The 46,465-nt window shown below is 40.3% G+C and carries 34 protein-coding genes, 2 tRNA genes and 1 riboswitch (1 of these 37 running past the window's edge); of the genes, 19 read left to right on the forward strand and 17 right to left on the reverse strand.

Annotation, left to right across the window (positions count from 1 at the left end; all coding sequences use genetic code 11):
- From HMPREF2802_RS09640 to HMPREF2802_RS09655, 4 genes are all read left to right on the forward strand, one after another.
- Positions 1 to 1,175 carry the 3' portion of a bifunctional homocysteine S-methyltransferase/methylenetetrahydrofolate reductase gene (locus HMPREF2802_RS09640; RefSeq protein WP_070504050.1) on the forward strand. Its footprint begins 667 nt before the window's first position, so the window shows 1,175 of its 1,842 coding nt (coding positions 668–1,842); the start codon falls outside the window, past its left edge; the stop codon is at positions 1,173 to 1,175.
- Entirely contained in the window at positions 1,169 to 3,415 is a 2,247-nt protein-coding gene (metE, locus tag HMPREF2802_RS09645) for a 5-methyltetrahydropteroyltriglutamate--homocysteine S-methyltransferase (RefSeq protein WP_070504053.1), read from the forward strand. Before HMPREF2802_RS09640 ends, metE begins: the two co-directional genes overlap by 7 nt.
- 153 nt (positions 3,416 to 3,568) lie before the next feature.
- The gene (locus HMPREF2802_RS09650; protein WP_049405392.1) at positions 3,569 to 4,309 is read left to right on the forward strand and encodes a cyclase family protein; all 741 of its coding nucleotides are present in this window, start codon (positions 3,569 to 3,571) and stop codon (positions 4,307 to 4,309) included.
- A gap of 278 nt (positions 4,310 to 4,587) precedes the next feature.
- Positions 4,588 to 6,699, forward strand: coding sequence for a diflavin oxidoreductase (locus tag HMPREF2802_RS09655; RefSeq protein ID WP_070504056.1), 2,112 nt, complete (start codon positions 4,588 to 4,590; stop codon positions 6,697 to 6,699).
- A gap of 745 nt (positions 6,700 to 7,444) precedes the next feature.
- Here the strand turns inward: HMPREF2802_RS09655 and HMPREF2802_RS09660 are convergent.
- The 11 genes from HMPREF2802_RS09660 to rpmH all read right to left on the reverse strand — a co-directional run bounded on the left by HMPREF2802_RS09660 (position 7,445) and on the right by rpmH (position 19,983).
- Positions 7,445 to 8,347 carry a sensor histidine kinase gene (locus HMPREF2802_RS09660; protein WP_070504059.1) on the reverse strand — a complete coding sequence of 301 codons (903 nt, stop codon included), beginning with the start codon at positions 8,345 to 8,347 and terminating at the stop codon, positions 7,445 to 7,447.
- Between the two features lie 13 nt (positions 8,348 to 8,360).
- Positions 8,361 to 9,029, reverse strand: a complete 669-nt coding sequence (locus HMPREF2802_RS09665) for a response regulator transcription factor (RefSeq protein WP_002472782.1) — start codon at positions 9,027 to 9,029, stop codon at positions 8,361 to 8,363.
- A 378-nt stretch (positions 9,030 to 9,407) separates the two neighbouring features.
- The gene (locus HMPREF2802_RS09670) at positions 9,408 to 10,826 is read right to left on the reverse strand and encodes an MDR family MFS transporter (RefSeq protein WP_083307628.1); all 1,419 of its coding nucleotides are present in this window, start codon (positions 10,824 to 10,826) and stop codon (positions 9,408 to 9,410) included.
- Between the two features lie 523 nt (positions 10,827 to 11,349).
- Positions 11,350 to 12,492 (reverse strand): globin domain-containing protein, encoded by a 1,143-nt coding sequence (locus HMPREF2802_RS09675; protein ID WP_049410148.1) that lies wholly within the window; start codon positions 12,490 to 12,492, stop codon positions 11,350 to 11,352.
- Between the two features lie 432 nt (positions 12,493 to 12,924).
- The gene (locus HMPREF2802_RS09680; RefSeq protein ID WP_070504062.1) at positions 12,925 to 13,899 is read right to left on the reverse strand and encodes an SMP-30/gluconolactonase/LRE family protein; all 975 of its coding nucleotides are present in this window, start codon (positions 13,897 to 13,899) and stop codon (positions 12,925 to 12,927) included.
- Positions 13,900 to 14,164: 265 nt separating this feature from the next.
- Positions 14,165 to 15,004 carry a nucleoid occlusion protein gene (gene noc / locus HMPREF2802_RS09685; protein WP_002472750.1) on the reverse strand — a complete coding sequence of 280 codons (840 nt, stop codon included), beginning with the start codon at positions 15,002 to 15,004 and terminating at the stop codon, positions 14,165 to 14,167.
- A gap of 38 nt (positions 15,005 to 15,042) precedes the next feature.
- Positions 15,043 to 15,759, reverse strand: coding sequence for a 16S rRNA (guanine(527)-N(7))-methyltransferase RsmG (gene rsmG / locus HMPREF2802_RS09690; protein WP_070504065.1), 717 nt, complete (start codon positions 15,757 to 15,759; stop codon positions 15,043 to 15,045).
- 1 nt (position 15,760) lies between these two features.
- A complete protein-coding gene (mnmG, locus tag HMPREF2802_RS09695) occupies positions 15,761 to 17,638 on the reverse strand; it encodes a tRNA uridine-5-carboxymethylaminomethyl(34) synthesis enzyme MnmG (protein ID WP_002472763.1) in 1,878 nt (625 codons plus the stop codon).
- 15 nt (positions 17,639 to 17,653) lie between these two features.
- Positions 17,654 to 19,033, reverse strand: a complete 1,380-nt coding sequence (mnmE, locus tag HMPREF2802_RS09700) for a tRNA uridine-5-carboxymethylaminomethyl(34) synthesis GTPase MnmE (RefSeq protein WP_102696174.1) — start codon at positions 19,031 to 19,033, stop codon at positions 17,654 to 17,656.
- Positions 19,034 to 19,186: 153 nt separating this feature from the next.
- Positions 19,187 to 19,534: a ribonuclease P protein component gene (gene rnpA, locus HMPREF2802_RS09705; RefSeq protein WP_070504071.1), complete on the reverse strand. Its 348-nt coding sequence runs from the start codon at positions 19,532 to 19,534 to the stop codon at positions 19,187 to 19,189.
- Between the two features lie 311 nt (positions 19,535 to 19,845).
- Positions 19,846 to 19,983 carry a 50S ribosomal protein L34 gene (gene rpmH / locus HMPREF2802_RS09710; RefSeq protein WP_000240855.1) on the reverse strand — a complete coding sequence of 46 codons (138 nt, stop codon included), beginning with the start codon at positions 19,981 to 19,983 and terminating at the stop codon, positions 19,846 to 19,848.
- Positions 19,984 to 20,723: 740 nt separating this feature from the next.
- On the opposite strand from rpmH, the gene dnaA reads away from it, so the two are divergent.
- The 7 genes from dnaA to HMPREF2802_RS09745 all read left to right on the forward strand — a co-directional run bounded on the left by dnaA (position 20,724) and on the right by HMPREF2802_RS09745 (position 30,688).
- Complete coding sequence (dnaA, locus tag HMPREF2802_RS09715; protein WP_002472753.1) at positions 20,724 to 22,082, forward strand: chromosomal replication initiator protein DnaA; 1,359 nt, start codon at positions 20,724 to 20,726, stop codon at positions 22,080 to 22,082.
- A gap of 232 nt (positions 22,083 to 22,314) precedes the next feature.
- Positions 22,315 to 23,448 carry a DNA polymerase III subunit beta gene (dnaN, locus tag HMPREF2802_RS09720; protein WP_088606534.1) on the forward strand — a complete coding sequence of 378 codons (1,134 nt, stop codon included), beginning with the start codon at positions 22,315 to 22,317 and terminating at the stop codon, positions 23,446 to 23,448.
- 474 nt (positions 23,449 to 23,922) lie between these two features.
- Complete coding sequence (gene yaaA, locus HMPREF2802_RS09725) at positions 23,923 to 24,156, forward strand: S4 domain-containing protein YaaA (protein ID WP_002472742.1); 234 nt, start codon at positions 23,923 to 23,925, stop codon at positions 24,154 to 24,156.
- The gene (gene recF / locus HMPREF2802_RS09730) at positions 24,153 to 25,268 is read left to right on the forward strand and encodes a DNA replication/repair protein RecF (protein ID WP_049410137.1); all 1,116 of its coding nucleotides are present in this window, start codon (positions 24,153 to 24,155) and stop codon (positions 25,266 to 25,268) included. Before yaaA ends, recF begins: the two co-directional genes overlap by 4 nt.
- 12 nt (positions 25,269 to 25,280) lie before the next feature.
- A complete protein-coding gene (gene gyrB / locus HMPREF2802_RS09735) occupies positions 25,281 to 27,218 on the forward strand; it encodes a DNA topoisomerase (ATP-hydrolyzing) subunit B (protein ID WP_172592602.1) in 1,938 nt (645 codons plus the stop codon).
- A 35-nt stretch (positions 27,219 to 27,253) separates the two neighbouring features.
- A complete protein-coding gene (gene gyrA / locus HMPREF2802_RS09740) occupies positions 27,254 to 29,923 on the forward strand; it encodes a DNA gyrase subunit A (RefSeq protein WP_070504074.1) in 2,670 nt (889 codons plus the stop codon).
- A 207-nt stretch (positions 29,924 to 30,130) separates the two neighbouring features.
- Positions 30,131 to 30,688 carry a hypothetical protein gene (locus HMPREF2802_RS09745; protein WP_070504077.1) on the forward strand — a complete coding sequence of 186 codons (558 nt, stop codon included), beginning with the start codon at positions 30,131 to 30,133 and terminating at the stop codon, positions 30,686 to 30,688.
- Between the two features lie 73 nt (positions 30,689 to 30,761).
- Here the strand turns inward: HMPREF2802_RS09745 and HMPREF2802_RS09750 are convergent, their stop codons facing one another.
- Both HMPREF2802_RS09750 and HMPREF2802_RS09755 read right to left on the reverse strand, forming a co-directional pair.
- On the reverse strand, positions 30,762 to 31,382 hold the full coding sequence (locus tag HMPREF2802_RS09750) for a LysE/ArgO family amino acid transporter (protein ID WP_070504080.1): 621 nt from the start codon (positions 31,380 to 31,382) through the stop codon (positions 30,762 to 30,764).
- Between the two features lie 240 nt (positions 31,383 to 31,622).
- A complete protein-coding gene (locus HMPREF2802_RS09755) occupies positions 31,623 to 32,438 on the reverse strand; it encodes an NAD(P)H-hydrate dehydratase (protein WP_002472739.1) in 816 nt (271 codons plus the stop codon).
- 297 nt (positions 32,439 to 32,735) lie between these two features.
- On the opposite strand from HMPREF2802_RS09755, the gene hutH reads away from it, so the two are divergent.
- The 8 genes from hutH to HMPREF2802_RS09795 all read left to right on the forward strand — a co-directional run bounded on the left by hutH (position 32,736) and on the right by HMPREF2802_RS09795 (position 43,960).
- A complete protein-coding gene (gene hutH / locus HMPREF2802_RS09760; RefSeq protein ID WP_070504082.1) occupies positions 32,736 to 34,247 on the forward strand; it encodes a histidine ammonia-lyase in 1,512 nt (503 codons plus the stop codon).
- Between the two features lie 350 nt (positions 34,248 to 34,597).
- Positions 34,598 to 35,881: a serine--tRNA ligase gene (gene serS / locus HMPREF2802_RS09765; RefSeq protein ID WP_070504085.1), complete on the forward strand. Its 1,284-nt coding sequence runs from the start codon at positions 34,598 to 34,600 to the stop codon at positions 35,879 to 35,881.
- A 400-nt stretch (positions 35,882 to 36,281) separates the two neighbouring features.
- A riboswitch (SAM riboswitch) is annotated at positions 36,282 to 36,382 on the forward strand.
- Between the two features lie 102 nt (positions 36,383 to 36,484).
- Complete coding sequence (locus HMPREF2802_RS09770; protein WP_070504087.1) at positions 36,485 to 37,447, forward strand: homoserine O-acetyltransferase MetX; 963 nt, start codon at positions 36,485 to 36,487, stop codon at positions 37,445 to 37,447.
- A 138-nt stretch (positions 37,448 to 37,585) separates the two neighbouring features.
- A complete protein-coding gene (locus tag HMPREF2802_RS09775) occupies positions 37,586 to 38,521 on the forward strand; it encodes a YybS family protein (RefSeq protein WP_070504090.1) in 936 nt (311 codons plus the stop codon).
- Between the two features lie 14 nt (positions 38,522 to 38,535).
- Positions 38,536 to 40,503: a DHH family phosphoesterase gene (locus tag HMPREF2802_RS09780; protein WP_049406027.1), complete on the forward strand. Its 1,968-nt coding sequence runs from the start codon at positions 38,536 to 38,538 to the stop codon at positions 40,501 to 40,503.
- Entirely contained in the window at positions 40,500 to 40,949 is a 450-nt protein-coding gene (rplI, locus tag HMPREF2802_RS09785; RefSeq protein WP_002472764.1) for a 50S ribosomal protein L9, read from the forward strand. Before HMPREF2802_RS09780 ends, rplI begins: the two co-directional genes overlap by 4 nt.
- Positions 40,950 to 40,981: 32 nt before the next feature.
- A complete protein-coding gene (dnaB, locus tag HMPREF2802_RS09790) occupies positions 40,982 to 42,382 on the forward strand; it encodes a replicative DNA helicase (protein ID WP_002472728.1) in 1,401 nt (466 codons plus the stop codon).
- A 294-nt stretch (positions 42,383 to 42,676) separates the two neighbouring features.
- Complete coding sequence (locus tag HMPREF2802_RS09795) at positions 42,677 to 43,960, forward strand: adenylosuccinate synthase (RefSeq protein WP_070504093.1); 1,284 nt, start codon at positions 42,677 to 42,679, stop codon at positions 43,958 to 43,960.
- Between the two features lie 261 nt (positions 43,961 to 44,221).
- Here HMPREF2802_RS09795 and HMPREF2802_RS09800 read toward each other — a convergent pair whose 3' ends face one another.
- The 4 genes from HMPREF2802_RS09800 to HMPREF2802_RS09815 form a co-directional block, all read right to left on the reverse strand.
- A complete protein-coding gene (locus HMPREF2802_RS09800; RefSeq protein ID WP_070504097.1) occupies positions 44,222 to 44,698 on the reverse strand; it encodes a hypothetical protein in 477 nt (158 codons plus the stop codon).
- Between the two features lie 108 nt (positions 44,699 to 44,806).
- Positions 44,807 to 45,472, reverse strand: coding sequence for an LPXTG cell wall anchor domain-containing protein (locus HMPREF2802_RS09805; RefSeq protein WP_070504100.1), 666 nt, complete (start codon positions 45,470 to 45,472; stop codon positions 44,807 to 44,809).
- 296 nt (positions 45,473 to 45,768) lie between these two features.
- Positions 45,769 to 45,841, reverse strand: a tRNA-Asp gene (locus HMPREF2802_RS09810).
- A 7-nt stretch (positions 45,842 to 45,848) separates the two neighbouring features.
- Positions 45,849 to 45,923 (reverse strand) — tRNA-Glu (locus HMPREF2802_RS09815).
- Positions 45,924 to 46,465: the final 542 nt, after the last annotated feature.

Below are 46,465 nucleotides of genomic sequence, written 5' to 3' on the forward strand. Positions count from 1 at the left end.
ATCTCTCGTGTTATCCGAACGCGAGTCTGCTCGACATTGAGAACCAAGAAATACGTTATAGCGATAATGCTGCTTATTTCGGTAAAATGGCTCAAAAACTCATTAACGAAGGCGTCCGTCTTATTGGAGGATGTTGTGGCACGACACCTGAACATGTGCGCTATATCAAGCAAGCCGTCAAAGATTTGTCGCCGGTGACACGTAAAAATGTCATCCCGATTAAGAAACGTGAAACCAATCAGGCGATACCTACACATAAGAAAAACCTAACGTCCATCGTCAAACAACGCCCGTCAATCATCGTCGAATTAGACACACCGAAGCACTTGGATACGTCCACTTTCTTCGACAACGTCCAACAACTCGATCAACTCGGCATCGACGCCATTACTTTAGCCGACAATTCGCTCGCCACTGTGCGTATCAGCAACATCGCAGCGGCAAGCATTATCAAACAACAATACAACATAGAGCCTTTAGTGCACATCGCCTGTCGAGACCGTAATTTAATTGGCTTACAGTCTCATCTTCTCGGCCTATCTTTACTCGATATCACCGAAATATTAACGATTACCGGCGATCCTGCACGCATAGGAAATCTTCCCGGTGCTACCAACGTGTATGATGTCAATTCGAGAGGACTCACTGAGATGGCACTGCGTTTTAACCAAGGCATCAATACAGACGGTGCAGAGTTGAAACAACGTACGCATTTTAACATCGCTGGCGCCTTTGACCCTAACGTCCGTCGCTTAGACCACGCAGTTAAAAGGGCAGAACAGAAGATCAAGCACGGAACACATTACTTTATTACGCAACCCGTCTACAGCAGTGACAAGATTCAAGAAATCTATGAAGCTACGAAGCATTTAGAAACACCGTTCTATATCGGTATCATGCCGATAACGAGCTACAACAATGCGTTATTTTTACACAATGAAGTCCCAGGCATTACACTCTCCGACGACATTTTGGAGCAGTTTGAAGCGGTAAAAGACGACGCAGCACAGACGAAAGCATTAAGTCTCAAACTCTCGAAAGCATTGATTGAGACTGTCCATCGCTACTTCAATGGCCTATATCTCATCACACCATTTCAACGCGTGGACTTGACCATTGAACTCGCACAGTATTCACAAACCATCACTTCAACGAAACAGGAGGCATTATTATGACAATTACAACATCAAATTTAGGATTCCCAAGACTAGGTAGAAAGAGAGAATGGAAGAAAGCCATTGAAAGTTACTGGGCAGAACGCATTACACTCGAGGAACTGCATGAACAGTTGAATGCGTTACACAAGGAGAACCTCTTACTGCAGAAACACTATCATCTCGACAGCATTCCTGTAGGAGACTTCTCACTCTATGATCACGTGTTAGATACATCTCTGCTCTTCAACATTATTCCTGAACGTTTCCAAAGTCGCCCAGTCGATACGGATTTACTCTTCGACATCGCACGTGGTAATAAAGAACACGTCGCAAGCGCTTTGATCAAGTGGTTTAACACGAACTACCACTACATCGTTCCAGAGTGGGACAACGTCGAGCCGCAAGTGACGCACAATACATTGCTCGAGCGGTATGAATTTGCGCAATCTCTTAACGTCGAGGCGCATCCTGTGATTCTCGGTCCTATTACGTTTGTCGCATTATCAAAAGGTGGTGCGCAGTCATTTGAAGAGAAAGTGGACACGTTACTTCCGTTGTACCGACAAGTATTAACAGAACTCGTTGAAGCAGGTGCGCCTTACATTCAAATCGATGAACCTATTCTCGTGACAGACGATAGTGCCAAATACGAGACGATAACTAAACGTGCATATGATGAATTTGCTGAAGCAGGGTTAGGCGACAAACTCGTCATTCAAACGTACTTTGAACGCGCAAACATCGAATTTCTGAACACCTTACCAGTGAAAGGTTATGGCTTAGACTTTGTACACGACCATGGCTACAACTTAGCGCAAATCCAGTCTGGTTATCTCGATAAAGAGAAAGCGATTTATGCCGGAATTATTGACGGTCGCAACGTGTGGGCTGCAGATTTAGAGGATAAAAAGCACTTGATTGAGACATTGCTAGACTATACAGACGAACTCGTGATTCAGCCGTCGTCTTCCCTTTTACACGTGCCTGTATCACTCGATGATGAACAGCTCGAAGAAGATATCGCAGAAGGCTTAAGCTTCGCGACGGAAAAACTCGATGAACTAGACGCATTAAAACGCCTCTTCAACGATAACGACGCGGACAAGTTCAACACATTACAAGCGCGTTATGAACGCTTTAACCAACAAGATTTCAAAAATGCGGAGTACGATTTCGATGCTGTACGCACGACGCGCCAATCTCCATTTGAGACACGTCGTCTCGCACAACAAGAACACTTACAATTGCCGGATCTACCTACGACTACGATTGGCTCATTCCCTCAATCCACTGAGGTGCGTAAACAACGGGCGAATTGGAAGAATCAGCGCATTTCCGACGCAGAATATCGTACGTTCTTAGAACAAGAAATCGCGCGCTGGATTCGCATTCAAGAAGATATCGGACTCGACGTCTTCGTCCACGGTGAGTTCGAACGTAACGACATGGTGGAATACTTCGGTGAGCGTCTTCAAGGCTTCCTCGTAACGAAATACGGTTGGGTGCAATCTTACGGATCTCGTGCTGTGAAACCACCTATCATCTATGGTGACGTGAAATGGACTGAGCCGATTACGGTGGCTGAAACGAAGTATGCGCAAAGTCTCACTACTCACCCGGTCAAAGGTATGTTAACAGGGCCGGTGACTATCTTGAACTGGTCATTTGAACGCGTAGACATTCCTCGTTCACGTGTACAAGATCAAATTGCGTTCGCGATAAATGAGGAAGTGCTCGCATTAGAAGAAGCGGGTATACGTATTATACAAGTCGATGAACCTGCTTTGCGTGAAGGTTTACCGCTCCGTTCTGAATATCATGAAGATTACTTACAGAAAGCTGTCCATTCCTTCCGTTTAGCGACATCATCAGTGGCAGATGCGACACAAATTCATACGCATATGTGCTATTCTCAATTTGGACAAATTATTCACGCCATTCGCGAGCTAGATGCAGATGTAATTTCTATTGAAACGTCACGTAGTCATGGAGATTTAATCAAAGACTTTGAAGATATTACGTATGATTTAGGAATTGGACTGGGCGTGTATGACATTCATAGTCCACGTATTCCTAAAGAAAGTGAAATTACGACGGCGATTACGCGTGCTTTACAGAATATTGACCGTTCATTGTTCTGGGTGAACCCGGACTGTGGCTTGAAGACACGTAAGGAAGAAGAAGTGAAAGCAGCCTTGAGTGTGCTAGTAGAGGCAGTACGTCATTTACGTGAAGATAATTTAGAGAAGACGTCTTGATTGAGATGGAGTGAATCCGCGCTTCAAGTTTGATGAGGATTTGTGATCGTTAAAATGTTTCATGAATCCTCACCATCTCTACATTCAACGATTAGATAAGAAACGCCCTATCAGTAATTATTTACACATTTTAATACAAGAAAGGTGATACACATGAGCTATCCACTTTGGAAACAACTTGAACAACTGAAATCTGCCACGTGGGTCGATTTAACCCACACATTTGACGAGGAGATTCCACGCTTTAGCGACTTTGAAAAGGCAGAAGTGTCAACGCTATTCACAGTGCCAGAACATGGCTTCTTCGTGCAACGTTGGAATATCGTTACTCAGTACGGTACACATATTGATGCGCCTATTCATTTCGTCGAAAATAAACGCTATTTAAACGACCTTGATTTAAAGGAACTCGTCTTGCCGCTCATCGTCTTAGATTACGCTAAAGAAGCGCAAGAGGATGCTGATTTCGTGCTCACGCGTGACCATTTACTCGAATGGGAGTCTAAACACGGTGCGATTGAAAGTGGCACGTTCGTAGCTTTGCGCACAGATTGGTCTAAACGTTGGCCGGATACTGAAGCGTTTGAGAATAAAGATGAGGATGGTAATCAACACTTGCCTGGTTGGGGACTCGATGCGTTGAAGTTCCTCCTTGAAGAACGCGGGGTCAAAGCAATCGGCCATGAAACGTTTGATACTGACGCTTCTGTCGATACTGCTCGCAATGGCGATATCGTTGGTGAGCGTTATGTACTCGGTCAAGATACATTCCAAGTCGAACTGTTAACGAACTTAGATCAACTCCCTACACGTGGAGCTATTATTTACACGATCAGTCCGAAGCCGAAAGATGCGCCAGGCTTCCCAGTCCGCGCCTTTGCGATTAAAGAATAGTATACGAGATGAGGCTTAGGCTTAAACGTGCGTATAGCAGTCGCGTCTAAGCCTTTCTCTATGATGTGGGTTAGATCGAGCGGGTTTGCATTTTATAAAAATCATTAAGTGAGGCGAATAAAATATCTCAACGACACTTCAACTCCTTTTAACCTAACCAACTCAATCACTAAATCATGTATACTGATAGTACATATAACGAATTACAATCGAACGCGAACGAATTAGTTTAACCCACTCAATCATAGGATTACAATAGCAATGAGAGGTGATATGGATTGCAACTCAATTCAACGAATAGTCCCTTTAGCGAAGAACAACTTACGCTTTTAAATAAAATATTACCTACACTCACGCCTGAACAGGAGAATTGGTTAAGTGGCTATCTCTTGAGCCAGTCCGAAAAAGACCAAGTGGAAGAGGACCATGCAACGCAACAACAAGCCCAAACTGAGACGGCCAACGAAGCGAGTGAGACCTCAAACGAGGATGCGAAAGAAGAGGTAGCAGAAGCGAGCGAAGGCGCAAGTGAGCGTCACAGCTCACTTTCAGAGCGTCCTGAGAAGATTACCATCCTCTTCGGTACAGAAACAGGGAACGCGGAATGTGTAGCGGAGGACTTTGAAGAGAAATTACAAGCCCATGACTTTAATACTGAACTCTATGAGATGGACGAGTTCACTACGGAAGACCTCCCGCAGACTTCCCCCTTATTCGTCATCTGTTCTACGCAAGGTGTAGGTGAACCACCAATCAATGCGTTGGACACATACGAATACTTGCACGGCGATGATGCACCAAGCATGGAAGCTGTGGACTTTGCAGTGCTCGCACTAGGTGACCAAGACTTCGATAATTTCTGTCAGGCAGGTAAAGATTTCGACCACATTCTTGGAGAGTTAGGCGGTAACCGCATCGCTCCTCGTGTAGATTGCGATTTCGACTTTGAAGAAACGGCAGAACAGTGGATGGATAAAATGCTTGAAGTACTCAACGCGATTGATCCCGTAGATAGCGATAAGACGGCTAATGATGCGGATTCTGCTGATAAAACTGATGAGAATGTTGCGGACGAGTCCACTGACAATGAAAGTGTGGGTAAATCAAAGGAGACGGCTACGACTGATGCGACAGCTAATGATAAAAATGAAGCGGCTTCAACCAACACAGCAAATGAGGCTGTACATGACCCCAACGGTTCAGCTTGTGTCATCACTCAAGCTCCAGAAGATTCAGTGACACGTGGCGATGTTGCCACACCGTCTGAACAATATACGAAAGCTAATCCATTCCAGTCCACAGTGCTCAAGAACGAAGTATTAACACAACCTGAATCTAACAAGGAAGTACACCATTTAGAGTTGCAAATTGACGGGAATCAAACCCAATACGAACCTGGCGATATCTTAACTATCATTCCTGCCAATAATCCTGAACTCGTGGACGAACTGATTGCGCAACTCGGTTGGGAACAAGATGTAGAAGTACCAGTGAATCACGAAGGTGAGACAGCTACACTTAGAGAAGCCTTGATTTATCATTTCGAAATTACGAAATTAACACCTACTCTGCTCACGACTGCCGGAGATATGTTTGATAACGCAGATTTATCTGAGCACTTACTAGATGACGGTTGGGCGAAATCTTACGCATATGGCAGAGATTTAATCGACTTACTCACGGATTATCCGCCTCAACAATTGCAGCCTGAAATGTTGCAACAATTGTTACGTAAACTTCCGCCACGTGAGTATTCTATTTCAAGTAGTAATCAGAAGACGCCAAATGAGGTTCATATTACAGTGAGTGCAGTTCGTTATGAAGCCCATGGTCGCTCTAGAGAAGGTGTTTGTTCAGTACAAATTGCCGATCGTTTACAACCCGGCGATCACATTCCAATTTATTTCCGTAAAAACCCGAACTTCAAATTCCCATTTGAAGATGACACGCCGATTATTATGATTGGCGCGGGTACAGGAATTGCACCTTATCGTGCTTATTTACAAGAAGCAGAAGAACGAGAGTTGAAGAAAGATAGCTGGCTGATCTTTGGCAATCAATACAAAGCAACAGATTATCTTTATGAGGAAGAATTAGAAAGTTGGCGTGAACAAGGTTATTTAAGTAAGTTAGATTTAGCCTTTTCACGTGATACAGACGAGAAAGTTTATGTTCAACATCGTTTATTAGAGAATAGCGAAACGATTTATAATTGGATTATTAACGGCGCAGCACTCTTCGTTTGTGGCGATAAAGATCAAATGGCTACAGGTGTGCATGATGCATTGATTGAGGTATTACAGAAAGAAGGTCATTTCTCTGAGAAAGATGCCGAGAAATATGTCACGCAAATGCGTAAAGAGCAGCGTTATCAACGTGATGTGTATTGATTTAATGGTGAAAATTGGGACAGGGAAATAAGATAGATCAGAATAGGAATCACTCTACAAGTTCGGTCGCTTGTAGGGTGATTTTTTTGACGTAAAGTTGGAAATTAGGAAGTCGAAGTCAGTAAAATTATATGGTTATAGTTAGTGTTTGAGATCGTTAAGATTTTAATGACAATTGCAAGTATTCTTGTCCAACACCATTTATCTTATTTTAACCATTCAAATTTTAACTCATTTATCAAAATCTATTAAATTATTTAAGTAGTATACAATTGAAGTATAAAAATAGTATAAAATTGACTATATCCGAAATTACAAAAATGTTATATGATAAGAGTGTCCAAAGGAAGAGGCCTTAAATAAAAGTCAGAATTTTTGTGTGAGTACAAACTTTACCTTTTCTAAATTAAATGAAATAGGGTTAAGTTTATGGGATTCGAATGCTTATCGTTATTAGCTATTATAAAAATTTGAAACTTACGCTTTAGTGATTAGAAATACTTTGCACATTTAATTATATAAATCTGTTTTGACATTACATTATAAATTCTATTTTTAAGTGAAAGTTTAAATTTAAGACCAATGGCTAAACACACTTCTAAGATGCAGGAATCAATCTCTAACAATCAAAAATCTCTGAACAGTGAGCTCAACTTGCTCTTTTGGACTCACAAAATAGCATAAATCTTTTGTCTAGCGACTACACTTCTCTCTCTTTCTTATAAGTGTAGTCGCTTCTTTCTTGTTATTCTCTTTCTGTGCCGCTATTAGGAATTTGAATAGTAAATCGTGCACCCTCACCTAGTTCAGATTCTACCTCTACAGAATGATTCAAGTGCTTGGAAACTCGCTTCACAATAAACAATCCAATTCCACTTGATTTTTCATGTAAACGGCCATTGTATCCTGAATAACCTTGGTCAAAGATTTTTGGCAAATCTGCACGACTAATTCCAATACCATTGTCTCTTATTTCAAGTTTCTGTTCATTCTCATTATAATTAATCCAAATATCTTGTCCTCGCGCGTACTTTAAAGCATTATTCAAGAGTTGTTCAATCATAATAGAACACCAACGTGCATCAGTAATTACTTTAGCAGTTGATTTCTCATAGTGGATCTTCGTTTGATTCTCTATAAATTGAATTGAATATTTCTTAATAAGCGGACGAATCAACTCATCAATCGTGACAGGTGCGAGCACCATATCCGTATTATGATTCAATAATTTCAAATAACTTAAAGCCAAGTTGGAATAGTTGTCAATTTGAAGTATTTCTTGTCTCAGTTGATTCACCATGCCCTCTTCATTTCTAGCGAGCAGAAGTTTAGATGCAGTAATAGGCGTCTTCATCTGATGCACCCATGTCAGAAAGTAAGCTTCTACTTCCTTCTTATATTCAATTTGTTCATTTCGTACATTATGCAGACTTTGCTCTAACTCTTCTACTTGTTCCTCAAGACGCTGATGCTTTTGATAGCTGATATAACGGTAAAATGCATAAATAGCGAAGACAAAGACGATAATCGCTAAAGCTAACAGAAATGGCGTCAGAGGTAATGAAAAGACAAAGAATATGAATAAGAATAGCACTAATATCAGTAAAATAATCAGTGCTTCATTACTGATAGTTTTTAAGAAATTCATCCTCTTTCACCTCTTAATTTACCCGATAGCCTACATTTTTCTTCGTTTCAATAAAATGAGGTAAGCCGATATTTTGTAGTTTCTTGCGAATGCGAGTCATATTGACTGCTAGCGTATTATCATCGATAAAATGTTCAGATTCCCAACATTTTTCAATTAAATCTGTCTTACTCACATACTTTCCTTCATTTTGAAATAATGACTGCATAATTTGTAGCTCAGTAAAGGATAATTTCTCAGATTGCCCTTGATAGCTCAACTTCGCTTCATCTATCAGTAGTTGACAGTTCTGCACTTCAAGACGATTGTGGTCTACTGTGAAGTTGTACGTGCGTCGCATCAGAGCTTGAATCTTAGCTATCGTTAATGACATATCAAACGGTTTCTCAATAAAATCATCGCCGCCCATTTGAATTGCCATAATTTGATCCATATTATCCGTACGCGAGCTAATAAAGATAATTGGCACGTTAGAGTGACGTCGTATCTCTTGGCACCAATGAAAACCGTTGAATGATGGTAATTTAATATCTAATAAGATAAGATGTGGATTACTTTGTTCAAATTCTTCCATAATCGCACTGAAATCTCGCGCAATATCAACCTCGTAGTGCCATTTATTGAGTTCAGCTTGTAAACTTTCTGCGATAACCAAATCATCTTCAATGATTAATATCTTCATGAGATAGACTCCTTTGACCTCGACTTTTCATCATAATTCTTAATTCATATGATACACGTTCAATTCTCTTTTCGCTATGATGAGCCATGGTAGTGGCGTTTGGTAGTAAAACTATTCATCACTGAATGTATTATCTTTTCACCAACACATAATCTTAGGATTACTAGAAAGTTCAATTTAATACTTAAGTATTATTATTAATGGCTTTAAATCTAAATAGCATCTTCAAAGCACACGCATTATCTCTAAATATTAAAAAGTCGCTCCAACATGAGGTTGCTAGAGCGACTTTTCTGCACTTCAATTATTCAATCTTTTTCGTTTCCTATTGCTCAATTAATTACTTTTATACTGCGGGTAGACTTCCCTCACTTGCCATTAATTAGCATATTTACGACGTGTACGTTTTCCATCGTCATTCTCATCTTTTAACTTAAATGACATTAAGAAAGCAATACCTGCTAATGCGACTGACGCAAGGAAAGACATGTTAACACCGTGGATAACGCCGTCCATACCACGTGATGGATCAGCACCGACTGACATAATCGTAATAAAGACAGCTGTACCGATCGCACCGGCCATTTGTCTAAAGGTGTTGTTCATCGCAGTACCGTGTGGGATGAGTTCATTTGGTAATTGGTTGATAGATAGTGTAGTCATCGGCATCATAACCATTGCGATAGAAACCATTCGAACCGCGTTCATCGTCGCTAGGTAAGCAAAACTTGTATGACTATCTAAGTTAATAAACGCCATACTTGAAGCGAATAAGATAAATAGTCCAACTCTTGCTAGCCATTTTCCACCAAACTTATCAAACATATAACCTGTGAGCGGGTTCATCGCACCCATAATCACAGCGCCTGGTAAGAGAGCGAGACCCGATTCAAGCGCACTGAACTGTAACATGTTCTGCATATAAAGTGGCAGAATGACGTTCGTTGAAATCATGACACCAAACACAATCATACTCATGATGGTACCGAGTGTGAAGATACTATGTTGAAAGACGCGGAATTCCAACATCGGTTGTTTGAGCTTAAGCTGACGTGTGATGAAGATGTAAAGCGCAACCACACCGACAATAAGTGGTAGGATAAATTGGACGCTGAGCCAACCTGCACCACTAACACTACTGAAGCTATATAACAAGCCACCGAAACCGAGTGTAGATAACACAACTGAGAGTTTATCGAGTTTCGGATGTTTCAACTCAGTCACGTTACGTAATAAGAAATATGCTGTGATAATGTTGATCACTGCGATTGGTAAGATAATGTAGAAGATACTTCTCCATGTAAGATGTTCGACAAGAATACCTGATAACGTCGGACCAATCGCTGGCGCAAAGGCGATGATTAAACCAAATAAGCCCATCGCTGTTCCGCGTTTATCTTTAGGGAACAACATAAAGAGTAACGTTTGCATGAGTGGCATCATGATACCTGCACCAGCCGCTTGTAAGATACGACCGATAAGTATCGTTGTAAATTCAGGTGCCACTGCACAGAAGACCGTACCTACCGCAAAGATGGCCATTGCTGATAGGAAGAGTTGTCGTGATGTGAAACGCTCAATTAAGAACGCTGTAACTGGAATCATTATACCGTTGACGAGCATGAAGATAGATTGTAGCCATTGGGCTGTGTTTTCATCTACCTTTAAATCTTTCATGATTGGCGGGAGTGCTGTACCGAGAAGCGTTTGGTTTAAGATTGTGATAAACGCCCCTGAGAGTAAGACGATAAACAATGGGATGTTCTGTTTCATACTTGAAGTTGAATTGTCCGCCACATATAACCCTTCTTTCTTCTTGACTTTTTCTCAAAACGCGACTAAGACTATCAATCATTTTTGTTAGACCTGTTCATTTAGGTAAGGTTGTATACGTAGACGTCTTAGCACTTAATATATCTGTTTTTCTCTCTTGTCTAGTAAAAACCAACTTTTTCATTCTACGCGTTTACCGTAAACTTATGCAATTTTTATGTTTATGGTTTGTTTTACACTTTTAGTTCACGCCGACTTCTTGATATACAGATGCTATATTATACCCTAAGAAGTTGATATATAAATATATGATGACGAACACGAATCGATTCCACAAGATATATGCTTTATAAAACGTTTTCACTCTCAATAAGGCATTTTTCCGATATCAACCGCTTCATTATTCATAAAAAAAGAGAAGAATGAGTAACCCTAACGATTGCTCATTCTCCTCGTATATCTCATGCTCGAGATTCTTATTTAATTTCAGCACCTTCGATGATAGTGCCAAGTGTGCTCAATGAACTTGAGCGTTTAAAATATGCGATTAAACTTCAACACTTAAACGTGGAACGAATACTTCGTAGTGTACTTTAGACATGTCGTATTCAAGTTCTTTAAGAGCTTCCATAATTGAGTTTAAGAATGAAGTACCACCACAAATGTAGATTTCTGGGCTTTCAGATAGATATTGAGTTAATTCATCTTTTTCTAAATAGCCTTCAGAATCTTTAAGATGTAGGTGTAAGTTTGCGTTATCACGTTGTGTGATTTCTTCAATCATTTCTTTGAATGGAACTTGATCTTCAGAAGGTGCAACTTGAATCATTTGAGATTGGCTACCTTCTTTAGATGCAGCATCAAACATAGAAACGAGTGGTGTGATACCGACACCAGAACCGATGAAGAGTTGTGGTTGTTCTAAGTTATTGAGTAAGAATCCACCTACAGGCGCTGATAAGTTGATTGTGTCGCCTTCGGATAATTCATCGTGTAAGATTGTAGAAACTTCACCTTCGTGACCATCAACAACATCACGGCGTACACCGAATGTAAGGTGATGTTCGTCACCGCTTACGATTGAATAGTGACGTTTAGCGCGGTAAGGAAGTTTGTCGCTTGTTACGTCAACAGTGATATATTGACCAGGTTTATATTGGCTTAAATCATAGTCATTTGTTTCAACAGTAAATGATTTAATATCTGGTGTTTCTTGAGTAATTTTAGTAATCTTGAATGGTTTGAAGCCCATCCACATCATTTCGTCATAAACTTCTTTTTCAAGTTTGATGAATACATCTGCAATTTCGCCGTAAGCTTTCGCCCAAGTTTGAATGACTGGGTCGTCTTCAGAAAGTCCTGTCACATCTTGGATGGCAGCGAGTAAGTTCTCCCCAACAATTGGATAATGTTCAGGATATACTTGAAGTGCACAGTGTTTGTATGCAACAGGCATGATCGCTGGAGCAATGGCACCTAGGTTCTCGATGTTCATCGCTGCAGCTAATACTGCTTGAGCAAGTGCAGTTGATTGCATACCTTTTTTCTGGTTAGTTTGGTTAAACATATTGAGAAGTTCTGGATGGTTGTTGAACATTTTAGGGTAAAATATTGAAGTGATTTCAGTCCCTTTATCTTGTAATAATGGTACCGTATCTTTAATTGTTTGAATTTCTGATTCAGTTAACATATTAAGTTCCCTCCACTTATTAACTTTGTACTTTCATTATCTGCCTAACTTCGTTCAATTACAATTATAAGATATTATTTATTGCAATAAATTTATATCTTCTTGAATATTATGTGAACGCTTTAAATATAGGACAATCCCTATTGTTTGATATAGTAATTTTTCTTACTTTTATAGGGATTTCCCTAATTTTCAACTGGAGAAAAATATCTTATATGTTCTACTTATCCGTGATTGTTTAATTGAATGTTAACGAAAGATATCAAAATTTCAATACTCTCGAAGTGTCAGTGATGAATTTTTCACTTTCAGTTTCAACTAACTTAGATTTTCATTCACTTCATATGTTATTTTCCCTTTTATGTCTTACACTCAATCTTAAAATATTCGCGCTATCAATCTCACAAACGCCCTACTTTTACCTACTACTACTTAATGAAACTGATAACTGTTGTGACCTTTAGCAAAACCGCGAGCTGTAAAGAGCCATGAAGCACCGTCATTATCCATATCATTTGAACAAATAATCAATTGATCTGTGCCTGGGATGAAAGCAGGATGTGTAGAACGGAGCATATGTCCTTTCTCTCTACCAGGAAGTAAGATTTGGCCGATTGGATGACCATATTTGTTAAAGACGAGTACACGACCTTGACCATACATCGCAACATAAAGGTTGTCGTCGCTATCGATACAGCAAGAGTCCGGACCTTCATGACCCGTGAAGTAATACGGAATCTTCGCACCAAATGGCGCAATCGTCTTACCATCTTCTAAGAGTTCAATACGATGTAAACGGTTCGCGTTCGTTTCAGTCACCCATAAGATGCTTTCGTCGGTACTCAATGCGACGCCGTTTGCTACGGCTGTATTCTGAATGATCGGCGTCACTGTCTGATAATCTGGATCCACGTAGTAAACACCGCCAAGTGGGTTCGTTGAATAGCCGCGGAAGTCTGTGAAGTAGAAGCCACCTTTGCTATCAAATACTAAATCATCTACGCAATATTCTGTGTTAATTTCAGAAATGATTTCTTCTAACGCTGAGCCATCTGTTTGTGTCACTACGATGCTTCCGGAATCTATAAAGTCCCCTAAACATGATAAGAATAAACGTCCATCTTTGTGAATTTTAACTGAAGCTGGATTTTCTTTTTCAGAAGTAAAGACGTGCTCAACTTCTTTTTCCGGTAGCGTCACTTTGAAGATTTTACCCCCAAAGACCTCGCATAAGAACAAGTTATGTTCTCTATCAAAGCATAGTCCCTCTAGTTGTAAGCCCTCATCTGAAATCTTGACCCACGGCTCTGCTGTAACGGTTTGAAGCCCTTTCTCATGTGCGAGTAGCGGAACCGCATGTGTCGCATCACCTTCGTATTTTAATGTCGGTAAATCACGTTGTGCCATCTCAATTCCTCCCCTAATCATTAATGTAATTGCTTTAAATCTATCACATTCTGTTGTTGAGATGCATGCCAAAGGGTAGTTGTTGCGTAAAATGCAGGAGGGTTAAGCCTCGCATTTTCGAGCTCCTGCTTATCTGTTTGACGTGAAACATCAATTTGCGATTAACGACAATTTCACTCATCTCTTACCATGCCACTTTCAATCCAATAAAATAAGCACCCCCACAAGTCGAATTTAACTTGCAAGGGCGCCACTACACGCGCAATTATCGTTTATATAACTTAATCTTGATTTCATAATAATCGTCCGTCTCTCTATTCTGACGTTCCACATGCACACCACTATCTTCAATGTGAGCGATACTTTCTCCGACCTTCTCTTTAGCCTGTGTTAAATCTTTCGTGAAACCGAACGTTTGCGCTTTCACTTTTTCAGGAGCAGTAAAGTTCTTCACACGCGCTTCTGTTTGTTTCACATTTAACTTCTGAGCAATAATCAATTCAAGAAGAGATTCTTGTTCATCATGCGATAAGCTCAATAATGCACGAGCATGACGCTCAGTAATCTTACCTTCACGCAATTTCGTAAGCACTTTGGGAGCAAGTTTGAGTAAGCGCAACTTATTCGCGATAAAGCTTTGACTTTTACCTACACTCTTCGCGAGTTCACCTTGCGTCGTATCGCCAATATCTAATAACTTCTTGTACGCTTCGGCTTCTTCAACCACCGACAGATTCTCCCGTTGAATATTCTCGATGAGCGCCACCACAGCTGTTTCCTCATCATTGAGTTGACGAATAATCACATCGGCATATTTATAATGGAGAGAAGACAACGCACGAAAGCGACGTTCTCCTGCAATGATTTCGTACATGCCTTCTTCAATCGGTCTGACAACTATAGGTTGTAACAAGCCATGTTCTTCAATCGATTCGGCGAGTTCACTAATCTTTGCAGGCTCGAAGACTTGTCTCGGCTGGTAGCGATTGGGAACGATACGTTCGATTGGCACCGCTTCGACCTGACTATTCTTATCTTCCTCTATATCATTCATGATTTCATCTTTATTTTTTAAACCAAATAACTTAGAAAAAGGTTTCTTCATTACTCTGCGCTCCCTCTAAATGATTTGTTCCGTGCTTATTATTCAACTAAAGGAGATTTATTCGGCTTACCTGGTTTACGTGGATATTTCTTCGGCGTCTTGCTTCTCTTTTCAATCATTACCATTTCTCTTTTACCCGCTTCTTCAGGTAACTCAAATGTTTCGAGCGAGATGAACTTACCGCCTAGGATACCTATGGCGAAACGCGCGTCTTCAAGTTCTTCTTCCGCTTTCGATGCTTTCATCGCGATAAATTTACCACCCTTTTTAACTAAAGGTAAGCACAATTCACTCAATACGGATAATCGCGCAACAGCACGTGCTGTCACGATATCGTAAGACTCCCGGTAGTCTCCCTTACCGTAAAATTCTGCTCTATCATGCACAAAGCTAACGCCTGTGAGGCCTAGCTGATCCGCAAGTTGGTTGAGAAATTGAATGCGTTTATTCAATGAATCTACAATCGTGACTTTCAACTCTGGGAACACAATTTTCAACGGGATACTCGGAAATCCTGCGCCTGCTCCGACATCGCAAATCGTTAATGGTTGATTGAAGTCTTCAAAGAAACTCGGCGAAATCGAGTCATAGAAGTGCTTTAAATACACTTCTGACTCTTCTGTAATACTCGTCAAATTCATCTTCTCATTCCATTCAACGAGCATCTCATAATACTGCTTAAATTGGTCTTGTTGCTGTTCAGTTAACTCAATATCATGTTCTTTCAAAGCTCGTGTTAGCCATTCTACACTCATGTTATTGATTCACCCTCTGAATATGTCCTTGTTCAAGATAAACGAGCAGGATAGAGATGTCAGCTGGGTTGACACCTGCGATACGAGAAGCTTGAGCGATGTTAAGCGGCTTCACTTCTGCCAACTTCTCACGCGCTTCTGAAGCAAGACTATCCACTTTACTGTAGTCAAGATCTTCAGGGATCTTCTTCGCTTCCATTCGTTTAACTTTTTCTACTTGTTGTAGTGATTTATTGATATAACCTTCATATTTCGTTTGAATTTCCACTTGTTCTTCTACTTCTGCCGGTAGTCGATGTTCTTCCTCTAACATCTCTAAGATAATATCGTAAGACATTTCTGGACGACGAAGTAAATCAATCGCAAGCACGCCGTCTTTCAACTTAGAACCACCGTGCGCTTCAATAATCTCTTGAACACGTTCTTTCGGCTTGATACGGATTTGGCCTAAACGTTCTTGTTCTGCTTTAATCATTTCACGTTTTTCATTAAAACGTTGGTAACGTTCATCTGAGATCAGACCTAATTCGTGACCGAGATCTGTTAAACGTAAATCGGCGTTATCATGACGTAACAATAGACGGTATTCCGCTCTAGATGTTAATAAACGATACGGTTCGTTCGTACCTTTCGTCACGAGGTCATCAATAAGTACACCAATGTAAGCATCAGAACGGCTTAAGATCTTCTCATCTTGACCCAAGACGCGTCCTGCAGCATTGATACCTGCCATGATACCTTGTCCGGCCGCTTCTTCATAACCAGATGTACCGTTGATTTGGCCAGCTGTGTAGAGGTTCTTAATCTTCTTCGTCTCTAACGTAGGCCACAGTTGCGTAGGCACAAGCGCATCATACTCGATCGCATAACCTGCACGCATCATGTCTGAATGCTCAAGCCCTGGAATCGTTGTAAGCATTTGACGTTGCACATCTTCTGGCAAGCTTGTAGATAAACCTTGCACGTATACTTCATTCGTAGAACGTCCCTCAGGCTCTAAGAACAATTGATGACGTGGTTTATCGTTAAAACGCACAAACTTATCTTCAATAGATGGGCAATAACGCGGACCTGTACCTTTGATCATACCTGAATACATCGGTGATAAATGTAAATTATCGTCAATGACTTTATGCGTATCACCATTTGTGTAAGTGAGCCAACATGGAAGTTGGTCTAAAATGTATTCCGTCGTTTCGTAACTGAAAGCACGACCGACATCGTCACCTGGTTGAATTTCTGTCTTATCGTAATCGATCGTTTTGGAATTGACACGTGGTGGTGTACCCGTCTTGAATCTTACTGTTTCGAAACCAAGATCTCTCAAGTTATCTGCAAGTGAAACAGATGGTAATTGATGGTTTGGACCACTAGAATATTTCACTTCACCTAAGATAATTTCACCGCGTAAGAATGTACCTGTCGTAATGACTACAGCTTGTGCTAAATATTCTGTACCGATATTCGTACGTACACCTTTAATTTCGTCATCTTCTACGATGAGGTCATCTACCATACCTTGCATGACTGTGAGATTATCTTGATCTTCAAGGACACGCTTCATCTCTTGTTGATAAAGTACTTTGTCTGCTTGTGCACGTAATGCTCGCACAGCTGGACCTTTCCCTGTATTGAGCATACGCATTTGAATATGTGTACGGTCGATGGTCTTAGCCATTTGACCACCTAAGGCGTCGAGTTCACGTACGACAATCCCTTTCGCTGGTCCCCCTACGGACGGGTTACAAGGCATAAAACCAATGTTGTCTAAGTTAATTGTTAACATAAGTGTCTTTGCGCCGCGTCTTGCTGAAGCTAGACCTGCTTCAATACCTGCGTGGCCTGCTCCAATGACCACGACATCATAATGTTGAGCCATCTTGATACCTCCTTCTTATTTACCGAGACAGAATTGACTAAAGAGTTGATCGATGAGTTCGTCACTTGCAGATTCACCGATGACTTCACCTAAGATTTCCCAAGTACGCGTTAGATCGATTTGCACCATGTCCATCGGCACACCTGCTTCTGCTGCATCAATCGCATCTTGAATTGCGTTACTGGCTTGTTTAATGAGTGAGATGTGTCGTGAATTAGAGAGATACGTCATATCTTGATTTTGAACCTCTCCACCGAAGAATAAATCACGAATTTGCATCTCTAATTCATCTATACCTTCTTGTTTCAACATAGATGTTTCAATGAGAGGTAATTCGCCTACCATTTCTCTCACTTCATCTAAATCTAAGTGCTGTTCTAAGTCCATTTTATTCACAATCACAATAGCGTCTTCGTTCTTAATCACTTCGTAAAGTTGACGATCCTCTTCAGAAAGTGGCTCATTGTAGTTGAGCACGAAGAGAATCAAATCCGCTTCACTCAAAGCTTTACGTGAACGCTCAACGCCGATACGTTCAACAATATCTTCCGTATCACGTATGCCGGCTGTATCAACGAGTCGTAGAGGCACCCCTCTGACGTTGACATATTCCTCTAGCGTATCACGTGTCGTACCTGCCACTTCAGTAACAATCGCTTTATTGTCCTGAATCAAGTTGTTTAACATAGAAGACTTACCGACATTCGGTTTACCTACGATGACTGTAGAGAGACCTTCTCGCATAATCTTACCTTGCGTACTCGTTTGAAGTAGCTGATCGAGTTGCGTCTGAATCTCTTTCGACTTCTCTAATAGATATTCAGTCGTGGCGTCTCCTGCATCATCATATTCTGGGTAGTCGATATTGACCTCGACTTGAGCAAGGATTTCGAGAATAGACTGGCGCTGGCGCTTAATCATATCACTGAGGCGACCTTCAAGTTGATTCATCGCTACTTTAGAGGCGCGATTAGTCTTAGAACGGATAAAGTCCATAACCGCTTCTGCTTGTGACAAATCAATACGACCGTTCAAGAACGCACGTTTCGTGTATTCTCCTGGTTCAGCCATACGCGCACCATGTGTCATTGTGAGTTCTAACACACGGTTAATCGTTAATATTCCACCGTGGCAGTTAATTTCGACGATATCTTCTCGTGTAAAAGTCTTCGGTGCTCTCAAGACTGAAACCATGACTTCTTCTACTACTTCTTGTGTTTCTGGATCTATGATATGTCCATAGTTAATCGTATGAGAATCCACATCCTCAAGTCGATGCTTTCCTTTATATAATTGATCTACTATCGGAATCGCGTCATTCCCTGATAGACGAACGATACCTATCGCGCCCTCTCCCATTGGAGTAGAAATACTCGTTATCGTATCCAGGTCCATCATCTTTCTCGCCTCCTTGTCAGACAAAATTTCATTATAGTATTGTAGTGACTTTACTTACAAAATGCGAATAACTTGTTTAATTACATCAAAGGTAAGACTTCCGTTTGTCTGAAGTTAGTATGCGGGGAGTCTAAATATCCCCCTACCCTCTTACTTTATCTTCTTATTAAACACTTTAGCTATTTTAAGCACGTGTTCAAGACTACTTTGTATTTCTAATGTCGTCATACGTTTCGAAGGTTGCCTAGCAATGACGATGAGATCTATCGGGATGATATCATCTTTATGTACTTTAAAGTTCTCACGAATCGCACGTTTAATACGATTACGTTGAACGGCATTACCTAATTTCTTTGAAACGCTGATGCCAAGTCGAAAGTGTTCAAGCGAAGCATCTTTGCGTGTGTAAACGACAAATTGACGGTTGGCAACTGAATTACCACGTCGATAGATGTTCTGAAAGTCTTTATTCCTTTTTATCCGATATGCTTTTTCCATCAAGCTTCACCGTTTCTCTCTTCTGACTAAGTATTTTCCCACTCTAATTATTCACGTGAGAATCTGATTACCTAATTATACTATAGGATGAGATGTCATTGATAATTAATTCTAGGAAGTGACATTGAAATCTATATGATTTCGTAGGTTCACTCATACAACTGTTATTAGGTTGATTCTGAGATGATGTTGTTTTTTCAATCACTTTTGACATTCCAACCTCGTTAAGCTTTCTTTCCTTTTATAAAAGCGCTAGAAAGAGCTACTTTAATCAAAAAAAAGACCACTGATAAGTCAGTGATCCATCAGTCTTATGCTGATAATACTTTGCGGCCTTTACGACGACGGCGCGCTAAAACTTTACGTCCGTTTTTAGTGCTCATGCGTTTTCTGAAACCATGAACTTTACTATGTTTACGTTTATTTGGTTGATAAGTACGTTTGACCATTCAAATACACCTCCGTATGTGATTCCAATATCTACTTTGCTATAGATATTTGTAATAAGCTCTTAAGCGTTTATGTCTTGATTTAATCTTAATGAATTCCATCTATAATTCAAGCAACTACTACAATATAACAAATTGCATTTTATAAAGCAAGTAGATTTTTAGTCGTTCTATTGAATCAACTGGTACGCATTGACCTTCTCTTAATGGCTCTGTTTCCAACTTTTTCCTTTCTATTTTATCGATTTATCATTTTTTACAGGCCGTCTGTATTTTCTATTTGTGTAACGTCATCCTCTGAAAAACTACAAACTGTAGCATTTTGTACTATAACAGTTTTATACATAATTGATGAATTGCTTGCAAATTATTTCCCAAACTCAATTTCACGAGCCCCGAAGTTATCCACTTTATACACAACAAGCATCTAACAATTTGTGGATAATACTTGTGTTATACACAGATTTTTCCAGTATTTACGGAACTATTCACAGGCATTTGACAGTTGTGATTGTGAAAAAGTATAATTATGTGGATAAGTCATCTAAAGTGTTGATACACCTAGAATCATTTACTAGAATTATACTCAAATTCCTTGTGAGTAACTTAGAAACTGAGAAAAGTTATCCACTGATTGTGATTAAGTTGTGGATAATTGTTCACAGGTGTGATTTTCTCAAATTATATCTTGTGAGTTTTGTGTATAACTTAAAAATAACAAGAAAATGGAGTTAGTGATTATGTCAGAACAAGAAATTTGGGAGAAAGTCCTTTCCATGATTGAGGAAGATGTGGCTGCTACATCTTTTAATACCTTTTTTAAAGATACCCAACTCGAAAAGCTGACCCCAGATGAAGCCATTATAGTAACAGACGATGAATTCGTCGCAAACTGGTTAGGTCAGAAATATACAGAAGTTGTACAAAACGTGCTATATCAAGCGTTAGAAGTAGATGTAAAGCCTACATTCTACTCAGAAGATCAGTACGAAAAATTAAAAGCCAACGAAGGTCCTGCTAGCCCAACTCCACAGAAAGAAACGGCACATAGCGTAGACGAGGCCTCAATTGGCAAAGAACAATTCAATGATCATAACACATTTGAAACCTTTGTCATTGGGCCAGGTAACCGCTTCCCACATGCTGCAAGCCTTGCCGTAGCTGAAGCACCAGCAGAAGCTTACAATCCGCTCTTTATCTACGGAGGCGTTGGTTTAGGCAAGACCCATTTGATGCAAGCGATTGGTCATAATGTATTGGAAACAAATCCTGAAATGAAAGTGCTTTACACTTCAAGCGAGAAGTTTACCAACGAGTTTATCCAATCGATTCGACAGAACGAATCTGATAAGTTTCGTGAAAAATACCGTAATATCGATATTTTGTTAATTGATGACATCCAATTTATTCAAAATAAAGAACAAACCCAAGAGGAGTTCTTCCATACTTTTAATGAACTCCATCAAGCTAATAAACAAATTGTCATTTCTAGTGACCGACCACCGAAAGAAATTTCGAAACTCGAAGACCGCTTGCGCTCACGTTTCGAGTGGGGTCTCATCGTTGATATTACGCCACCTGATTATGAAACACGAATGGCCATTTTGCAGAAAAAGACGGAAGAAGAGAACTTAGATATTCCAACTGAAGCACTCACTTATATCGCAAATCAAATTCAAACCAACATTAGAGAACTTGAAGGTGCGCTTAACAGAGTGAATGCTTTTTCTAAATTGCAGAACGAACCTATCACGACTGAACTTACTGCCACAGCGTTGAAAGATCTCATCTCTACACCTAAGACGAAGAAGATTACAATTCAAGATATTCAAAAAGTGGTTGGAGATTACTACAGTGTGCGTATCGAAGACTTTAGCGCGAAGAAACGGACGAAATCCATCGCTTATCCTAGACAAATCGCGATGTATCTATCACGTGAGTTAACTGATTTCTCTTTACCTAAAATTGGTGAAGAATTCGGTGGACGTGATCATACGACAGTGATTCATGCACACGATAAGATTGCGAAAGATATGCAAGACGATCCGACTTTTAAACAAGAAGTAGAAAATCTAGAAAAAGAAGTACGTAATTTATAATAATTTGGCAATAATAAGAGGATAATTTGAAGTGGTAAGAAGCGCATCGTGAAATACGAAATGTGGATATTGTGGACAATTTGTACACACTACACACATGTTACCCACATGTGAATAACGTTGTCACGCAAGACTTGCCATAAGTTATCCACTAATTCACAGTGCCTACTACTATGACTACGAATTTAAAACCTATATAATTATTATAAACGACTGGAAGGAGTTAAGAATAATTATGGAATTCTCTATCAGACGCGATTACTTTATTAATCAACTCAATGACACACTTAAAGCAATTTCGCCTAGAACTACATTACCTATACTGACAGGTATCAAGATTGATGCTAAAGATGACGAAGTGATTCTTACAGGCTCTGACTCTGAAATCTCAATTGAAATTACGATCCCTAAACAAGTAGATGGAGAGGAAATTGTGAATATTTCAGAAGCCGGATCTGTCGTACTTCCTGGTCGTTTCTTCGTAGATATCGTTAAGAAATTACCAGGTAAAGATGTGAAATTATCAACTAACGAACAGTTCCAAACTTTAATAACTTCTGGTCATTCGGAATTTAATTTAAGTGGATTAGATCCAGATCAATATCCATTACTACCACAAGTTTCTCGTGATGACGCAATTCAAATTCCTGTTAAAGTCTTGAAGAACGTGATTGCACAAACAAATTTCGCAGTGTCCACCTCAGAAACACGACCAGTACTCACTGGTGTGAACTGGCTTATACAAGATAATGAATTAATATGCACTGCTACCGATTCACACCGCTTAGCTGTGCGCAAGTTAGCATTAGAAGATGAATCTGAAGATAAGAATGTCATCATTCCTGGTAAAGCTTTAGCTGAATTAAACAAGATTGTTTCTGACAGTGATGACACAATCGACATCTTCTTCGCATCGAACCAAGTTCTCTTCCGCGTGGGTCATATCAACTTTATTTCACGCTTATTGGAAGGTCACTATCCAGATACATCTCGCTTGTTCCCTGAGAACTACGAAATTAAATTAGGTTTAAACAATGGTGAGTTCTATCATGCGATTGATCGTGCTTCACTTCTCGCTCGCGAAGGTGGTAACAACGTCATCAAATTGAGCACAGGTAATCAGATCGTTGAGCTCTCTTCAACTTCACCTGAAATTGGTACTGTAAAAGAGGAAGTAGAAGCGAACGATGTTGAAGGCGGCAACTTAAAGATCTCTTTCAACTCTAAATACATGATGGATGCGCTTAAAGCGATTGATAATGACGAAGTAGAAGTCGAATTCTTCGGTACGATGAAACCATTTATCTTGAAACCGAAAGATGATGATTCAGTAACACAACTTATCTTGCCAATCAGAACTTACTAGGCATGTCACCATTTCAAATGAGCTTATCGAGGTTAGGACGAGGTAGTATACCCGTTCTTGCCTCTTTTTGTTTAGGCTAAAAGTAAAATTCCGAGATCTGACGTGTATATAAGTGAGCAGGTAAAAATAGCAGGGCGTTAAGAAAAGAAATAGATAAGTGAAGTACAGTTCGAAAATCAAGTGAGAGCTTATTCAGCCTTTTAATTTAAGCTAAGATATTCTTCTAGGATAAATCTATCTCGAAAGATAATTTGGCTCTAAATACCCCTTTAAAATTCAATATAGGTTATTTTTGTATTTAAAATCCACATGAGTTGGCTAAAAAATGGCTACTGAAATCGAAAAAATGAACGCAGTGTAGCAAATTTCTCTGATTTTCGTGAAACTTCGTTGATTTTACGCCGTCTAGGGCATGAAATTTTTAGTGAAAAAAGGTATAATATATAAGTGACTACAAGGAATGGAGTGATTGATTTGGTAGAGACAGTAGTCGTTGATAACGAGATTACTTTAGGTCAATTTTTAAAGAATGAAGCCATCATCGAATCAGGTGGCCAAGCAAAGTGGTTCTTACAAGATTTCGAAGTCTTGCTCAATGGCGAACGGGAAACACGTCGTGGTAAGAAATTGGCGCACCAAGATCGCATTGATATACCTGAAATTCCAGAAATTGACTCATTCATCATTGCTTATCAAGGTGAAGAATGAAATTAAATACACTCCAGCTTGAAAACTACCGTAATTACGAGTCGATCTATCTTGATTGTCATCCTGAGGTGAATATTCTCATCGGTGAGAACGCGCAAGGAAAGACAAACTTGTTGGAATCTATCTACGTCTTAGCACTTGCGAAGAGTCATCGTACGTCTAACGATAAAGAGCTCATTCGCTTCAAGAGTGACTATGCTAAGATAGAGGGAGGATTAAGCTATCGTCATGGTGAGATGCCGTTGACGATGCTGATTACGAAGAAGGGCAAGCAAGTTAAAGTCAATCACTTAGAACAAAGTAAACTTACGCAATATGTTGGTCATTTAAATGTCGTCCTTTTTGCACCTGAAGATTTGAGCATCGTGAAAGGAGCGCCTCAAATTCGCAGACGCTTCATCGACATGGAGCTCGGACAAATTTCAGCAGTGTATCTCAACGATTTAGCGCAATACCAACGTATTCTTAAACAAAAAAATAATTATCTTAAACAGCTTCAATACGGAGATAAGACGGATAGCACTATGCTGGAAGTCTTAAATCAACAGTTTGCTGAATATGCGCTTAAAGTGACCTTGCGGAGAGCGCATTTTATTAACGAACTCGAAGCGTTGGCTCAACCGATTCACTCAGGTATTACGGATGAGCGAGAACGTCTGAATTTGAAGTATCTCCCCAGTTTGAAGTTGAACGACTTGTCGAAAGATCAATCCGTCTTGCTCGAAGAAGTGTTAGAGACGCTCGATAAAAATATGGAGCGTGAGAAAGAACGCGGCGTTTGCTTGTTTGGCCCGCATCGAGATGATTTAGGTTTCAACGTCAATGATATGGACGCGCAAACGTATGGCTCTCAAGGGCAGCAACGTACGACCGCTTTATCTATTAAGTTGGCAGAAATTGAACTGATGAAACAAGAGGTGGGCGAATATCCTATTCTCTTGCTCGACGACGTGTTAAGTGAACTCGACGATTCACGTCAATCGCATTTATTAAGCACAATTCAACACAAGGTTCAAACCTTTGTGACAACGACATCAGTGGACGGTATTGATCATGAAATTATGAGTAATGCTAAATTATATCGTATCAATCAAGGCGAAATTACTAAGTAACAGAAAGTGAAGGTGGAAGCATTGTCAGATGTGAACAACACGGAAAATTATGGTGCTGGTCAGATTCAAGTATTAGAAGGACTTGAAGCGGTTCGTAAACGACCAGGTATGTATATCGGATCTACTTCAGAAAAGGGTTTGCATCACCTTGTTTGGGAAATTGTCGATAACAGTATCGACGAAGCTTTAGCAGGCTATGCAGATACAATTGAGGTCATTATTGAGAAAGATAACTGGATACGTATCACTGATAATGGACGTGGTATCCCTGTAGATACACAAGAGAAGATGGGTAGACCTGCAGTCGAAGTTATCCTCACAGTGCTTCACGCCGGCGGTAAATTTGGTGGCGGCGGCTACAAAGTATCTGGTGGTTTACATGGTGTAGGATCTTCTGTCGTAAACGCTTTATCTGAAAGATTAGAAGTTTACGTACATAGAGACAATAAGATTTATCACCAAGCATACGAACGTGGCGTCCCTCAATTCGATCTAGAAGTTGTGGGTGAAACGGATGATGACAATACAGGTACTGAAATCCGTTTTAAAGCAGATCCAGAAATCTTCACTGAAACGACAGTTTATGATTATGAAACGCTTCAACAGCGTATCAAGGAATTAGCATTCTTAAATAAAGGCATCTCTATTACACTTCGCGATGAAAGAGATGAAGACGAAGTGAGAGAGGACAATTATCACTATGAAGGTGGTATCAAGTCCTATGTTGAAATGTTGAATGAGAATAAAGAACCTCTACATGATGAGCCTATCTACATTCATCAAACGAAAGACGATATCGAAGTAGAAATTGCATTGCAATACAACAGCGGTTTTGCGACGAATCTTCTTACTTATGCCAACAATATCCACACATACGAAGGCGGTACGCATGAAGAAGGCTTTAAACGTGCGCTATCACGTATCTTAAATAGCTATGGCCTTCAAAGTAAGATTATTAAAGATGATAAAGACAAACTTTCTGGTGAAGATACACGAGAAGGTCTAACAGCTGTCGTTTCCATTAAACATGGTGATCCTCAATTCGAAGGACAAACGAAGACGAAGTTAGGTAACTCTGAAGTACGTCAAATTGTGGATAAATTATTCTCTGCACAATTTGAGCGTTTCCTTTATGAGCATCCTCAAGTTGGTCGTGTCATTGTAGATAAGGGGATTATGGCTTCAAGAGCACGTGTAGCAGCGAAGAAAGCACGTGAAGTTACACGTCGTAAATCTGCTCTAGAAGTTTCAAGCTTACCTGGTAAATTAGCGGATTGTTCTAGTAAGAATCCGGATGAAAGTGAAATCTTCATCGTCGAAGGTGACTCTGCCGGGGGGTCTACGAAAGAAGGTCGTGACTCAGCGACACAAGCGATCCTGCCGCTAAGAGGTAAGATTCTTAACGTTGAGAAATCTCGACTTGATCGCATATTGAATAACAACGAAATTCGTTCAATGATCACAGCATTTGGTACAGGTATCGGTGGCGAATTTGAATTGAGCAAGGCACGTTATCATAAGATTATTATTATGACTGATGCCGATGTAGACGGTGCGCACATCCGTACCCTCTTACTCACGTTCTTCTATCGCTACATGAGACCGTTGATTGAAGCGGGCTATGTTTACATCGCCCAACCACCTTTATACAAACTCACACAAGGTAAAGAGAAGTATTATGTCTTCAATGACCGCGAGCTCGATAATCTCAAAGCAGAATTGAATCCAACACCTAAGTGGTCTATCTCACGCTACAAAGGTTTAGGTGAAATGAACGCAGATCAGTTATGGGAGACAACGATGAATCCTGACAATCGCTCAATGCTTCAAGTTACACTCGATGATGCGATTGATGCAGACCAAACTTTCGAGATGTTAATGGGCGACGTGGTAGAGAACCGCAGACAGTTCATCGAAGACAATGCTGTATACGCTAACTTAGATTTCTAGAACCATGAATTGAAATGTTGAAGGAGGGCACCTTGATGTCTGAAATACCGGAATCAAGAATTAATGAACGTAATATTACCAGTGAAATGCGGGAATCGTTCTTAGACTACGCGATGAGTGTCATCGTATCACGTGCATTGCCGGATGTACGTGATGGTCTGAAACCAGTACATCGACGTATCTTATACGGGTTAAATGAACAAGGTATGACACCTGATAAGCCATACAAGAAGTCCGCACGTATCGTTGGGGACGTAATGGGTAAATACCACCCACACGGTGACTCATCCATCTATGAAGCGATGGTGAGAATGGCGCAGAACTTCAGTTATCGCTACCCGTTAGTAGACGGTCAAGGTAACTTCGGTTCAATGGATGGCGATGGCGCAGCTGCCATGCGTTATACCGAAGCGAAGATGACTAAGATTACGCTTGAAATGTTACGTGATATCAACAAAGACACGATTGATTTTATCGATAACTACGACGGTACTGAAAGAGAGCCGGTAGTCTTACCGTCTCGTTTCCCTAACTTGCTCGTCAATGGCGCAAGTGGTATCGCTGTAGGGATGGCGACAAACATCCCACCTCACAACCTTACAGAAGTGATTAACGGTGTCTTAAGTTTAAGCCACAATCCCGACATCACTGTAGCTGAACTGATGGAAGACATTCAAGGTCCAGACTTCCCTACTGCAGGTTTAATCATGGGTAAAAGTGGTATCCGACGCGCATACGAAACAGGCCGTGGTTCTATTCAAATGCGTGCACGCGCTGAAATTGAAGAACGTGGTGGAGGCCGTCAACGTATCGTCGTTACAGAAGTGCCTTATCAAGTCAACAAGGCACGTATGATTGAGAAGATCGCTGAATTAGCGCGTGATAAAAAAGTTGATGGCATTACAGATTTACGTGACGAAACAAGTTTACGTACAGGTGTGCGTGTCGTTATCGATATCCGTAAAGATGCCAATGCAAATGTTATCTTAAATAATCTATACAAATTAACGCCACTTCAAACATCATTTGGTGTGAATACCATTGCTTTAGTGAACGGACGACCTAAGCTCATCAACTTGAAAGAAGCTTTAGTCGAATATCTAGAACATCAAAAAGTTGTCGTTCGACGTCGTACTGAATACAACTTACGTAAAGCTCAAGATCGTGCACATATCCTCGAAGGCTTGAGAATTGCGCTCGATCACATCGACGAAATCATCAGCATAATCCGTGAGTCAGAAACAGATAAGATTGCGATGGCGAGCTTACAAGAGCGCTTCAAACTTTCAGATAGACAAGCGCAAGCCATCCTCGATATGCGTCTGCGCCGTCTCACAGGTTTAGAACGCGACAAAGTTGAATCTGAATACAACGAGTTAGTTCAATACATCAAAGAGTTGAAAGAAATACTTGCTGACGATGAACTGTTATTACAAATTGTGCGTGACGAACTCATCGAAATTCGTGACCGTTATGGCGATGAACGTAGAACAGAAATCCAATTAGGTAACATCGACAGTATCGAAGATGAGGACCTTATTCCTGAAGAACAAATTGTCATTACGTTAAGTCATAATAACTACATTAAACGTCTACCTGTGTCTACATACCGCGCGCAACATCGCGGTGGACGTGGTGTACAAGGTATGAACACATTAGAAGAAGATTTCGTCAGCCAACTCGTGACGTTAAGTACACATGACCACGTGCTCTTCTTCACTAATAAAGGACGCGTCTACAAACTGAAAGGTTATGAAGTGCCGGAACTCTCCCGTCAGTCTAAAGGTATTCCAGTCATCAACGCAATTGAGCTGGACAATGATGAGAGTATCAGTACGATGATTGCAGTGAAGGACTTAACGACGGAAGATCACTTCTTAGTCTTTGCGACGAAGAGAGGTATCGTGAAACGTTCAGCTTTAAGCAACTTCTCTCACATCAATAAGAACGGTAAGATCGCGATCAGTTTCAAAGAAGATGACGAATTGATTGCGGTACGTTTAACAGACGGTACAGAAGATATTCTCATCGGTACAGCACATGCATCACTAATCCGCTTCCAAGAAAGTGGTTTACGTCCACTCGGTCGTAATGCTGCAGGTGTGAAAGGGATCTCCTTGCGTGAGAATGACGAGGTCGTAGGTCTAGACGTTGCTCATGAGAATAGTGAGGATGAAGTGCTAGTCGTTACTGAAAAAGGTTTCGGTAAACGTACACCAGTTAGCGATTACCGTCTCTCTAACCGCGGTGGTATGGGTATCAAGACAGCAACTATCACAGAACGTAATGGTAACATCGTATGTATTACGACGGTGACAGGTGACGAAGATATTATGGTTGTTACTAACCACGGTGTTATTATCCGTATGGAAGCCCAAGATATTTCTCAAAATGGCCGTGCAGCTCAAGGTGTGAAACTCATCCGTCTTGGTGAGAACCAACATGTTGCTACGGTAGCTAAAGTAAATGAGGAAGAAGCGGAAGATACTGATAGTGAAGAAACAGCTTCCAATGACGAAAGTTCTGAGCAACAAGAACAAGTCATTGAAGGTGATGCACCTGGCAAAGCAATCCATACAGAAGTTGATGACTCAGCTGAGGCAGACGCTATCAACTCAAGTGATGAACCTGAAGAATTGCGTCAAGACTTCATGGATCGTGTGAATGAAGATATTCAAAATGACGATGATTCGACAGAAGAATAATTAAATCATAACGTGGTATTTAGACTCCTTGCACATGCAGGGGGTCTTATTTTTTACAAAAAATGCTATTATTTTACATAAATATTACTAAAATAAAACAAAATTATTTCAAAAAGATTACGAAATGTATTTTAATTCTTTTCAGATTATGATAACTTTATTTTTGAAGAAGCTTCTTCCATAAAAAATTGAGGAGGACTAACATTTATGAAATTAGTTTCAAAAGTATTAGGCTCTACAATTTTAACTGGAGCCGTATTATTTACAGGCATGCAAGCAGGTCAGGCTAATGCAGAGGAAGAACATTATTCACAGGTGACGGATTTAAATGCGCCGTTTATAGCACAGAAAGTATTACACGATAAAGAGATAACTTATCTGAGCGAGGATTATCACGATGGTTATCATGTGTTAAGTAACTATAATAACCTAAATCAAAAAGTACGTGTTTATCAAGATGGTACGGTTAAAGTAGCAGATAGTAATGGAAACTATAAGCAGAAAGGTCAATATAAGTTAACACCGAAGTTCTCAAAGATAACTAAAGGCAATGCACCAGAGATTATTAAATACTACACAGGAGAAATTAAACATATCGGTACATCTGACAAAGGGGATTACATTGAAGCTTCAGCGATTAATAGTCAAACTACTGCTACACATTATCGCTTGTATAAAGATGGAACATTGAGAGTTTCAAATAATGGAGCAGGAGCACCTCCATTTAAAAAAATTGGAAAGTTCCCTTTAAAGAATAATCAATAGCATATAAATAGAGCGTAAAGGCCGGAGCTACGAGTAGCTTAGATAGCCTCACCTTTACGCCCTGTTTCATATTCTAACCAAAGAGAATATGCCAAATGTTTTTTAAGATAATCAGGCTGACGACGAAGACGATAACACTGGAGAGTTTGTTCAACATAACGATGTATTTACCGGTCTTATCTACTGTGCCGAGCAGCTTACCTAAGACAGCCAGCAAGACGAACCAGAACCATGAAACAAAGATGGTCGCAAGTGCGAAACCGAGCTTCTCTCCACCATCGTAAACGGAAGCACTCGTTCCTATTACACCCACTGTATCCATAATTGCGTGTGGATTTAGGAGTGAGACGGATAAGGCAAATCCAATTTGTTTCTTCGGCTTCATCGGTTCAATGTGTTCCAATTGAGGCGGTTGTTCTTTCCATAATGACCACGCCATGTAAATCAGAAAGACGAAACCGATCAGATAGATGACGAGCTGCAATATAGGCAGAGAAATCAGTACCAGTGAGACACCAAGTATCGCGATAACGATGAGAAAGGTATCGCACAGGCCGGCGGTAATAATCACTGGTAGGGCTCTACGCAACTTAGGTTGATTTGCCCCTTGGTTAAAGACAAACACATTCTGTGCGCCTAATGGGAGGATCAGACCCAAAGCGAGTAATATACCGTGTGTAATTGCTTGTATCATAAAGTTGTGTCCTTTCTGAGTTTTTCATTCAAGTTATATAGTGGTATATTATATTATATTATTTCTGAAAATTCGGCAAATACTAAATTGAATTCAACACTACATTTATTATGGCTTAATAAATAGAAATCGCCCAACTTAAGTCGAAGTAAAGATGTTCTTTCACTTCTTCAACTTAATTGGACTATCCCGCTCATATACTTATCTTTTTGACAAACTTCCTTACTACAAGCGCTTCACTTATTTCTCTTCTAATTCCTTCATCGTATATGGAATTTGATTGATAATCTGTGTAGGAGGCACAACATACATAGATTTCGATAAGTTCTCACCGATATAGCTGTGTAGATACGTAGCACTTTTAACCGCTTCTTCTAAATCATCAAACTGACCGACGAAGCTTGTGATAATACCAGCAAGCGTATCTCCCATACCGCCTGTCGCCATGGCTGGAGTACCAATATCTAATTTATACGTATCGTTCTTGAAATAAAGTTCAGTTCCATGTTGTTTCAACACAATCGTCGCACCTAAGTTCTGAGCGGCTTCCAAATTACGTTCAGGTGTTTGATCAGCAATTTCGATACCACTTAAACGTTCCCACTCTTTCTGATGAGGTGTGAAGACGATGCGGCAATTAGGAAGCTGCGGTTTCAACTTACTGAAGATAGTAATCGCATCTCCATCGATCACGAGCGTTTGATGCTCTTGGATATTCTGAAGCAAGAACGTAATTGCGTTGTTACCTTTAAAGTCGCAGCCAAGGCCAGGACCAATAAGGATACAATCTACGCTTTCAATGTGCTGCGTAAGTGCTTTCGTGTCGTTAATATCAATAACCATTGCTTCTGGACAGCGTGAGTGTAATGCTGCGTGGTTATTTGGATGTGTGGCTACAGTGATCAGCCCGCTTCCACTATACACACAGGCTGTCGCTGCCATCATAATTGCGCCACCCATATTAGAGTTCCCACCGATGAGTAGAATTCTGCCATAGTCCCCTTTATGTGTCTCTGGGTTACGACGTGGAATAGTAGGTGTTGTTAAAGTTTGCATATTGGCAACCTCCCTTTGACTTCAAGTCACGAAATCTATCTTTACTCTGTGACATTACTGTCGATTAATTCGTTAATCTTCTAAATACAATAGAACATACTATACCTCGTATTCTTGTTCGTCAATAGAAATGAGTAAAAATAATGGTGGCTATAACCCTGATTCTAATCAACCCTCCTTTATTCTGTTAATATGTTAATTCAATACCATATTACGGACTTCGTGATAAGCATTGTCGCAATCGGTATGTAAGCGTATACTTTTAAAGAAATAGAGAATATAAAGGGAGATGGGATAATGACTTTACAATTAAATGGTGAGCAACTGACGATTCGAGATATTCAACGCTTTCTAGCTAACAACGATACAGTTGAAATCACAGAGCAAGCATTGTCGCGTGTGAAAGACAGTCGTGCCACAGTGGAACGTATCATTCGAGATAAAGAAACGATTTACGGCATTACTACTGGGTTCGGCTTATTTAGTGATGTGCGTATCGATGATAAGCAGTACAATCAATTACAAGTCAATCTGATTCGTTCTCATGCATGTGGTGTGGGTGAACTATTCGCAAATAATGTCGCGTTAGTCATGATGGTCTTACGCTTAAACACGTTGCTGAAGGGGCATTCAGGCGTGACTGTTGAGCTGATTGATCAACTCATCTACTTTATCAATCACCGCATCGTGCCAATTATTCCACAACAAGGCTCTCTCGGTGCTTCAGGAGATTTAGCACCACTTTCACATCTGGCATTAGCATTGATTGGTGAAGGCAAAGTCGTTTATCAAGGGAAAGAACGTGACAGTCAAGATGTGTTACAAGAGCTAGGCCGTGCACCACACACACTCCAAGCGAAAGAAGGTTTAGCGCTGATTAACGGTACACAAGCGATGACGGCACAAGGGGTAATTTCGTATATCGAAGCGGAAGATTTAGGCTATCAAGCTGAGTGGATTGCTGCGCTAACACATCAATCACTCAATGGCATTACAGACGCTTACAATGAGCAAGTTCATAAAGCACGTAATTACCAAGAACAAATTGATGTCGCTGAACGTATGAGAGATTGGTTAGCAGGCTCTCAATTGACGACACGCCAAGCTGAGTTACGTGTACAAGACGCGTATACATTACGTTGTATTCCACAAATTCACGGTGCGAGCTTCCAAGTGTTTAATTATGTGAAAGAGAAACTCGAATTTGAGATGAATGCGGCAAACGACAATCCATTGATCTTCGATGAGGATGATGAAACACTCGTCATTTCTGGAGGAAACTTCCACGGTCAACCCGTCGCTTTCGCTCTTGATTTCTTAAAAATTGGGGTATCAGAGCTTGCGAATGTGGCAGAACGTCGTTTGGAACGTCTCGTAAATCCACAGCTTAACAATGGTATGCCCGCATTCTTAAGTCCGGAACCAGGTCTTCAAAGCGGTGCGATGATTATGCAGTATGCTGCTGCGAGTCTCGTGTCTGAGAATAAAACGTTGGCGCATCCAGCAAGCGTAGACTCTATTCCTTCTTCTGCTAACCAAGAAGATCACGTGTCGATGGGAACAATCGCATCTCGCCATGGCTATCAAATTGTGGAAAATGCGCGTCGAGTGCTTGCGATAGAATGTATTATTGCGTTACAAGCGGTAGAACATCAAGGTGTCGAAAAACTCTCACCACGTACTTTAGCGAAATATGAAGCGTTACGTAGCATCGTACCTTCAATTACTGAAGATCGTCAATTCCATAAAGATATTGAAGCGGTCGCACAGTATCTACGTAATGACGCTTATAGTAGTGATGAAAAATAAGTTTAGAAATTTGTCATTTTAAATAAATAGCTTATACTGTCTTGAAAATTTTTAAACAATTTGCTATATTTAAGATAATTCAAATATCACTATTGTTCGTAGGCTAAGTAGTATTAATGTGATGATTTCAGAGAGCTTGTGGTTGGTGTGAACAGGCAATGATCCTTAATATGAATCTACCTACTGATGTGAACAATCGGCAATTACCGTTATTTAAGTGAGAGCGCAGTCTTAATTTATCAAATTAAGCTGTTAAATAGGGTGGCAACGCGTAGAGACCACGTCCCTTGTCGGGGATGTGGTCTTTTTTATGCGCTTCAACCTAAATATATATCAAAGGAGATAGACAGATGTTAGATATTCGATTATTCCGTACAGAACCAGACATGGTCAAAGACAAGATTGCTAAGCGTGGTATGGATTCATCAGTTGTGGACAAAGTCTTAGAACTAGATGAAAAACGCCGTGAATACATCAGCAAGACTGAGGAAATGAAAGCAGAGCGTAACCGTGTGAGTGGTGAAATTGCTGAGAAGAAACGCAACAAAGAAGATGCGGATGACGTTATTAAAGAAATGCGCGAATTAGGTGACAAGATTAAAGAAATCGATGCGTCACTTAACGACGTAGACCAAGAATTACATGATACATTAGCTGGCATTCCAAACTTAATACACGATGACGTGCCAGAAGGTGAATCTGACGAAGACAACGTTGAACTTAAACGTTGGGGTACGCCAAGAGAATTTGACTTCGAGGCGAAACCACACTGGGATTTAGTTGAAGAATTGAAGATGGCTGATTTCGACCGTGCAGCGAAAGTTTCAGGTGCGCGTTTCGTCTTCTTAACTGGTGACGGTGCATTATTAGAACGTGCATTGATGAACTACATGATTACGAAACATACAACACAACAAGGCTATACTGAAATGATGGCACCACAACTTGTTAATGCTGATTCAATGTACGGTACAGGTCAACTTCCTAAATTTGAAGAGGATTTATTTAAAGTTGAAAAAGAAGGACTTTACACAATCCCAACTGCAGAAGTACCATTCACAAACTTCTACCGCAATGAAATTCTTGATAAAGATCAACTTCCTGCTTTATTCACAGGACAAACAGCTTGTTTCAGAAGTGAAGCTGGATCTGCAGGCCGTGACACTCGTGGTTTAATCCGTCTTCACCAGTTCGATAAGGTAGAGATGGTACGTTACGAAAAGCCAGAAGATTCTTGGGATGCACTTGAAGAGTTAACTCAAAATGCGGAATCAATCCTTGAAGAACTTGAATTACCATATCGCCGTGTGAACTTATGTACAGGCGACATTGGTTTCGGCGCAAGCAAGACATATGACCTTGAAGTTTGGTTACCAAGCTACAATGAGTACAAGGAAATCAGCTCTTGCTCTAACGTGACAGATTTCCAAGCGCGTCGTGCAAACATCCGCTTCAAACGTGATAAAGATGCGAAACCAGAATTTGTGCATACGTTAAATGGTAGTGGTCTTGCAGTAGGTCGTACATTTGCAGCAATTGTTGAGAACTACCAAAACGAAGATGGTTCAATTACTATTCCTGAAGCACTTGTTCCATATATGGGCGGTAAGACTAAGATTACGTTAGATAAATAATCAACGACTTAATGTGTTACAAGTTAAGATAAAATATATTGAAAAGGCAATTCTCATTCATTGTGGGAATTGCCTTTTTTAGATAAAAGGAAAGCTATTTCAGTAAAATATTAAATACTGTGAATGCTGAACAGATAATCGAAGTAGAAATTTAGTCTTAACACCGGAAAGGCTTGTATGACTACAGTAGCAAGGGATGAGAGGATAATATTAACACTTCCGTCAGTCTGACTTCAGACAAACGTCAGACTTACCTCTTAAAACTAAGCGTCCTACTCCAAGAAGCAGTGAGCTAGATAACACAATAAGGATTCATAACGACATATTAACTGTTGAAATTATCGGAATATTCGATTAGAATTAACTTTAATCTAGTCAATGAAACTTAAATCAAATATTGAACTTATTGAGAGAAGTGGAGGGATTTGGCTCTGTGAAACTTCAGCAACCGGCTTTATCAGTACGGTGCTACAACCAACGATGCAACTCGAGTAATAAGGTAATGTGAGTCTCTTACTTTTGGTCGAGTAGGAGACTTTTTCTATATAAAGCAGAGTAGGGGAGGGGTAGCGATAAGTTCACTAACAAGGAGGTAAGTAGTAGATGAAATATATTGTAGACACACTCGAATTAGGCAACTTTTATACAGAATCTGGAGAGGCAATTGAGAATTTGAAACTACGTTACGAGCATGTAGGGTATCAAGGACAACCACTCGTACTCGTCTGTCATGCGTTAACGGGAAACCATCTGACATATGGAACGGACGAAGAACCAGGGTGGTGGCGTGAAATTATCGATGGGGGTTATTTGCCTATTCATGATTATCAGTTTCTCACGTTTAACGTCATCGGTAGTCCATTTGGTTCGAGCTCGCCGCGCAACGATCCTAACTTTCCTCAACAGCTGACGTTACGCGATATTGTCCGAGCGATTGAACGTGGCGTGAAAGCATTAGGCTTTAAGCGTATCGCTATCCTCATCGGTGGTTCTTTAGGTGGTATGCAAGTTCAGGAACTGCTCTATAATCATCAATTTCAAGTTGAGAAAGCCGTCATTCTCGCTGCGACGGATAAGACTTCATCTTATAGTCGTGCATTTAATGATATTGCACGACAAGCGATTCACTTAGGTGGAAAGGAAGGATTGAGTATTGCACGCCAACTCGGTTTCTTAACTTATCGGTCTTCAAAGAGTTACGAAGCGCGTTTTACTCCTGAACAAGTAGTGTCTTACCAGCATCATCAAGGTGATAAATTTAAAGAAAGTTTCGATGTGGCTTGTTATAAGACGTTACTAGATGTGCTCGATAGCCACAACCTCGACCGTGGACGTACCGATGTGGCGGAAGTCTTAGCTCAGTTAGACACTAAAGTACTGACCCTCGGCTTTACCGATGATCTGCTCTATCCAGATGACCAAGTTCGAGCGATGGGGGCACGCTTCCAATATCATCGTCACTTCTTCGTGCCCGATAACGTAGGTCATGATGGTTTTTTACTCAATTTCAACGATTGGGCACCGAATTTATATCATTTTTTGAAAAAGTCTAAAGTTCGACGCTAAGACATGTAACTTAAACGAAGAATGGGTATGCATGAAATAGGAGAGACACGTTCATGCCTTAATTGACAATAATTGTATAAACCTTTCAAAGAGGTTAAAATAGGCATTATAGTCAAATTGAGTATAGGAGTGGCAAATTTGTTTTCTAAAGTTAATCCTAAAGCGACGATACTCGGTGTTATCACCTTTATAATTGTGGCTTTAGTTACATATTTTGTGCCCTTGATAGGATATGTGTTGTGTTTCTTCGCGACCATTCCTGGTATCGTCTTGTGGCACAAATCGAAAGAAAGTTTCGGAATAGCTGCCTTAATTACAGTTATTCTCACGACGCTCTTTACCAACTTAGCCACGTTAAGCGCTATTGTTGTGGTCTTGCTCACAAGTTTCGTCATTGGGCAGTTATTAAAAGAGCGTGCAACGAAAGAACGCATCTTCTATGTTACGACGACATACTTAAGTTTATTTAGTTTAATTGCACTACTCATCTTACAAGCGACCCATCGTTTGCCGACTGGAAGTACTTTAGTGCAACCGATGAAATCAGTCTTAAATTATCTACAACCGTCTGATTTACAACAATATGGTAGCAATGTCATAGAAAGTTACAATCAATTGGTAGATAATTTAACAAATAAAGCGTTGATGGAATTTCCAAGTTATATCATCGTCACTATCTTTGTTATCGTCTTATTTAATTTATTAATCACTTTCCCAATCTTACGTAAGTTTAAAGTGGCGACGCCTATCTTTAGACCGTTATATGCTTGGCAAATGCCACGGTTTATCTTAATTGTTTATATCATTACGATTGTCTGTCTCCTGTTCACTTCAAATAGTGAACCATCTATGTTCCAAAGTATCGTATTGAACTTTCAAGTTGTGTTATCATTATGTATGTATATTCAGGGATTAAGTGTAATTCATTTCTTTGGTAAAGCGAAAAGTATGCCTTTAGCCGTGACAATACTACTCATGGTTATCGGAACGCTCATATCTGCAATGGCGCCAATTGTAGTCTTGATAGGTATGGCAGATATGATGTTGAACTTAAAAGCGCGCATTAAAAAATGATTTGAGGTGGAACAATGAACCGGCAATCCACTAAGCAAGCGTTAATCTTGCCGTTTGTCTTAATGTTGCTGACGGGTATTGCTATCGTCATCGCGTGGTTTGTGATCAATCAAATCTTCGCGACTGTAGCGGCTATCATACTCGTCGTTATGGCAATCGTCTCGATTATTCTAATACGTAAAGCTTTAAATAAGATGGATCATTATGTCGATGACTTAAGTGGACATATTTCAGCTGGCAGTAACACTGCAATTAAAGAGCTGCCCATCGGCATGATTATCCTAGATGACAATGAGAATATTGAATGGATGAACAAGTTCATGTCTGAACGTGCTGAACGCAACGTGATTTCAGATCCTGTTAATGAGGTTTATCCAAACATTTTAAAACAGCTGGAAAAGACGCAAGAAATAGAAATTGAAGACAATGGCTATCACTACCGCGTACGTTATGCAGAAGCGGAAGGTGTGTTGTACTTCTTCGATATTACAGAAGAAGTGAAGACGAATGAACTCTACGAGGAGTCAAAGCCGATTATTGCGACGCTCTTCCTCGACAACTACGACGAAATCACACAAAATATGAACGATACACAACGTTCAGAAATCAACTCGATGGTGACACGCGTCATCAGTCGTTGGGCTTCGGAATATAATATCTATTTCAAACGTTATAGCTCAGACCAGTTTGTGGCTTACTTGAATCAACGTATCTTAAATGAAGTTGAAGATAGTAACTTTGATATCTTAAGTCAATTACGTGAGAAGAGTGTAGGTTACCGTGCTCAGCTTACACTGAGTATCGGCGTAGGGGAAGGATCAGAGAACCTCATCGATCTTGGTGAGCTCTCACAATCTGGACTAGACTTAGCACTCGGTCGTGGCGGTGACCAAGTTGCCATCAAACACATCAACGGTAATGTCCGCTTCTACGGCGGTAAGACTGACCCGATGGAGAAACGTACACGCGTGCGAGCTCGTGTCATTTCTCACGCTTTGAAAGATATCTTGATGGAAGGCGACAAAGTCATCGTGATGGGACACAAGCGTCCAGATTTAGATGCCATCGGTGCAGCTATCGGTGTGACACGCTTTGCGATGATGAACAATTTGGATGCCTACGTAGTGCTTAACGATTCAGATATCGATCCTACATTGCGACGTGTCATGAACGCGGTTGATGAGAAACCTGAATTGAAAGAGCGTTTCATTACGTCCGACGAAGCATGGGACATCATGACTTCTAAGACGACGCTCGTAGTGGTTGATACGCATAAACCTGAGATGGTCTTAGATGAAAATATCTTAAATAAATCTAATCGCAAAGTCGTGATTGACCACCATCGTCGTGGCGAAAGCTTTATTTCCAGTCCGTTGTTGGTCTACATGGAACCGTACGCCAGCTCTACTGCAGAACTCGTGACAGAGTTGCTAGAATATCAACCGACGGAACAACGCTTAACACGACTTGAGTCCACAGTGATGTTTGCAGGTATCATCGTTGATACGCGTAACTTCACATTGCGGACAGGCTCACGAACTTTCGACGCAGCAAGTTATCTCCGTGCACATGGTGCGGATACGATCTTAACGCAACACTTCTTGAAGGATGATATTGATACGTACATCAACCGAACTGAATTAATTCGCACGGTTGAACTTCAAGATCATGGCGTGGCGATTGCTCATGGTCCAGACGACAAGATCTATCATCCCGTTACTGTTGCACAAGCAGCAGATGAGTTGTTAAGTTTAGATGGTGTAGAAGCCTCATATGTTGTAGCACGACGTGAAGATAACCTTATCGGAATGTCAGCGCGATCTCTTGGTGCAATCAACGTTCAGCTAACGATGGAAGCACTCGGTGGTGGCGGACATTTAACGAATGCTGCTACACAGTTGAAAGACTTAACTGTCGAAGAAGCAATTGAACAATTACAACAGGCAATAACAGAACAAATGAGTAGGAGTGAAGACGCATGAAAGTAATATTCACACAAGATGTTAAAGGTAAAGGTAAGAAAGGCGAAGTTAAAGATGTACCTGTAGGTTACGCTAACAACTTCCTTTTTAAAAAGAACTTAGCAGTCGAAGCAAATAGTGGTAACTTGAAACAACTTCAACAACAAAATAAACGTGCAGAACAAGAAAGACAGAAAGAAATTGACGATGCGAAAGAACTCAAAGCACGTCTTGAAGACATCGAAGTTGAAGTCAGTGCGAAGACAGGTGAAGGCGGTAAGTTATTCGGTTCAATCAGTACGAAACAAATCGCTCAAGCCCTTAAAGATCAACACGATATTAAAATTGATAAGCGTAAAATGGATTTACCACACGGCATTCACGCTTTAGGTTATACGAACGTGCCAGTGAAACTTGATAAAGAAGTTGAAGGTACAATTCGCGTACACACAGTAGAACAGAACTAATTCAAAGTAATGAGATATGAGGTGGAGAACAAATGGACGGAATGTACGAACGCAATCAAATGCCGCATAGTAATGAAGCGGAACAATCTGTATTAGGTGCCATTTTCCTCGATCCAGAACTCATGAACTCAACTCAGGAAGTCTTACTTCCTGAGTCATTTTATAGAAGTGCCCATCAACATATCTTCAGAGCGATGATGCATATCCATGAGGAGAGCAAGAATATTGATAGTGTGACGCTCATGGATCAGCTCTCTCAAGATGGACGGCTCAACGAAGCGGGTGGACCTCAGTATCTCGCGGAACTTGCGAACAATGTTCCGACGACGCGAAATATTCAATACTATACTGACATCGTCTTAAAGCTAGCGACGAAACGGAAACTCATCCAAGTTGCAGAAAGTATCGCCAATGACGGTTATAATAGTGAAATCGAATTAGACGAGGTTCTCAATGATGCTGAGCGCCGGATACTTGAAATTTCTTCTTCACGAGAAAGTGAAGGCTTTAAAGATATCGTCACGGTGCTTGGTGAAGTCTATGAGAATGCTGAATTACTCGATCAGAATAGCGGTCAGACACCCGGCATTCCTACAGGTTATCGTGATTTAGATAATATGACAGCAGGCTTTAACCGCAATGATCTCATCATTATTGCCGCTCGACCTTCCGTGGGTAAGACTGCCTTCGCTCTTAATATCGCGCAAAAGGTGGCTACGCACGAAGATGGCTTTACCGTAGGCATCTTCTCTCTAGAGATGGGTGCGGATCAACTCGTCACGCGTATGATTTGTAGTACAGGAAATGTCGATTCTAACCGTTTACGTACTGGTATGATGGAAGAAGAGGATTGGAATCGTTTCACTACGTCCGTCGGGAAGCTCTCTCATACGAAACTGTTTATCGATGATACGCCAGGTATTCGTGTGTCAGATGTCCGTTCTAAGTGCCGCCGTTTGAAACAAGAACATGGCTTAGATATGGTCGTGATTGACTATCTGCAATTGCTACAAGGTAGTGGCTCACGTTTCTCTGATAACCGGCAACAAGAGGTTTCTGAGATTTCAAGAACGCTTAAAGCGATTGCCAGAGAACTTGAATGTCCTGTTATCGCCTTGAGTCAGCTTTCTCGTGGTGTAGAACAACGTCAGGACAAACGTCCGATGATGAGTGATATCCGTGAGTCAGGTTCCATCGAACAAGACGCCGACATCGTTGCGTTCCTTTATCGTGATGACTATTATGAGCGTGCCGGTGAAGATGACGAGGACGATGGTGATATGGGCATGGAACCGCAAGTGAACGATGATAATGGTGAGATTGAAATTATTATCGCGAAGCAACGTAACGGCCCAACAGGTACCGTGAAACTGCATTTCATGAAACAATACAACAAATTTACTGATATTGATTATGCACATGCAGATATGTGATAACAATAAATAATCGAAGTTTTTAAACCGTATGATTTTAACTCATATGTTAATTTTGTACGGTTTTTAGTTGTTTAAAAGTAATTTGAATTCATAGAAGTACGGTTAATGTTTTACTGAAGAAAGATTGCCAAACGTTGATATCATCGCTTTTCTAAACTATAGATTAATGAAATAACACGTCTTTAACGTCTGCTAACAACTTTGAAATAATGTTCGATTTTTATTTGCAATCTCCAGGTGATATTGGTAAAATACTCTATGGTAAATTGAGAAAAACTTGGAGGTGCTCATATGTCATCAATTGTAGTAGTTGGGACACAATGGGGAGACGAAGGTAAAGGAAAGATTACAGATTTCTTAGCAGAACAAGCGGATGTGATCACACGTTTTTCAGGTGGTAATAACGCAGGTCACACAATCAAATTTAGCGGTGAAACTTATAAATTACACCTCGTACCATCAGGTATTTTCTACAAAGATAAACTCGCAGTGATAGGTAATGGTGTCGTAGTAGACCCAGTAGCACTTTTAAAAGAGTTAGACGCGTTAAACGAACGTGGCGTATCTACTGATAACTTACGCATCTCAAACCGTGCGCAAGTCATCTTGCCATATCATTTGAAACAAGACGAGTACGAAGAAGAACGTCGTGGCGACAACAAGATTGGTACGACGAAGAAAGGTATCGGCCCTGCATACGTGGATAAAGCACAACGTATCGGTATTCGCATGGCTGACCTATTAAATAAAGACACCTTTAAACAACGTCTACAAGATAATATTGAATATAAAGATGCGTATTTCAAAGGTATGTTCAATAAACCATGCCCAACATTTGATGAGATATTTGAGACATATTACGAAGCGGGACAACGCTTAGCACCTTACGTTACAGACACTGCGAAAGTATTAGACGATGCATTCGTAGCAGACGAGAAAGTATTATTCGAAGGTGCTCAAGGTGTCATGCTCGATATCGATCACGGTACATATCCATTCGTGACATCAAGTAACCCAGTTGCAGGTAACGTGACAGTTGGTGGCGGTGTAGGCCCTACATTTGTATCCAAAGTCATCGGTGTATGTAAGTCTTACACATCACGTGTAGGCGATGGCCCATTCCCAACAGAACTCTTTGATGATGACGGTCATCACATTCGCGAAGTCGGCCGTGAATACGGTACAACGACAGGTCGCCCAAGACGTGTGGGTTGGTTCGACTCTGTAGTCGTACGTCATGCACGTCGTGTGAGCGGTATTACAGACCTCTCAATCAACTCTATCGATGTTCTCACAGGTTTAGATACTGTGAAGATTTGTACGGCATATGAGTTGGATGGCGAAACAATCACTGAATATCCAGCGAACTTAGACGAAGTGAAACGTTGTAAGCCTGTTTACGAAGAACTTCCAGGTTGGGACGAAGATATTACAGGTTGCCGTTCTCTAGACGAACTTCCTGACAACGCACGTCGTTACTTAGAACGTATTTCTGAAATTTGCGGTGTGGACATCTCAATCTTCTCTGTAGGTCCAGATCGTAGTCAAACAAACTTATTAGCTAACTTATGGTAAGACGAGTTAGGTTGAGGCTTCCGGTGTTATGCATCGGAGGTCTTTTTTTGATGCTATAGTTGCGAGGATTATGAGACGACTTTAGGTAAAGGTAAAAGGGTTATTACATAAGTAAAAGCAACCCCTTTGAGAAGAGAGTACATGCGTGTAAGGTGACTGTGACGTCTATTTGTTGTGCATGTCCTTTTCTTCTAAGGAGTTGCTTAATGATCGAATACGGTGATCATAGTGATGTATAGGATGAGATTTTATTCGTCTGAACTAATTTGTTCCTTTTTTATCAAAGAATTGGTTTAAATCTGTCTTATCTGTATCGTGAGCGAGTGCTTCTTCAATAGAATTCTGCGCAATCAGTAATTTATTTTTCTCGAAAAATGGTACAGAAATGGCATAATCATTACCCGCGCGTTGAATGATTAATGTTGTTAATATGCCACTTCCAAAGATAAGTGCACCGATAATGAAGAAGATGAGTGCACCAAAGAATGATGTACCTAAGCGTGATAATGCAATGAGCATAATCAATATTCCGATAATCATTGGAAAGATTTTATATTTACTTGAAAGTTTAGTAGAGCTAATATTCTTCAGCGGCATTGTTTCTGCATCACGTCCTGCTGGAAAGATGCCGAGAATCGCATTAGCCGTGTTTACTTTCACGAATCTAGAGTCTACGGCTACGCTACCTTTCACCCAGAAGAACAGGATTGAAAGGGCGAATTCAACCTTTTTATTCATGAATAATCCTCCTCTTTATGCATTTAGTCTTATGATAGCGAAACAGGTATGACAATATATGTCACTTGAGGTGTAAACTAAAATTTCTTTATACAATGCAGAGAAGGATTATTGACGTACGAAACGTCTCATAGCAAGTACGCTAACACCTAATACTGCTGCAAGTACGCCTAAAGCGAGACTATTAGAAGATTGACCAGTGTTAGGTAATATTTGAGCTTGTTGTGCCTCACTTTGATCTGATTGTTTTACGTTTTGAGCTTGAGCTTGTTGCTCATTATTTTGGTTGAATTGCATTGCATTTTGTTGTTGTGAAGCGTTGCTAGGATTAGCTTGATTTTGTTGAGTGACATTCTGCTTTTGTTGCATGTTTGTAGAGTATTGTTGTTGATTTGAGTTATTTTTATCGTTATTTTGAGCCTTTGAATTCGCGTCTGAGAAGTGATAGTTACCTACTTTACGGTAAGGGTTAGACTCCACGCCACCATCTCTATATTCAACTAATCCATCCTTATGCACGCGATAAGCACCTGCACCTACGTTAGATTTATTACCAATTTCAACTTGATAATAATCGCCGCTACTTTTTGGCTCGAAGAAATTTTGTTTTGAAGGGTCCATACCGTTATCCTTAGCTACTTCTTTCGCGATGTTCTCTGCATTACTTGCATCCACAGAACTATAACTTTCTGCATACGCTTGAGATGTACCAATTCCTCCAAATAATACCGCTCCACTAAGTACAATTCCTGAAGTTATTCCTAATTTTTTCATAATAAATTCCTCCCATAAGTGAATTTATCTCTATATTAGCGAATGGGATATGACATAATATGTCATTTAAACCTTAAATTATACTTTTGTTGATAAAATATTTTGATTTATTAATTAGATACAAATAAATAGGAGGGATTTTTAAAAATGTAGTTAGAGTACTTTTATAAAAGGAGAGTGAATATAAGGTGGTGAGGAGTTGATGTAAGAAGTCTATATAATGTAGCTTTAGGAGATCGCTATCTAAAGTTAAAAACGAGCAAAAAAATATGCCCACCCTATTGGGTGAGCATCTACGGTCCCGACGGGAATCGAACCCGCGATCTCCTGCGTGACAGGCAGGCGTGTTAACCGCTACACTACGGGACCAACTCAATGGTGACTCCTACGGGACTCGAACCCGTGTTACTGCCGTGAAAGGGCAGTGTCTTAACCGCTTGACCAAGGAGCCGTTCTTAAGCACAAGATAAATTATAGCAACTCTCTAACGAGATGACAAGCACTTTTTTAAAATTCTTTCACAAAAATTTAATACAGAAAAAATAAAGAGCTATCGTATGCCAATACACTAGTTAGATAATTTATAGTATACCATCTTCATGAGTTTCTAAACATAGTGTAATCAAATAGGGAGACAAATTTTAAACTTTTAACCATAGTTATGGAAAGTAAAGATATATATTTCTCTTATAAAGAGCATGAGAAATAACCGTTGAGACTGATTAGCAGGAATATAATTGTTTTCAAAAACAACTATATCTTCATTAGATTAAGGTAATCTTGGAAATCCATAGATCTTGTACAGTAAAAACTGAGTATATGATTGAATAAAACTACAATTTCATTAAATATATATTTTCAATGTCGACTCGAGACGCATGATGGAGCTAGACCACAACGAAAATCCATTAATCGAGCTTATTAAGCGAGATTAATTAGTTGAGTGTGGTCCTACGCAGTTGCTGACTGAATTCGAGATGGCTAACGCTTTCT

Origin of the sequence: Staphylococcus sp. HMSC071G07, assembly GCF_001811435.1 — a bacterium.
Taxonomy (GTDB): Bacteria; Bacillota; Bacilli; order Staphylococcales; family Staphylococcaceae; genus Staphylococcus; species Staphylococcus pettenkoferi.

What these genes read in the sequence shown, in the direction of transcription:
- rsmG (WP_070504065.1), bottom strand. Translation starts at nt 15,759, where the DNA reads ATGAGTGTAGAATGGCTAACACGAGCTTTGAAAGAACATGATATTGAG.
- recF (WP_049410137.1), top strand. Translation starts at nt 24,153, where the DNA reads ATGAAATTAAATACACTCCAGCTTGAAAACTACCGTAATTACGAGTCG.
- HMPREF2802_RS09770 (WP_070504087.1), top strand. Translation starts at nt 36,485, where the DNA reads ATGAAATATATTGTAGACACACTCGAATTAGGCAACTTTTATACAGAA.
- HMPREF2802_RS09665 (WP_002472782.1), bottom strand. Translation starts at nt 9,029, where the DNA reads ATGAAGATATTAATCATTGAAGATGATTTGGTTATCGCAGAAAGTTTA.
- HMPREF2802_RS09750 (WP_070504080.1), bottom strand. Translation starts at nt 31,382, where the DNA reads ATGATACAAGCAATTACACACGGTATATTACTCGCTTTGGGTCTGATC.
- rplI (WP_002472764.1), top strand. Translation starts at nt 40,500, where the DNA reads ATGAAAGTAATATTCACACAAGATGTTAAAGGTAAAGGTAAGAAAGGC.
- hutH (WP_070504082.1), top strand. Translation starts at nt 32,736, where the DNA reads ATGACTTTACAATTAAATGGTGAGCAACTGACGATTCGAGATATTCAA.
- HMPREF2802_RS09755 (WP_002472739.1), bottom strand. Translation starts at nt 32,438, where the DNA reads ATGCAAACTTTAACAACACCTACTATTCCACGTCGTAACCCAGAGACA.
- mnmE (WP_102696174.1), bottom strand. Translation starts at nt 19,033, where the DNA reads ATGGACCTGGATACGATAACGAGTATTTCTACTCCAATGGGAGAGGGC.
- HMPREF2802_RS09795 (WP_070504093.1), top strand. Translation starts at nt 42,677, where the DNA reads ATGTCATCAATTGTAGTAGTTGGGACACAATGGGGAGACGAAGGTAAA.
- HMPREF2802_RS09780 (WP_049406027.1), top strand. Translation starts at nt 38,536, where the DNA reads ATGAACCGGCAATCCACTAAGCAAGCGTTAATCTTGCCGTTTGTCTTA.
- serS (WP_070504085.1), top strand. Translation starts at nt 34,598, where the DNA reads ATGTTAGATATTCGATTATTCCGTACAGAACCAGACATGGTCAAAGAC.
- dnaB (WP_002472728.1), top strand. Translation starts at nt 40,982, where the DNA reads ATGGACGGAATGTACGAACGCAATCAAATGCCGCATAGTAATGAAGCG.
- noc (WP_002472750.1), bottom strand. Translation starts at nt 15,004, where the DNA reads ATGAAGAAACCTTTTTCTAAGTTATTTGGTTTAAAAAATAAAGATGAA.
- HMPREF2802_RS09675 (WP_049410148.1), bottom strand. Translation starts at nt 12,492, where the DNA reads ATGTTAACTGAATCAGAAATTCAAACAATTAAAGATACGGTACCATTA.
- rnpA (WP_070504071.1), bottom strand. Translation starts at nt 19,534, where the DNA reads ATGGAAAAAGCATATCGGATAAAAAGGAATAAAGACTTTCAGAACATC.
- gyrA (WP_070504074.1), top strand. Translation starts at nt 27,254, where the DNA reads ATGTCTGAAATACCGGAATCAAGAATTAATGAACGTAATATTACCAGT.
- HMPREF2802_RS09650 (WP_049405392.1), top strand. Translation starts at nt 3,569, where the DNA reads ATGAGCTATCCACTTTGGAAACAACTTGAACAACTGAAATCTGCCACG.
- HMPREF2802_RS09660 (WP_070504059.1), bottom strand. Translation starts at nt 8,347, where the DNA reads ATGAATTTCTTAAAAACTATCAGTAATGAAGCACTGATTATTTTACTG.
- mnmG (WP_002472763.1), bottom strand. Translation starts at nt 17,638, where the DNA reads ATGGCTCAACATTATGATGTCGTGGTCATTGGAGCAGGCCACGCAGGT.
- HMPREF2802_RS09745 (WP_070504077.1), top strand. Translation starts at nt 30,131, where the DNA reads ATGAAATTAGTTTCAAAAGTATTAGGCTCTACAATTTTAACTGGAGCC.
- HMPREF2802_RS09805 (WP_070504100.1), bottom strand. Translation starts at nt 45,472, where the DNA reads ATGAAAAAATTAGGAATAACTTCAGGAATTGTACTTAGTGGAGCGGTA.
- HMPREF2802_RS09680 (WP_070504062.1), bottom strand. Translation starts at nt 13,899, where the DNA reads ATGGCACAACGTGATTTACCGACATTAAAATACGAAGGTGATGCGACA.
- HMPREF2802_RS09800 (WP_070504097.1), bottom strand. Translation starts at nt 44,698, where the DNA reads ATGAATAAAAAGGTTGAATTCGCCCTTTCAATCCTGTTCTTCTGGGTG.
- rpmH (WP_000240855.1), bottom strand. Translation starts at nt 19,983, where the DNA reads ATGGTCAAACGTACTTATCAACCAAATAAACGTAAACATAGTAAAGTT.
- dnaA (WP_002472753.1), top strand. Translation starts at nt 20,724, where the DNA reads ATGTCAGAACAAGAAATTTGGGAGAAAGTCCTTTCCATGATTGAGGAA.